This is a genomic window from Allobosea sp. 01N443 (genome assembly GCF_056399325.1).
On record NZ_JBFTRC010000006.1, the window covers coordinates 1 to 57,671 of the forward strand.

The 57,671-nt window shown below is 65.9% G+C and carries 48 protein-coding genes (1 of these 48 running past the window's edge); 21 read left to right on the forward strand and 27 right to left on the reverse strand.

Translation table 11 applies throughout. The features are described from left to right. From AC1DRP_RS03150 to AC1DRP_RS03185, 8 genes are all read right to left on the reverse strand, one after another. Positions 1-1,167: CHASE2 domain-containing protein (locus AC1DRP_RS03150; protein ID WP_476767778.1), on the reverse strand; the 1,167-nt coding region annotated here is incomplete at its 3' end. Further along, on the reverse strand, positions 1,167-4,916 hold the full coding sequence (locus tag AC1DRP_RS03155) for a FecR domain-containing protein (protein WP_476767779.1): 3,750 nt from the start codon (positions 4,914-4,916) through the stop codon (positions 1,167-1,169). The genes AC1DRP_RS03155 and AC1DRP_RS03150, both read right to left, overlap by 1 nt. Positions 4,917-5,041: 125 nt before the next feature. Continuing rightward, positions 5,042-5,527: a Pycsar system effector family protein gene (locus tag AC1DRP_RS03160; RefSeq protein WP_441507230.1), complete on the reverse strand. Its 486-nt coding sequence runs from the start codon at positions 5,525-5,527 to the stop codon at positions 5,042-5,044. Positions 5,528-5,679: 152 nt separating this feature from the next. Beyond that, positions 5,680-6,318, reverse strand: coding sequence for a CGNR zinc finger domain-containing protein (locus AC1DRP_RS03165; protein ID WP_441490151.1), 639 nt, complete (start codon positions 6,316-6,318; stop codon positions 5,680-5,682). 171 nt (positions 6,319-6,489) lie between these two features. Further along, positions 6,490-7,737 (reverse strand): aminotransferase class III-fold pyridoxal phosphate-dependent enzyme, encoded by a 1,248-nt coding sequence (locus tag AC1DRP_RS03170; RefSeq protein WP_441507231.1) that lies wholly within the window; start codon positions 7,735-7,737, stop codon positions 6,490-6,492. A gap of 2 nt (positions 7,738-7,739) precedes the next feature. Continuing rightward, entirely contained in the window at positions 7,740-9,863 is a 2,124-nt protein-coding gene (locus AC1DRP_RS03175; RefSeq protein ID WP_476767780.1) for an ABC transporter permease, read from the reverse strand. Then, positions 9,860-11,005 carry an ABC transporter ATP-binding protein gene (locus AC1DRP_RS03180; RefSeq protein ID WP_441507233.1) on the reverse strand — a complete coding sequence of 382 codons (1,146 nt, stop codon included), beginning with the start codon at positions 11,003-11,005 and terminating at the stop codon, positions 9,860-9,862. Before AC1DRP_RS03180 ends, AC1DRP_RS03175 begins: the two co-directional genes overlap by 4 nt. Next, positions 11,002-11,973, reverse strand: coding sequence for an extracellular solute-binding protein (locus AC1DRP_RS03185; RefSeq protein ID WP_441507234.1), 972 nt, complete (start codon positions 11,971-11,973; stop codon positions 11,002-11,004). The genes AC1DRP_RS03180 and AC1DRP_RS03185 overlap by 4 nt, the downstream gene beginning before the upstream one ends. A gap of 98 nt (positions 11,974-12,071) precedes the next feature. On the opposite strand from AC1DRP_RS03185, the gene AC1DRP_RS03190 reads away from it, so the two are divergent. Continuing rightward, positions 12,072-12,962, forward strand: a complete 891-nt coding sequence (locus tag AC1DRP_RS03190; RefSeq protein ID WP_441507235.1) for a LysR substrate-binding domain-containing protein — start codon at positions 12,072-12,074, stop codon at positions 12,960-12,962. 50 nt (positions 12,963-13,012) lie between these two features. Here the strand turns inward: AC1DRP_RS03190 and AC1DRP_RS03195 are convergent, their stop codons facing one another. Next, positions 13,013-14,347, reverse strand: a complete 1,335-nt coding sequence (locus AC1DRP_RS03195; RefSeq protein ID WP_441490156.1) for a dicarboxylate/amino acid:cation symporter — start codon at positions 14,345-14,347, stop codon at positions 13,013-13,015. Positions 14,348-14,560: 213 nt separating this feature from the next. Between AC1DRP_RS03195 and AC1DRP_RS03200 the strand changes: the two genes are divergently transcribed. From AC1DRP_RS03200 to AC1DRP_RS03210, 3 genes are read left to right on the forward strand one after another with little or no spacing between them, the layout of a single operon-like run. Next, positions 14,561-15,103 (forward strand): cache domain-containing protein, encoded by a 543-nt coding sequence (locus AC1DRP_RS03200; protein ID WP_476767781.1) that lies wholly within the window; start codon positions 14,561-14,563, stop codon positions 15,101-15,103. Then, positions 15,073-16,380 carry a sensor histidine kinase gene (locus AC1DRP_RS03205; RefSeq protein ID WP_476767782.1) on the forward strand — a complete coding sequence of 436 codons (1,308 nt, stop codon included), beginning with the start codon at positions 15,073-15,075 and terminating at the stop codon, positions 16,378-16,380. Before AC1DRP_RS03200 ends, AC1DRP_RS03205 begins: the two co-directional genes overlap by 31 nt. Then, on the forward strand, positions 16,377-17,744 hold the full coding sequence (locus tag AC1DRP_RS03210) for a sigma-54-dependent transcriptional regulator (RefSeq protein WP_441507237.1): 1,368 nt from the start codon (positions 16,377-16,379) through the stop codon (positions 17,742-17,744). The genes AC1DRP_RS03205 and AC1DRP_RS03210 overlap by 4 nt, the downstream gene beginning before the upstream one ends. Before the next feature lie 147 nt (positions 17,745-17,891). Here the strand turns inward: AC1DRP_RS03210 and AC1DRP_RS03215 are convergent, their stop codons facing one another. Continuing rightward, positions 17,892-18,167 (reverse strand): hypothetical protein, encoded by a 276-nt coding sequence (locus tag AC1DRP_RS03215; RefSeq protein ID WP_476767783.1) that lies wholly within the window; start codon positions 18,165-18,167, stop codon positions 17,892-17,894. 8 nt (positions 18,168-18,175) lie between these two features. Beyond that, positions 18,176-18,943, reverse strand: coding sequence for a DUF899 domain-containing protein (locus AC1DRP_RS03220; protein ID WP_441507239.1), 768 nt, complete (start codon positions 18,941-18,943; stop codon positions 18,176-18,178). A gap of 130 nt (positions 18,944-19,073) precedes the next feature. Here AC1DRP_RS03220 and AC1DRP_RS03225 point away from each other — a divergent pair, with 130 nt between their 5' ends. Both AC1DRP_RS03225 and AC1DRP_RS03230 read left to right on the forward strand, forming a co-directional pair. Then, entirely contained in the window at positions 19,074-20,294 is a 1,221-nt protein-coding gene (locus tag AC1DRP_RS03225) for a helix-turn-helix domain-containing protein (RefSeq protein WP_441507240.1), read from the forward strand. A gap of 10 nt (positions 20,295-20,304) precedes the next feature. Beyond that, positions 20,305-20,946 (forward strand): Vgb family protein, encoded by a 642-nt coding sequence (locus AC1DRP_RS03230; RefSeq protein WP_441507241.1) that lies wholly within the window; start codon positions 20,305-20,307, stop codon positions 20,944-20,946. 39 nt (positions 20,947-20,985) lie between these two features. Here the strand turns inward: AC1DRP_RS03230 and AC1DRP_RS03235 are convergent, their stop codons facing one another. Continuing rightward, a complete protein-coding gene (locus AC1DRP_RS03235) occupies positions 20,986-21,507 on the reverse strand; it encodes a cysteine dioxygenase (RefSeq protein WP_476767784.1) in 522 nt (173 codons plus the stop codon). Between the two features lie 193 nt (positions 21,508-21,700). Here AC1DRP_RS03235 and AC1DRP_RS03240 point away from each other — a divergent pair, with 193 nt between their 5' ends. Continuing rightward, positions 21,701-22,171: an Lrp/AsnC family transcriptional regulator gene (locus AC1DRP_RS03240; RefSeq protein ID WP_441490492.1), complete on the forward strand. Its 471-nt coding sequence runs from the start codon at positions 21,701-21,703 to the stop codon at positions 22,169-22,171. A gap of 97 nt (positions 22,172-22,268) precedes the next feature. On the opposite strand, the gene AC1DRP_RS03245 is transcribed toward AC1DRP_RS03240, so the two are convergent. Further along, positions 22,269-22,685 (reverse strand): MerR family transcriptional regulator, encoded by a 417-nt coding sequence (locus AC1DRP_RS03245; protein ID WP_441490493.1) that lies wholly within the window; start codon positions 22,683-22,685, stop codon positions 22,269-22,271. Positions 22,686-22,788: 103 nt separating this feature from the next. On the opposite strand from AC1DRP_RS03245, the gene AC1DRP_RS03250 reads away from it, so the two are divergent. From AC1DRP_RS03250 to AC1DRP_RS03265, 4 genes are all read left to right on the forward strand, one after another. Continuing rightward, a complete protein-coding gene (locus tag AC1DRP_RS03250) occupies positions 22,789-25,233 on the forward strand; it encodes a heavy metal translocating P-type ATPase (RefSeq protein WP_476767785.1) in 2,445 nt (814 codons plus the stop codon). Between the two features lie 22 nt (positions 25,234-25,255). After that, positions 25,256-25,885, forward strand: a complete 630-nt coding sequence (locus tag AC1DRP_RS03255; protein WP_476767786.1) for a methyltransferase family protein — start codon at positions 25,256-25,258, stop codon at positions 25,883-25,885. A gap of 159 nt (positions 25,886-26,044) precedes the next feature. Next, positions 26,045-26,689 carry an outer membrane protein gene (locus AC1DRP_RS03260; protein ID WP_441507244.1) on the forward strand — a complete coding sequence of 215 codons (645 nt, stop codon included), beginning with the start codon at positions 26,045-26,047 and terminating at the stop codon, positions 26,687-26,689. Positions 26,690-26,842: 153 nt separating this feature from the next. After that, the gene (locus AC1DRP_RS03265) at positions 26,843-27,526 is read left to right on the forward strand and encodes a response regulator transcription factor (protein WP_441507245.1); all 684 of its coding nucleotides are present in this window, start codon (positions 26,843-26,845) and stop codon (positions 27,524-27,526) included. A gap of 142 nt (positions 27,527-27,668) precedes the next feature. Here the strand turns inward: AC1DRP_RS03265 and AC1DRP_RS03270 are convergent, their stop codons facing one another. Continuing rightward, positions 27,669-29,039 carry a sensor histidine kinase gene (locus AC1DRP_RS03270; protein WP_441490168.1) on the reverse strand — a complete coding sequence of 457 codons (1,371 nt, stop codon included), beginning with the start codon at positions 29,037-29,039 and terminating at the stop codon, positions 27,669-27,671. Positions 29,040-29,261: 222 nt separating this feature from the next. On the opposite strand from AC1DRP_RS03270, the gene AC1DRP_RS03275 reads away from it, so the two are divergent. Beyond that, entirely contained in the window at positions 29,262-29,891 is a 630-nt protein-coding gene (locus AC1DRP_RS03275) for an EipA family protein (protein ID WP_441507247.1), read from the forward strand. 40 nt (positions 29,892-29,931) lie between these two features. On the opposite strand, the gene AC1DRP_RS03280 is transcribed toward AC1DRP_RS03275, so the two are convergent. After that, positions 29,932-30,615 (reverse strand): lysophospholipid acyltransferase family protein, encoded by a 684-nt coding sequence (locus AC1DRP_RS03280; protein WP_441507248.1) that lies wholly within the window; start codon positions 30,613-30,615, stop codon positions 29,932-29,934. A 170-nt stretch (positions 30,616-30,785) separates the two neighbouring features. Between AC1DRP_RS03280 and AC1DRP_RS03285 the strand changes: the two genes are divergently transcribed. Continuing rightward, positions 30,786-32,426 carry a DCC1-like thiol-disulfide oxidoreductase family protein gene (locus AC1DRP_RS03285; RefSeq protein ID WP_476767787.1) on the forward strand — a complete coding sequence of 547 codons (1,641 nt, stop codon included), beginning with the start codon at positions 30,786-30,788 and terminating at the stop codon, positions 32,424-32,426. Further along, a complete protein-coding gene (locus tag AC1DRP_RS03290) occupies positions 32,423-34,111 on the forward strand; it encodes an SDR family oxidoreductase (RefSeq protein ID WP_476767788.1) in 1,689 nt (562 codons plus the stop codon). Before AC1DRP_RS03285 ends, AC1DRP_RS03290 begins: the two co-directional genes overlap by 4 nt. A 38-nt stretch (positions 34,112-34,149) precedes the next feature. Here the strand turns inward: AC1DRP_RS03290 and AC1DRP_RS03295 are convergent, their stop codons facing one another. The 3 genes from AC1DRP_RS03295 to AC1DRP_RS03305 all read right to left on the reverse strand — a co-directional run bounded on the left by AC1DRP_RS03295 (position 34,150) and on the right by AC1DRP_RS03305 (position 39,527). Then, positions 34,150-37,326 carry an efflux RND transporter permease subunit gene (locus tag AC1DRP_RS03295; protein ID WP_476767808.1) on the reverse strand — a complete coding sequence of 1,059 codons (3,177 nt, stop codon included), beginning with the start codon at positions 37,324-37,326 and terminating at the stop codon, positions 34,150-34,152. A gap of 87 nt (positions 37,327-37,413) precedes the next feature. Further along, on the reverse strand, positions 37,414-38,640 hold the full coding sequence (locus AC1DRP_RS03300) for an efflux RND transporter periplasmic adaptor subunit (RefSeq protein WP_476767789.1): 1,227 nt from the start codon (positions 38,638-38,640) through the stop codon (positions 37,414-37,416). Between the two features lie 53 nt (positions 38,641-38,693). After that, on the reverse strand, positions 38,694-39,527 hold the full coding sequence (locus AC1DRP_RS03305) for an alpha/beta hydrolase fold domain-containing protein (RefSeq protein WP_441490175.1): 834 nt from the start codon (positions 39,525-39,527) through the stop codon (positions 38,694-38,696). A gap of 131 nt (positions 39,528-39,658) precedes the next feature. Between AC1DRP_RS03305 and AC1DRP_RS03310 the strand changes: the two genes are divergently transcribed. Further along, complete coding sequence (locus AC1DRP_RS03310; protein ID WP_441490176.1) at positions 39,659-40,594, forward strand: LysR family transcriptional regulator; 936 nt, start codon at positions 39,659-39,661, stop codon at positions 40,592-40,594. Between the two features lie 153 nt (positions 40,595-40,747). On the opposite strand, the gene AC1DRP_RS03315 is transcribed toward AC1DRP_RS03310, so the two are convergent. Beyond that, entirely contained in the window at positions 40,748-42,187 is a 1,440-nt protein-coding gene (locus tag AC1DRP_RS03315; RefSeq protein WP_441507251.1) for an FAD-binding oxidoreductase, read from the reverse strand. A gap of 238 nt (positions 42,188-42,425) precedes the next feature. After that, entirely contained in the window at positions 42,426-43,121 is a 696-nt protein-coding gene (locus AC1DRP_RS03320; RefSeq protein WP_476767790.1) for a TetR/AcrR family transcriptional regulator, read from the reverse strand. Positions 43,122-43,211: 90 nt separating this feature from the next. Here AC1DRP_RS03320 and AC1DRP_RS03325 point away from each other — a divergent pair, with 90 nt between their 5' ends. From AC1DRP_RS03325 to AC1DRP_RS03340, 4 genes are read left to right on the forward strand one after another with little or no spacing between them, the layout of a single operon-like run. After that, the gene (locus tag AC1DRP_RS03325) at positions 43,212-44,246 is read left to right on the forward strand and encodes an HlyD family secretion protein (protein ID WP_476767791.1); all 1,035 of its coding nucleotides are present in this window, start codon (positions 43,212-43,214) and stop codon (positions 44,244-44,246) included. Beyond that, positions 44,243-46,015 (forward strand): ATP-binding cassette domain-containing protein, encoded by a 1,773-nt coding sequence (locus AC1DRP_RS03330; protein WP_476767792.1) that lies wholly within the window; start codon positions 44,243-44,245, stop codon positions 46,013-46,015. The genes AC1DRP_RS03325 and AC1DRP_RS03330 overlap by 4 nt, the downstream gene beginning before the upstream one ends. Then, a complete protein-coding gene (locus AC1DRP_RS03335) occupies positions 46,012-47,157 on the forward strand; it encodes an ABC transporter permease (RefSeq protein ID WP_476767793.1) in 1,146 nt (381 codons plus the stop codon). Before AC1DRP_RS03330 ends, AC1DRP_RS03335 begins: the two co-directional genes overlap by 4 nt. A gap of 8 nt (positions 47,158-47,165) precedes the next feature. Next, positions 47,166-48,284, forward strand: a complete 1,119-nt coding sequence (locus AC1DRP_RS03340) for an ABC transporter permease (RefSeq protein WP_476767794.1) — start codon at positions 47,166-47,168, stop codon at positions 48,282-48,284. A gap of 110 nt (positions 48,285-48,394) precedes the next feature. On the opposite strand, the gene nagA is transcribed toward AC1DRP_RS03340, so the two are convergent. The 7 genes from nagA to AC1DRP_RS03375 all read right to left on the reverse strand — a co-directional run bounded on the left by nagA (position 48,395) and on the right by AC1DRP_RS03375 (position 55,964). Next, positions 48,395-49,507, reverse strand: a complete 1,113-nt coding sequence (gene nagA / locus AC1DRP_RS03345; RefSeq protein ID WP_441507254.1) for an N-acetylglucosamine-6-phosphate deacetylase — start codon at positions 49,505-49,507, stop codon at positions 48,395-48,397. Beyond that, positions 49,507-50,508 (reverse strand): SIS domain-containing protein, encoded by a 1,002-nt coding sequence (locus AC1DRP_RS03350; RefSeq protein WP_476767795.1) that lies wholly within the window; start codon positions 50,506-50,508, stop codon positions 49,507-49,509. The genes nagA and AC1DRP_RS03350 overlap by 1 nt, the downstream gene beginning before the upstream one ends. A gap of 26 nt (positions 50,509-50,534) precedes the next feature. After that, positions 50,535-51,368, reverse strand: a complete 834-nt coding sequence (locus AC1DRP_RS03355; protein WP_441507256.1) for a GntR family transcriptional regulator — start codon at positions 51,366-51,368, stop codon at positions 50,535-50,537. Continuing rightward, positions 51,365-52,291: an N-acetylmuramic acid 6-phosphate etherase gene (locus AC1DRP_RS03360; RefSeq protein WP_441507257.1), complete on the reverse strand. Its 927-nt coding sequence runs from the start codon at positions 52,289-52,291 to the stop codon at positions 51,365-51,367. Before AC1DRP_RS03360 ends, AC1DRP_RS03355 begins: the two co-directional genes overlap by 4 nt. Positions 52,292-52,610: 319 nt before the next feature. Further along, positions 52,611-53,927 carry an IS701 family transposase gene (locus tag AC1DRP_RS03365; protein ID WP_476767796.1) on the reverse strand — a complete coding sequence of 439 codons (1,317 nt, stop codon included), beginning with the start codon at positions 53,925-53,927 and terminating at the stop codon, positions 52,611-52,613. Positions 53,928-54,045: 118 nt separating this feature from the next. After that, a protein-coding gene (locus AC1DRP_RS03370) for an IS5 family transposase (protein WP_476767797.1) occupies positions 54,046-54,800 on the reverse strand; the annotation gives its coding sequence in 2 pieces (ribosomal slippage) (positions 54,046-54,467 and positions 54,467-54,800; 756 coding nt in all). Positions 54,801-54,860: 60 nt separating this feature from the next. Then, positions 54,861-55,964 (reverse strand): anhydro-N-acetylmuramic acid kinase, encoded by a 1,104-nt coding sequence (locus AC1DRP_RS03375; RefSeq protein WP_476767798.1) that lies wholly within the window; start codon positions 55,962-55,964, stop codon positions 54,861-54,863. Positions 55,965-56,117: 153 nt separating this feature from the next. Here AC1DRP_RS03375 and AC1DRP_RS03380 point away from each other — a divergent pair, with 153 nt between their 5' ends. Continuing rightward, the gene (locus tag AC1DRP_RS03380) at positions 56,118-57,647 is read left to right on the forward strand and encodes an ABC transporter substrate-binding protein (protein WP_476767799.1); all 1,530 of its coding nucleotides are present in this window, start codon (positions 56,118-56,120) and stop codon (positions 57,645-57,647) included. Positions 57,648-57,664: 17 nt separating this feature from the next. Next, positions 57,665-57,671, forward strand: the beginning of a protein-coding gene (locus AC1DRP_RS03385) for an ABC transporter permease (RefSeq protein ID WP_441507260.1). It continues 944 nt past the right edge of the window; the window shows 7 of its 951 coding nt (coding positions 1-7); it begins with the start codon at positions 57,665-57,667; its stop codon lies off the right edge, out of view.

Below are 57,671 nucleotides of genomic sequence, written 5' to 3' on the forward strand. Positions count from 1 at the left end.
CAGCCGGCGCTCGCGGGCGTAGTCGATGCCAAAGCGTGCGCCGAACCCTATGAAGGCCGCAAGCGTCGGCGTCACCGGCGGCAGCCAGACTCGGCCGTAGCGCAGCAGGAGCCAGCTGCCGGCGGCAATGGCAATGACGCTTGCCGCCGCGATCACGCCCGTGCGCCAGGTGATGGCCGCCGAGCCCGTGCCGCAGCCGATCAGGGAGCAAACCAGGACGACGGCTGCGATCGCGCTGAGTGGTGCGGGTCTGATCCAGAGCCCATGCCTGAGATTATCGAGCAGGGTCGCGTGGATCTCGACGCCCGACGTCAGTGTTCCGGTTTTCGTGGTGTAGGGGGTGGAAAACGCATCGTTCGCACCGGAAGCAGCAGTCGGGGCCGCCTTCAGGTTGAACCCAACCAGCACGACCTTGTCTTTGAGGAGGCCTGGCGGAAGAAAGGCTGCCGGGTCGAGCGCCTGATAATAGGAGACCGTCGGATAGGTGCGTGGTCCGCCGAGATACTGGATCAGGACACGCTCGGGGATAGCGGGCAGGGGTTCGCCAATCTGGCCAAGGAGCGCGGCGGCAAAGCTGCCTTCGATGCGTGGCATTCGCCGCAGGACGCCGTCGCTGTCGAGATCGACGGAGGTCACACCGGTTTCCGCGCCGTTTTCCGTGAACGCCGGCAGGGGCTCGACCAGCGAGACCTGCGTGCCATGGTCCATGGCGATGACTTCGCGATCTGCCGCCAGCACCATGCCGGGTGCGAGCGCAGCGGCAAGAGCGGCATCGGCGGCTTCACCCGACGGTTCCGAGAAGATGATATCGAGGCCAATGACCTTCGCGCCTGCCTGCTTCAGGCTCTGGACCAGGCGGGCGTGAGTTGCGCGCGACCAGGGCCAGCGCTCGGACAATTCGGCGAAGGACGGCTCATCGATTGCGACGATCACGGCCCCGGGCTGATCCGGCTGGGGCGGGGCGATCATGGTCAGGATATCGAAGACCCTGGCCTCGACGATCCTGATGCCGGCGCGGCCATGCAGCGGCACGATGAGAAGCGAAACCAGCGCTGCCAGTAAAATGTTGCGCAGGCGGGGGCGCCCGCGCAATTCGATCTGCAGGGCCCTGTAGCGGTGAAGCAGAGCCGCGGCGACCCGGCCTTGAGCAGGCGCTGCGCGCGCCATCAGAACCGGACCTTGAGCGAGCCGGCAATCGTGCGGCCCGCACCGAGGATCGCTTCGCTGGTGCCGACGCGCGCGGCGACCTGCTCGTAGCGCCTGTCGAAGACGTTGAGCAGGGAGAGTCCCAGCAGAAAGCGCCGATCCGGCGTTTCGTAGCTGGCCGCGAGGTCGGTGGTCCAGAAAGGATCGAGCTTGACGCCGCCGGGACTGTCGTAGCGCTCACCGATATAGTTCTCGATCACCGAGAACTTGATGCGGCTGGGATGGACGAAAGTCAGCCCGGCGCGCGCGAAGCGACGCGGCACGAACGGCACGTCGACTTCCAGGCCGTTCGCGTCGATCGTACTGGAATTGGCCATGCCGATGGTGCCGAAGACGCCGATGCCATGCGTCAGCCAGATATTCGYGGTCGCCGTGACATAGTCGATCCTGGCCTTGTTCAGGTCGAAGCTGTCGAGCGTGTCGGGGAAATCGAGCCGCAGGTTTCGGGCTCGCTGGTTCTGGTACTCGACTGCGGTGAAAATGTTCTGGGTCCATTCGGCGTCCCAGCGCAGCGCCACCGTTTCCTTGTTGCCGCCGAGCTGGACCGGCAGGGCGTTCGGAACCAGCCCCACCGTGGTCACCGGTGACAATGTGAACCCGTTCGGCAACTCGGTGTCGCGCCGCCAGGCCGCGCGCAGCCAATGGTTATCGATCGGGGAGAAACCTATGCCGATGCGCGGATCGGCATAGGTCTTGGACCGCGACGGCCCCATATCGGCGCCGAGCAGCTGGATGCCACCCTCGATCTGGATCTTGTCGGAGGGCTGCCATTGCAGATTGGTATAGGCGCGACCGGCCGTGAAATTGCTGCGGGTGCCGTCAAAGGTGTCGTTGCTTTCCAGGAACGAAATGAGGGGAATGGACAGCGTCGCGCCTTGCGCGATGAAGCTGCGAATGCGTCCGCTCTGGCCTTCGAGGCCGCTGCGCAAGGTGAAATCGCCGAAGCCGAAGGTATGGCTGAGCGCGGCCGTGACTGAATCGACCTTCGTGTCCTTCCGCTCGCGCGTGTCGAGCGACAGGAAGAACGGCCCGAAGGTTGGATCGTCGATGACGGCGGCATTCGTCACAGTCCGACGCTGTGACTGATCAGCCCCGGTCGCGACCACTGCACCGGTCAGCACGTTGCGGTAGCCGAATGTGTGGCTCCAGCCGGCGCCGGCCTGATAGGTCTTCACGGAATTGGTATCAGCGTCGAAGAGGTTGATCGCCGGAGCGATCAGATCCGGCTTGGCTGAGTTCACCGTGCCCCAGAGCAGGAAGCGATCGGCCGCACTGGGCGCGATACCGACGAATGCCGCCGCCGACTGGCCGTCTTCGCCGCCGGCCCGGCCGCGGCGATTGCCCGTGTCGATCCGGTTATAGGACAGGGAAACCGATGTCGGCACCGGCTCGTTGCTGAAGGCCTGGACCATGGCCTCGCTTTGCCAGCCGTTGCGGCCGTTGCGGCGTATGAGAGAGCCGCCGAACTCGATGTCGATGAAGGGCCGGCGCAGCAGATCGATGCGGCCGATACGGCCGGAGACCGCCAGCGGATCGAAGAACAAGCCCTGCAGGATGAGGTTGCCGGCGACATCGGCGGTACCGCCTTCGATCTGGTCGAGCGTCGGGCGGGCGAAGAGCGGCCGGGCGCGGCGCGCTGCCGATTGGTCGAAATAGCTCGTGGCGCTGAACGGATCGGCGACGCGGTCGGTGTAATAGCGCCCCCAATCCTCGAGGCTCAGCAGGCGATAGGCCTGCCCGAGATAGGAACCACCGGTCTTCGTCGTCGCCAGCGCCGCGAAATAGCCCCCACGGTTGCGATAGCGTCTCACAGCCTCGCGCGCATTGATGATGGCGGCATCGGCCTCGAGCTGGTCGACGGCGATGGCAGTCCGGGTGATGGATATGATGGGATCGTTCTTGTCGAGACGGTCGGCATTGTCGAGCGCCTGGCCAGCCACTTCCAGGTCACCACTCTGATATTGGGCAATGGCGACCGCGAGCAGACTCTGCGCGTCAGCTGGATTGGCGGCGCTTCCGGCGAGCGTGAACTCCAGCGCCTTCGCCATGTCGCCCTTCTGCAGGTAGTAGCGCCCCTTGGCGGTGTAGGCGGCATCGAGCGAGGGATCGAGCGCCAGTGCCTTCTCGATCAGCCTTCCGGCTTCATCGACGCGGCTCTGGTCGAGCAAGAGAGTGGCGAGATTCGCATAGGCAACAGGATCATCGGGATCGACCGCGATAGCCCGCCGGAAGGCACGCTCGGCCTCAAGCGGCGCATCGCGGGCGCTCTCGGCGAGGCCAAGGCCGTTCCAAAGCGTGGCCTCGCCGGGAGCGACCTCCGTGCCGCGCGTGAAATCGGCAACGGCCCCATCGAGATCGCTGTCGATGCTGCTCTTGAGGTAACCGGAGGCCAGCAGCGTCTCGGGGCTGTCGGGATCGATGGTGCGCATGCGCTCGACRGTGGCCCGCATCTCGTCGCGTCGGTTCAGGAGCAACGAGACCTGCGCCGACACCATCGAGGAGAGCAGGTGGCGGGGCGCCGCCTTCTCCGTCTGACGCAGCACGTTTGCCGCCTCTTCCAGGCCTTTGCCGAAGCCCATGACATAGGCGGCACAGACATTCTGGTCCGCTCCACCGACGCGTGGCATTGGCAGCACGCGCTTGGGTTCGGCCATCGTGGCGGCGGCGTAATAACCGCATCGCGCCGTCAGTTGCTGGCGCCCCGTCGTGCCACGTGCCGCCCGCGCGAACAGCGCGGCTGCTTCCTTGTAGCGCTTGGCCGAACCCGCGAGCATCGCCTCGACGAGATCGAGGCGGGCGCTCTGGCTGGAACGGTTCGCCTGCGTCTCGCCCGTACCGCGCCGCGCCGCAGTCCAGTCCTCGTCCGGGCCCGGGATGAAAGCCGGACGCTGGCCGAGGCGCCGGCGCGCCTCCGCCACCGCCTGCAGCACGATCTCGCGCGGATCATGACCCATGCCATTTTCCGCAATCGCGACCCAATCCTCAGTCGTGCGCGCCGGGATCGGGATGGCGGCGAGCCGCGCGCGCTCGCTGCGCCGTGCCGCACCGTCGAGGCGGGTCGCCGGCAGGCCACGGAACAGGCCGCGCAGCTCCATGTAGAACAGCATCTGCTCGCGATCGTCGGACCTGACCAGAACGGTCTTGGTCGGACGTTCTCCGATACGCGCCGTTGCGCCTTCGCCTTGCTGGACCGTGACCGAGCCCTGGGGGTTGCTGAACTCGACTGTGCCTTCCAGCACGACCAGCGACGTGCGGTCGCCCTGGACCGACAGCGACCAGTCGGTGCCGCGGATCGCGGCCGAGGCGGCCGGCGTCTTCACGGTCACGCCAGTACCGCCGCGCGAGGCACGAGCCCAGACATTGCCATTCGGCACTGTCAATTCGGTCGTGCCCGTCGCCGCTGCGACCTGGTTGACGACGAGCGTCGACTGGCGCCCGACGCGGATCGTCGTCTGGTCCTGAAAGGTGATGCCGAGCGTCCCGATCTCACCGGTACGCAGCGTATCGCCACCAACCACGTCCTGGCGCACGACGGCCGGGTGCCAGCGCGGCTCTCGCTGCAGCTGGAGTTCCTCGCCCCCCTTTGCGGAGACGATGGCGCCGGCGCGAGGCGTCGATCGCGGTACAGGCTCCTGGGCCGATCCCGCCGTCGACGTTGCGGCCACAACCATGAGGCCGGCAAATCCCCGGCGAACGACGCGGCGGAACATGGTGAAGCCCCCGGAGCAATCCAAAACCGTCTAACTAGCTTTTGCTGGTTACAGGTACTAGGGGATGACCTACCGTCCGGCTGTGCCTTTTAGGCAACATGCCGGAGAAGATTTCCAAGCTCCGATTAAAGTGACTTGGCCAAAGATATGGCCCATGTCCACGGGACGGCAGTCAACAAGAGTGCAATCAGCCCCCGCTTGAGGCAGCGAAACTTCGAACGCAGTATCCGGGCGTTGACGTAACACTGGTTCAACACGTCATCGAGGTATTCTTCTTCCGTCATCTTGACGAAGCGAGAACGAAACTCGTCCTGCGGGAGGCCTGCGACAGTACCGAAAAAGGAGAGCGATGGTTTTCCAGCCCGCAGGCGAGGAATCTGCCCGCGCATCAACTGGTACAGAACCGTCGCGAACCCGCCCGCCGCAACGGCCAGGGCAAACATAAAAATGCCGTTCCATTGCTTTACGGCAGGCGTTGCAGCCGAGAGCGCGCCCATCATAGCAACTGTGATGCCCATCAGCCCGGCGCTGCGGCTATCATGCCGCCCGATCCAGTCGATCATCTGCGAAAGCGACTTCTCGGCCCGCTCCCTGACCCAGTCCTCAGCCATTTTCTGCCCTCGCCCCCACCAAGTCCCTTTGCGTCAATCCACAATCACGCGCAAGTACTCTCAGTATCGACCCGACGTGCGAGAGAGATCGGCATCGTTGCTCATTCCATCGCGGCATCAGGCGCCAGGACGTCTTCGGTTGGAATACAGCTTCAGCTGGCTTCGAACTTCCGGGCTCGAAACGCGCGCATTTTCGCGCGGTTGCCGCAAACCTCCATCTCGCACCAGCGTCGCCGCCGATTCTTGGTCGTGTCGAACATGAGCCAGCCGCAATGGTCTCCCTCGCAGCGCTTGACCCGCGCGAGATCTTGCTGGGTCATCACGGTGAGAGCCGAGAGCGCAATCGGCCCGAGCACCGCCTCCACGAGGGCCGTGTAGGGGTCCCATGTCCAGGCGAATCCACCGCCTGAGGTCGAGAGCCGCGCCCGGCTCAGGCAATGGGCATGAACCGCCGTCAACGCCGCGCGATCCTCCTCCCGCGGCGTATCGCGCCGGGCCAATGCCGCGCCGATCTCGTAGACGGTTTCCCGAAGCGCATGGGCCTCGCTCAGCAGCCGGGAAGCGAGAACCTCGTCGGCAGCGACCATTGCCAGGGCCGCATCCCTGTCCGTGTCACTAAGCAGTTTTGCGAGATGCGCCCAGAGGACGATATCGGCCCCGTTATGCAGATACTCGGCATGCTGCGTCCCTCCCCGATCCGCGACAGAATTGACAAAATCGAAGGCGAGCTCGCTGGCGATAAGCGGCAAACTCACAGCGCGGCTGGGGGGCGGCAGGTCGTTGGCATCCATGTAACCGCCTATACCCGTTTAAAAGGTTCTATCAAGCGCTTTCCTCGCGCTCCCTCCCGTAGCGGAGAGCCAGCGGGACACTTGCCCTCGGGGATGCCTCTGACCATGTTGCTGGCCCTCCCGCAGACCGGACGCGGCATCTTGCAGGTACGCTGCGACAGCAGTGCGATTTCAGCAAGGAGGCGCCGCGGCCACCCTTTCGAGCCGTTCGAAACACAGTTCGAGTTCGGCATCGGTCACGGTCATGGGCAGAGAAAAGCCGATGCTGGCCGGCCCTTTGGACGTCGTCGAAAGGCCGAACTCGAAACAGCGCGACACGAGCCTGGCCGCGAATGCCGGGCCGGGATTCATGCCGAAAGCGGCGGGGTCGAACTCGATGGCGAGCAGCAATCCGCACCCTCGTACGCCGAGAATGGCGGGGGCCTCGCTTGCGAGAGCGGCGATGCGCGACCTGATGCGCCGTTCAAGCTCGGCAGCGCGCCGCACCAACCCGTCACGCTCGACGATATCGATCATGGTCAGGGCGGCTCGCGTGGTGAGCGGGTTCTTCTCATGCGTGTAGTGACCGAGATCGAGCTCGGGGGCGATGTCCAGCCGCGCGTCGGCGATGACGGCGGCGATCGGCAGGAGCCCACCACCCAGCGCCTTACCGAGCACCACCGCGTCGGGTATGGCGCCGACATGTTCAAAGGCGAAGAAGCGGCCGGTCTTGCCGAGGCCTGATGGAATCTCGTCGAAGATCAGCAGTGCGCCGTGCCGGTTGCAGAGATCGCGCACTTCGGCCCAGAGCCCGTCCGGCGGGACATGGCAGTTGGAACGGATCGGCTCAGCGACAACGGCCGCGATGCCGGTCTCGGACCTCCCAAGAGCTTCGCGCATCTCCGCGAGCATGCGCTGCGCGCCGTCCGGCGCCCAATAGGGCGTCACGTGCCGACGCCCCGGCAGGAAGGGGCCGAGGCGCGGGTCCGCTGCGGCTTTCGACAGGCCAAAAGCGCCGAAGCCGTGCCCGTGATAGGAGCCTTCCAGCGAGATCGTCTCGTGGCGGCCCGTCGTCACGCGCGCCAGCTTCAGGGCGATCTCCATGGCGTCCGAACCGCCGGTCGCGAAGAGAACCTTGGCCCGCGCACCGGGCCAGTACGCCAGCAGCTTCTCGGCCAGCCCAACTGCGGGTTCGTTGGTGAAGCGGCGCGGCGCGAAGGGCAGCGTATCGAGCTGACGCTTCAACGCCGCGATCACCTCGGGGTGACCATGCCCGATATGGTGGACGGTGTTGCCGTGCAGGTCGATGAAGCGGCGCCCCTCGCTATCCTCGAGCCAGATGCCCTCCGCGGCCCGCAGTGCCGACAAACAGGGGCTCGATCCCTTCTGGTGGAAGAAGGCAGTTGCGTCGCGCGATACGAGATTGTCTTCCATGGCCATCGTCATTTCGAGAATGCTGAGAAGCGCGGCAACGTCAGCCAACGCAGTGGCGAGAGCCGGTGCCGACCAGGCTCCCTGCGCTTTTCGATCAATCTTGCGAGGCCGATGGCGGCGAGCGCGAAGGCCAGCAGGACGAGGCTCTTGGCGGCGGCATAGCCGAATTCACCAGAGCTGGCGTGGTTGAAGATCGCCACCGAAGCGAGCTTGTGGTTGCCGGAGACCAGGAAGATGACCGAGGACAGTGTCGTCAGCGCGTCGATGAAGACATAGAGCATGCCGAGCAGCAGGGCCGGCAGCAAGATCGGCAGCGTGACGTTCAGGAAGCGCAGGACGAGGCCGGCGCCAAGACTTTCTGCTGCTTCGTCGATGGAACCGTCCACGCGCTGCAGGGCTGCGCGGGCGGCCAGCACGCCGACGAAGATGTTCGAGAACAGGATATTGACGACGAGGATCGCTGAGGTGCCGGTCAGCGACAGGCTCGGAATGCCGAAGGGGATGTTGAAGGCGACGATATAACCGATGCCGAAGATGATGCCGGGCAGGATCGCCGGCACCAGCACGAGGAAGACGATGAGGTTGGCGCCCGGCGGCCGCAGGCGCTCGACGACATAGGCGATCACCACGGCGAACAATCCACCCACCGGGCCCGCGATCACACCGATACGCAGGCTTTCCCAGACGAGTTCGAGACCGCGCTCGGAGCTGCCATAGCCCGTGCCGGCAAGGCCGACCTTTGCGCCTTCTCCCGTGAAATGGCCGAGCGTCAGGCTCCAGTCGGTGCCCCAGACCTTTGTCACAGCACCCAGCGCCATGGTGCCGTAGACCGCGAAGATGAGCGCGCCCACCATCCCGGCCAGCGTGGCCAGGCCGATGCGCCAGGAGCGCGGCATGGGCAGCTCGGAGCGCCCCGCGATGCTCGCGCTCGAGTAGCCCTTGCGGCGCCCGAACAGCTCGAGGCCGAGATAGAGCAGCAGCGAGGGGATGATCAGCCAGACACAAAGCGCGGCGGCAAGCGGCGTATTCCTGTAGGCGGTGATCTCGTCATAGACGATCCCGGCGAGAACAGGGGTATCCCGGCCGAGAATCRGCGGATTGCCGAAATCCGTCAGGCTCATGATGAAGACGAGCACGATCGCGCGTTTGATCGCGGGCAAGGCCAGCGGCAGCGTGACATGGCGAAAGGTGGTGAAGTGACCAGCGCCAAGTCCGGCTGCGGCCTCGTCGATGCGCCCGTCCTGCCGGCGCAGGACGTTGTCGAGAATGATCAGCGTCGCTGGCATGAAGGACAATGTCTGTGCCAGCACGACGCCGAGAAGACCGTAGAGATTGCTCTCATCAGCGTCGATCAGCCCGAGGCCCTGGTCGAGCAGCGAATGCGTCACCAGCCCGCGCCGGCCGAACAGCATCACGGTCGCGGTCGCGATCAGCACCGGTGGTGCGACCAGCGGCATCAGGAAGACGCCTCTCATCACAGAGGGCCAGGGCACGCCGCCGCAATTGATGCCGTAAGCCAACGCAAACGCCAGGGGCACCGTGAAGACCACCGACAGGCCGGCAAGCGTCAGGCTATTGAATGCAGCGTTTCGAAGATAGGAATCCTGGAAGACCTTCAGGTAGTGGTCGAGCCCCCAGCGCTCCTCGGAGCCATTGCGCAGCGTGTCGAACGCCTGCTGGCCGATCAAGCTCTTCACCCTGAAGGCGAGCGCAGTCCGTTTGTGCAACATCACATGCGCGAGCGCCTGATTGTCGGCCACCTCGGCCCTGTCCTGCGGCCCAAGGGCGGTGAGTGCGGCCTGCATCGCCTGAGCCTGTTCGGAATAGGGCGCGGTGCGATCCCAGGGCGGGGTGAGCCCGGCGAGCCGGAAGGCCGCAGCGCTCCCTTCGACGCGTTCCGGCTCGGTCGCCGTCTCGCTCCAGCGGCGCATCAGGATTGCCCTGTCTTCCGTCGGTAGCTGGTCCAGGGCCTCGACCGTGACCGCCTTCAGGCGCACCAGAGGCATCGGACCGGAGATGACGAAGCTATTGACGAGCACGGCGCCGATCGGCACGCCGATGAAGACCAGCAGCAGCAGCGTGACGACGCCGCTCGCGAGTGCACGCGGCACTTGGCGCAGCAGGCGCGTCATGACCGGCCCCGCGCCGGTATCAGCGCCGCGCGCCGAGCATCTGGCATGACGATGACCGGCGCGCCGCGTGTGCCGATCCGCTCAGCCTCGTGCGACGGGCAATCGGCAATGACGGTCCGCCCGGAGTCCAGCGTCACGGTGAGGCGCACGACGGCACCAAGGAAGGCCGCGCCCGCGATCCGCCCAGGGAGCCCGCTTACCCCAGGGTGGGCAGCTGAGGCGACCCCAATATGCTCGGGCCGATAGACAGCGGTGACGCGTTCGCCGGATCGGATATCGGGCGGGAGCGCCATGGGCCAGATCTCGCCATAGGCGTCCACGCCGCCGGCCACCGCATGCCCTTCGATCAGGTTCGAGACGCCGATGAACTGCGCGACGAAGAGGGAACCGGGGCGGTGATAGATTTCCGCGGGCGTGCCGATCTGCTCGAAGCGTCCGTTGCACATCACCGCGACCCTGTCGGACAGGGCCAGGGCTTCTTCCTGATCATGCGTCACATAGAGGGTTGTGATGCCGAGCCTGTCGATGATCGACCGCAGCTCGTTACGCAGCTTGACGCGGATGCGAGCATCGAGTGCCGACATCGGCTCGTCGAGCAGCAGCACCTCGGGATCGGATGCGAGCGCGCGCGCCAGTGCGACGCGCTGCTGCTGACCGCCCGACAATTCGTGCGGATAGCGTTCGAGTAGTCGCTCCATCTCGACGAGTCGTGCCAATTCGACGACGCGGCGCTCCCGTTCATCGCGGCCGCGCGAGGCGATCATGAGCGCGAAACCGATATTCTCGGCGACGGTCTTCGTCGGAAACAGCGCATAGGACTGGAAGACGAAGCCCATGCGCCGCCGCGCTGGAGCCATGTCGGTGACATCCTGCTCCGCGCGCAGGACGCGCCCGCCATCCGGCCGCACGAAGCCGGCGATGATCCGGAGCAAGCTCGTCTTGCCGCAGCCGGAATCGCCGAGAAGGGTCACGAATTCTCCCTTGGCGAGATCGAGCGAGACGGCATCGACCGCCCGGGCGGAACCGCCATAGGATTTGACGATGTCGCGCACGGCCAGATGCGGCCGGCCCCTCACGAGGGCCGGTCGCTCTGCGGCAAAGGGCGAGGCCGCCAGTTCGATCACGGTGGCCAAATCCGTCACTGCTTGAGGATGCGGCTGGCGAATTCGCGCCGGAACGCTGTCATGTCGACGGGGCGGCGCATCTGCCAGAGCGTGATCTGCTTCAGATCGACCAGACCGTGCCCGGGCACCGCGGTCGCGCCCACCACCTTGCCGAGCACAGCGGCGGCATCGTCGCTCGCCATGAAATCGAGGAAGACCTTGGCCTCGGCCGGGTTGGGACCGCCGGCAACGAGACCACCGCCCTCGGTGACGTTGGGCGTGATCCGGCCATAGACGATCTCGACCGGCTTGCCCGAGGCCTTGGTCTCGAAACAGGTGGTATCGAAGGTCAGGCCGATCGCGACTTCGCCCGCGCCGGCCAGTTGCGCGCCACCGGAACCTCCATCGGAATACTGGTAGACGTTCTCGTTCAGGTTCTCGACGAACGGCCAGCCGAAAGCGTCGACGAAAGTGGTGAGGATGGCGCCGCCGGTGCCCGATTTGAGCGGCGACGGCAGCGAAATCTCCTTGCGATAAGCCGGCCTGATCAGGTCTTCCCAGGTCGCGGGCATCGGCAGGCCCTTCTGCGCCAACCGTTCCTTGTTGACGACCATGCACATCGTCGTGGCGAAGTACTTGTTGTAGAAACCATCAGCGTCGCGGAAGGCGGGCAGGATCTTCGAGCCCTTCGGCTCGTAGGGCTCGAATACGCCGGCCTGCTTGAGTTGCTCCAGAGCGGCGTTGTTGACGAGATAGACGACGTCGGCCTGGGGCTTGGCCTTCTCGGCGATCGCGCGTTCGGCGATCGGGCCGGTCGAACCCGATACGAACTTCACCTCGATATCGGGATGCTTTTTCTTGAAGGCGCCGACCAGCGCGGTGTTGACGCTGTCGGAGGCGTTGTAGATCACGACCTCCCTGGCGTGTGCGGCGCCGCCTGCCAGGGTGAACGCCGCCGCCGCGATGGCGGCGATCCGTGTGAGGCCTTTGATGCTGGGGCTTGGCATGAATGTCTCCGTGMCTTTAGGAGCTGTCGTGATATAAGTGTTGCTAAATTGTGTGACACTGAAATGAAGCTTCACTTATTCTAACGCCGGCCCGCCCCATGAACCTGTCCCAACTCCGTGCCTTCCACGCCGTCGCGAGCCATCGCACGTTCTCAGCCGCCGCCCAGGCGCTGGGCGTCAGCCAGCCTGCGATCACCCAGCACGTGAAATCCCTTGAGGATGCCGTCGGGACGCGCCTGTTCCTGCGCATGGCGGGCGGTGTAGAACTGACGCCGGACGCACTCGACCTGTTGCCGAGAGTCCGGCAGGCAATCCTCATGCTCGACGATATCTCAGCCCGGATGAGCAACGGCCGCAGCCTTGCCGTGGGTCATCTCTCCATCGGTCTATGCGCGCCTTATGTGGCGATGCCGATCCTGAAGCGCTTTGCCGTCGAGCATCCGGGAGTGCAGCTCGACCTGCGGCTCGAAAATTCCAGCAACCTGCTGGACCTCGTCGCGCAGCACCGCGTCGACATCGGCATCGCGACCCTGCGCGAGCCGCATCCGGATTTTGCCTGCAACTTTCTGCTCGATCAGCGGCTGGAGATCCTGGTCCATGCCGGCCATCCCTGGTGGGAGCGCAGCCAGGTCGAGGCAGCCGAACTGGTGGGTCAGCGCCTCGTCACGCGCGAGGCCGGCTCAATGACCCGCCATCTCTTCGAGACGGCGCTGGCCGACCACGGCATCGAGATCACGCCGCATCTGATCCTTGGCAGCCGGGAGGCGGTCAAGGAGGCCGTAGCGGCCGGCATCGGCGTCGGAATCGTGCTCGACCGCGAGCGCGGCTTCGACCCCCGGCTGCGCGCGCTGACCGTCCGCGACTTCGATGTCATGGCCGGAGAGTATCTGGTCACGCGCCGGGAGACCCGCAGCCTCGGAAGCGTCGGCGCCTTCGTCGCCATCGCGCTCGCGGCCTTCAAGGGAGGAGCGGCCGATCGCCGCCTGTAGATCGCAGCCCGGCTGGGGCCGGTCCGCTCACGTGCCAGCGGCGGCAAGGATCACTCGGCCGGGGCGAGCAAGGGCTCGTCGAGCAGGTCCGGCAGATCGCCGCTCAGCGCGGCCTTGAGCCGGTCCTGATCAAGCTCGCCCTCCCAGCGCGCCACCACGATCGTGGCGACGGCGTTGCCGATGAAGTTGGTCACCGCACGGCATTCCGACATGAACCGGTCGATGCCGAGGATCAGCGCCATGCCGGCAACCGGGACGGCCGGCACGACGGACAGGGTGGCGGCCAGCGTGATGAAGCCAGCGCCCGTGATCCCGGCCGCTCCCTTCGAGCTCAGCATCGCCACCAGCAGCAGCAGGATCTGGTCGCCGAGCGGCAGGTGGATGTCCATGGCCTGGGCGATGAAGAGCGCCGCCAGCGTCATGTAGATATTGGTGCCGTCGAGGTTGAACGAGTAGCCGGTCGGCACGACGAGGCCGACGACGGAGCGCTTGCAGCCGGCCTGCTCCATCTTCTCCATCAGGGTCGGCAGCGCTGCCTCCGAGGAGGACGTGCCGATCACCAGCAGGATCTCTTCCTTGATGTAGCGGATCAGCGCCAGGATCGAGAAACCGTTATAGCGCGCGACCGCACCGAGCACGACGAGCACGAAGATCGCCGAGGTCAGGTAGAAGGTGCCGATCAGCATCGCCAGATTGGCGACGGAGCCGATGCCATAGCGGCCGATGGTGAAGGCCATGGCGCCGAAGGCGCCAAGCGGGGCCGCCTTCATCAGGATGGCGACGAGCTTGAAGATGGGCGCCGACAGGGCCTGCAGGAAGTCGACCACCGGCTTGCCGCGCTCGCCCACCATCGACAGCGACAGGCCAAACAGCACCGAGAAGAACAGCACCTGCAGGATGTCGCCGGAGGCGAAGGCGCCGACGATCGTGTTCGGGATGATGTTCTGGAGAAAGCCGACCACGCTGGAATCATGCGCCTGGGTCGCGTAGCCCTGCACCGATTTCGCGTCGAGGCTGGCGGGGTTGATGTGCAGGCCGGCGCCCGGCTGCAGCAAGTTACCGACCACAAGCCCGATGATCAGCGCCAGCGTCGAGAAGGTCAGAAAGTAGATCATCGCCTTGCCGGCGACGCGCCCGACCTTCTGCATGTCGCTCATTCCGGCGATGCCGGTCGAGACCGTCAGGAAGATGACGGGCGCGATGATCATCTTCACCAGCTTGATGAAGGCGTCTCCGAGCGGCTTGAGGGCAGCGCCCTGCTCCGGCCAGAAATGGCCGAGCAGGATGCCGGCCGCGATGGCCGCGAGCACCTGCACATAGAGATGCTGATAGAATTTCCTGGCAGGGGCCGGCTGGGCCGGCGCCTGGTCGAGCGTGATCGCCATGACTTCCTCCTTGGGGTCGGTCTCGCGGTGTTCTTGCTGTTCTGGACGCCGCTTGGCCGCGCTGTTGGCAATCGCCGTGCCAAGCCCTGAAGACGAATTTAATTGCGTATATTCAAAGGCTTGACCGGCCACGCGCTTCTCGCGGCGATGCACCCTGGCGATCCCCCGCACAGCGAAAGGTTGATTTGTGCGGATTTCCGCACATGATGGGACATGACCATACCCCCGCCGGAAGAGCGCGACCGCTGGGCGGCCAGGCGCCGCTGGATCGCCTTCGGGCTGCTTGTCGCGGTCATCGCCGTCGTCGCCTTCGTGATCGCCGGCGATATCGGCCGCAACCGCGCCATCGCGACCACGCACGCTCGCGCCGAGGATGCCGGCACGCTGGCGCTCGCGATCCTGCGCGGCGAATTGGAGAAGCAGCGCGCATTGCCGGTCATCCTGGCGCGCGATCCCGATGTGCGCGCGGCCCTGGTCGATGGCGACAGGCAGGCCCTCGACAGCAAGCTGGAGGCGATCGCGCGCGAGACCCGCGCCGCCGTGATCTATGTGCTCGGCAAGGACGGGATCACGATCGCCGCGAGCAACTGGCGCGAGCCGACGAGCTTTGTCGGCAACGACTACGCCTTCCGCGACTATTTCAGCGCTGCCGTCTCCGGCGGCGCGGCCGAGCAGTTTGCGCTCGGCACGGTCAGCAAGCGCCCGGCCTCTACATCACCAGCCGCGTGGATGACGGCGAGACCGCGCTCGGCGTGATCGTGGTCAAGGTCGAGTTCGACCAGGTCGAGGCCGATTGGCGGGCGCTCGGCGGGCAGACCTTCGTCGTCGACAAGCGCGGCGTCGTGCTGCTCTCCACATTTGCGGACTGGCGCTTCCGGGTCGAAGAGGCCCTGGCCCCACAGACAGCAGCTGAGATCCGGCAGTCCCTGCAATTCGGCGCCGCGCCGCTGACGCTGCTGCCCTTGCAGCGCGAGGACGAAATCGTCCGCGGCACCGGCGCTGTTGCCGGAGCGCATGTCGCCTCGCGTATCCCGATCCCGACCACCGACTGGAGGCTCGAGGTGCTCCTCCCGGTCGACCAGGCGATCCGCGACCAGCGGGCGGAACTGCAGACGCTCATCGCGCTCCTGCTCATGCCGGGCGCCGCGCTCGGCGCGCTGGCGCTGCGCCGCCGTCAGGTCAACCTCGCCAGGCGCAGCGCCGAGGCGCGGATCAAGGACGAGCTCGAACGGCGCGTCGCCGAGCGCACCGCCGCGCTCGCCGGAGCGAATGCCCGGCTCGTCGAAGAGATGGCGGAGCGCACGCGGGCGCAGGAGCGCCTCTCCGATGCGCGCGAGGAGTTGGCAAAGGCCAACCGACTCGCAACCTTGGGCCAGGTCACGGCCGGCGTCGCCCACGAAATCAACCAGCCTCTCGCCGCGATGCGGACCTATGCCGAGAATGCCCGCGCCTTCCTCGAGCGTACGGATGCGGCCAGCGTCGACGGCGCGCTGGGCAAGATCGTCAGGCTGACCGAGCGGATCGGCWCCATCACGGACACGCTGCGCGGCTTCGCGCGGCGCGGCGGGGGGCCGCTTGGGCCGGTCGATCTTCGAGAGGCGATCGACGGCGCGCTGATGATCCTCGATGCCGCGCTGCGCCAGGCCGGCGTCACGCCGGTGGTCCCGGCGCTGACCCCGCCGGTCTCGGTGCTTGCCCGCCCGGTCGAACTCGAACAGGTCCTCGTCAACCTGATGCGCAACGCCATCGAGGCCATGGCCCAGCGCCGGAACGGGCAGGCACCGCGGCTCGCCATCAGCATCGCAACTGAAGCCGAGCACGTCGAGATCGCCATCGTCGATAACGGACCGGGGCTCGACGCGGAGGCCCTGGCGGCGCTCTTCACCCCGTTCCGCACCACGAAATCGCGCGGGCTCGGCCTCGGGCTGGTGATCTCCCACGACATCGTCGCGGCCTTCGGCGGCACGCTTAATGTCGCCAGCCGCGCCGGAAAAGGCAGCACCTTCACGATCAGCCTGAAGAGAGCCGCATGACCGGTCCCGACAGCACCCACGGCATCATCGAGGTCGCCTTCGTCGATGACGATCCCGATCTGCGAGACGCCAATGCGCAGGCGCTGCGCCTCGCCGGCTTCCGTGCGGTGCCACTGGGCTCGGCCCAGGCCGCGCTCGACCGTATCGGCCCGGACTATGCCGGCGTCGTCGTGACCGATGTACGTATGCCCGGCATGGACGGCATCGCCTTGTCCAGGCAACTGCGCGCCCTCGATCCGGACATTCCGGTGATCGTGATCTCCGGTCATGCGGATATCGCCATGGCGGTCGAGGCGATGAGCGAAGGCGCTTATGACTTCATCGCCAAGCCCTATTCGACCGAGCGCCTGGTCGAAACCTTGCGCCGTGCGGTGGAGAAGCGCGCGCTCATCATCGAGAACCGTCGCCTGCGTGCGCTTGCCGCCAGCTCCGACGAGGAGACCGCGCTGCTCGGCGAGGCGCCTGCCATCCTGCGCCTGCGCCAGACCATTCGCGATCTCGCCGATGTCGATGTCGACGTCCTGGTGCTGGGCGAAACCGGCACGGGCAAGGAGGTCGTCGCCAATCTGCTGCATCGGCTCGGTCGCCGCCGCGACAAGCCCTTCGTCGCGCTGAACTGCGGCGCGCTGCCCGAGAGCGTCATCGAGAGCGAGCTCTTCGGCTACGAGGCCGGCGCCTTCACCGGCGCGCAGAAGCGACGGATCGGCCGCATCGAGCATTCCAGCGGCGGCACGCTCTTCCTCGACGAGTTGGAGAGCATGCCGCCCGCAGCCCAGGTCAAGCTGCTGCGCGTGCTGGAGATGCGCGAGATCACGCCGCTCGGCTCCAACGACCTGCGCCGCGTCGACCTGCGCGTCGTCGCCGCGACGAAGCTCGATCTAGGCGACCCCGCGCAGCGCGGCGATTTCCGCGAGGATCTCTATTACCGCCTCAACGTGGTCACGTTGCGCATCCCTCCCCTGCGCGAGCGGCGCCGCGACGTGCCGCTGCTCTTTGCCCAGTTCCTCGCCCGGGCGGCGCGAAAATACGGGCGCGAGGTGCCGGCGCTGGACCGCAGCGTCGAGCGTCACCTGGTCGAGAATGCCTGGACGGGCAATGTCCGTGAGCTGGTCCATTTCGCCGAACGCGTGGCGCTCGGGCTCTCCGGCGACATGCCGGCTGCGCAGGCGCGCGAGGATGCCGTGCCCTCCAGCCTGCCCGAGCGCCTCACCGCGATCGAAGCGAACCTGATCCGCGAGGCGCTGGAAGCCAATCGCGGCGATGTCCGCGCAACCCTCGAGATGCTGGGCATCCCGCGCAAGACCTTTTACGACAAGCTCGCCCGTCACGGCATCGACCGCGCGGCTTACGCGATGCCCGGGTGAGCTCCGGCGGGGATAACCGCCCGCGCACCGGCGTGCGAGCGGATACCAACGGCACGAAATCGCTTGATGCCCCCCGCAGGGAGGCCGTTGTGGCGCAAAGCCGGACTCGGGCATTATGGCCGGTGTCCGCCATCGTCATCGTGAACGTCAGCGCCAAGTCCTCAGCGTGCGCCGCCGCTCCTGCCGACTGGCGATCAGCTTCAGCCAGGGCGCCATGTGGAAAGCGCTCATCAGCACGTACATCGGCACCATTCCGTTCAACGGAGATGCGCCTTGTGCGGCCGTGCAGAGGATATCCAGCTGACCACCGCCATTCATGCCGGTGAGCAGCGCCATGACCGCGAAGGTCGGCGCTGCCGCGAGGCATAGCCAGTCGGCAGCACCGTGAGCCGCCACGCCGCCGCTTTCGGAACGGATCGCCATGACCTCACTCACCCCTGCTCGTATTCGTCGTGGCGGCGCCACCAGGGACCACCGGCCTCGTTGCGCCCCTTGGGTGCGCGGTCGAGCCAGGGATACATGCCCCAGATGCCATCCACCCCGCGCGCATAGGTGGAATAGGTGTGGTAGACGACGCCATTGTCGCGCACGAAGGCGCTCATGCCCGGCCTGTCGCGCGTATATGTCGGCACATCGGTCCCGGACATGGCCGCGAAATCGGCGACGGGGCCCGTGACCGGCAGTGCGTCCATTACGAAACCGCTGCGCCGATAGTTGTAGTCTATCGCCCCCGCGCGCTGCACGTCCTCGGTGAACGAGACGTTGAAGTCGTAATTGAAGTCGCCGCCGGCCGAGGATGCCCAGGGAAACGTCCACCCCATCCGCTGCTTGTAGGCCTGCAGCTTGGTGAGCGGCGCCCGCGACACCGCCGTGAGCGTCACATCGTGGTTCGCGAGGTGCAGGTAGAAGCCGTTGAACCCATCGGCGATTGCAGAGCAGGACGGGCACCCCGCCTTGTAGTCGGGCCCGAACATGAAATGATAGACGAGGAGTTGCGAGCGCCCTCGAAAGAGGTCCGTCAGTGCGGCGCTGCCATCATCGGTCTCGAAGCGGTACTCCTTGTCGACCTGCACCCAGGGCAGTTCCTGGCGCCGCCGCGCCAGTTCGTCGCTGCGCCGTGTCAGGTCCTTCTCGTCATCGAGCAGCCCGAGCCGGGCGGCCAGCCACTCTTCACGCGTCCCGGTGATATGTATCGTCATTGTCGCAGCTCCTGTCGTCAGGTGACCTTCGCCGCTCGCCCCTCTTGCGAAGCGACGGGTGGTCGGCGGTGATGAGATTGATAGGGACAGCGCCTCGAGGGGTGGGAGTGACAAATGTGACGGGATTCCGATGGACTCTCTGATCACCGCGGCGGCGCGCGCGCTTGCCGCAGGCGATCCCCTCGGCGCCTTGAACCGGGTTGCGCTGCGCGACGATGCGCCCGCGCTCGCGCTGCGGGGCATCGCGATGGCCCAGCTCGGGGATCTCGTTCGGGCGAAGGGTCTCCTGCGGCGCGCGGCCCGTTCCTTCGGCCCGAAAGAGGCCGTGGCGAGAGCACGGTGCATTGTCGCCGAGGCCGAGATCGCGCTCGCCTCCCGCGATCTCGGCTGGCCTGCGAAGGCGCTCGATGCAGCGCGCGCGACACTCGAGGAGCACGGTGACCGGCTGAACGGCGCCCATGCGCGGCATCTCGAGGTGCGCCGGCTCCTGCTGATCGGGCGCCTCGACGAGGCCGAGCGCAAGCTTGCCGAACTCGACCCCATCCCCCTTCCGCCCGCATCGCGGACCGTCCACGAACTGGTGGCGGCAGGAATCGCGATGCGACGCCTCCGGACGAAGGCGGCGCGTGTTGCGCTTGCGCATGCCGAAGATGCGGCGCGCCGTGCCGGTATCCCGGCGCTGACCGCAGAGGTCGAAAGCGCGGCCCTCCTGCTGAGCACAACGGCAGCACGGCTGATCGCGCGTGGCGAGGAGCGCCCGCTCCTGCTCCAGGATGTCGAGACGCTGCAGGCGTCGGATGCTCTCGTGGTGGATGCGTGCCGATATGTGGTGCGCGCCCCGCACAGGGTTGTCTCACTCGCCACCCGCCCGGTCTTGTTCGCATTGGCACGGACACTGGCCGAAGCGTGGCCCGGGGACGTATCGCGCGACATGCTCGTCGCGCGGGCCTTCGGAGCGAAGCAGGCCGACGAATCGCACCGCGCCCGGTTGCGGGTCGAAATTGGGCGGCTGCGCCGATTGCTGCGGGGGCTGGCCGGCTTAAGCGCGACGAAACAAGGCTTCTCGCTAGCGCTGCACCACGCTGGCGATGTCGCCGTCCTGGCCCGGCCCGTTGAGGAACGGCATGCGGACGTGCTGGCTTTCGTTGCCGATGGTGAGGCGTGGTCGAGCTCCGCGCTCGCGCTTGCGCTTGGCGCCAGCCAGCGGACCGTGCAGCGGGCGCTGGACGCGCTTGCGGCAACCGGAAAGGTGCAATCCTTCGGTCACGGACGGGCGCGGCGCTGGATCACCCCGCCGATGCCGGGATTCACGACAACCTTGTTACTCCCCGCTCCGCTGCCAAGCGACTAGGATGAGAGGCATGGAAAAATCAGCAGCCGAAATTCTCCGTGAGTATGGTCCCTTTCCGGGTGTCGACCACGTCCACGGATTGACCTTCGATGGCCAGCACGTCTGGTTCGCGTCCGGCGACAAGCTGAGCGCGCTCGACCCTGCCAGCGGGAAGACGGTTCGCTCGATCGAGGTGGCAGCACATGCCGGAACGGCCTTCGACGGCCAACACCTGTTTCAGCTTGCCGAAAGCCGCATTCAGAAGATCGATCCGAAGACCGGTCATGTGCTTGCGACGATCCCCGCTCCGGGCGGCGGCGGCGACTCGGGGCTCGCCTGGGCCGAAGGGACACTCTGGGTGGGGCAGTACCGGGACCGCAAAATCCATCAGATCGATCCCGAGACCGGGACGATTCTTCGCACAATCGAATCCAATCGCTTCGTCACCGGAGTCACGTGGAGCGACCAGGAACTCTGGCACGGCACATGGGACGGTGACGAGAGCGACTTGAGACGAGTCGACCCTCGAACGGGAGAGGTCCTGGAGGTGCTCGATCTGCCGCCCGGCATGGGCGTGTCAGGGCTCGAGGCCGATGGCGGTGATCAGTTCTTCTGCGGAGGCGGAAACAGTGGCAAGGTGAGAGCCGTCCGCCGACCGAGGCGCCTGGCCTAAGCCTCGATCCCTGCCGGCCGCGCTCGCCTGCAGCGCAGTTCAGTTCGTCAGGACGGTGAACTCAGTCTCGATCGACGAGGCGTGGCGTTGATGATCGAAGCCGTAGATATGGATCGAGATCGCGTCCRTGCTGCCGAGGTTCTGCATGCGGTGGATATTGGGACCTGAGGGCAGCATGCAGCCCACGAAGCCCGGCATGCGCGCATGCTCCTGGGTGGGGACGGCACGGCTCTCGTCGACGGCGCGATACCAGGTCTCGGTGACCGTTCCGCTGACCACCCCGAAGCAGCAGGAGCAATGGTGATCGTGGATCGACGTCGCTGCGCCGGGGCTCCAGACCATCGCCCAGACGCTGACGCCATCGTCACCCACGAGAAGGTTCCGGGCATAGCTGCCGGGCTTGCGCTCCAGGGGCAGGCGCAGAATKGCTTCCGGATTGGCAACGATCTCTTCGAGCACCGCGCGGGCCGCCTTGAGGTAATCGCGGGAAAGCGTGCCGCTATCCGTCCGCAGGACCTGCAGCACGTCTGCGCGCCTGCCCTCGCTCAAGAACCCCTGCATGACGCGAACTCCCCTCTCCATCGCTTGCAGCAAGGATAACTCGGGAGACGGGAAACGCGTTTGCGATCTCGGTCAAAAATTCCCCACTTCTAGAAACTCATACCAATTTGTTCTCTGTCCTTGAAATCTGTTACCCATTCCATGATCAAATGGGCAACCGGATCGCGCGATCGCATGAGGGACCATGGCCAAGCTGGATGAGTTCGATCTCAGAATTCTCTCCTGCCTGCAGAGGGACGCCAGCATGCCGCTGGCCGAGCTGGCCGCAGAGGTTGGCCTCTCGGCCACTCCATGCTGGCGCCGCGTGCAGAAGCTGGAAGGCAGCGGCCTCATTCGAAAGCGGGTGGCGCTGCTCGACCGTACAAGGCTGGGAGCCGGCGTAACCGTCTTCATCGCGGTCAAGACGAGCCGCCACTCGATGGAGTGGCTCGAGCGCTTCCACGCCGCCGTCGCCGACCTGCCCGAGATCGTCGATTTCTATCGGATGAGCGGCGAAATCGATTACCTGCTCAAGGCTTTCGTGCCCGATATCGCGGCCTATGACGCCCTCTACAAGAAGCTGATTTCACGCGTCGACCTCAACGACGTGACCTCCATGTTCGCAATGGAGGAGCTCAAGTCGACAACTGCGATCCCCCTGGCCTTCGCCAAGGACGGCTCCTGAGCCCGGAGCAAGCGCCAGTGGCTGTCGACCCCCGGTCCTCCGGTCGCGCAATGCTCGGCAACCGCCGGCAATCCCGGACGGTTCGGGCTCAACCCTGTCAATGACCGTGGCGACATTGTCCGTGATCGGCCAAGGCCTCGATGATCGCACAGTCGCAAGCCTTGACGCCGCCCGAGCAAGTGGTGGCGATGCGAGCGAGCTCGGTCTCCAGCGAGCGCAGCTTCGCGATCTTGTCGCGGACCTCGTCGAGATGGCTGACCGCGATCGCATGGGCTTCATCGCAGGCCATCGCCGGATTGTCGGAGAGGCGGAGCAGGGTCCGGATGCCTTCTACGGGGAAACCCAGATCTCGAGCGTGCTTGATGAAGGCGAGCCGCTCGATATGGCGTCGTCCGTAGCGGCGCTGATTGCCTTCCGAACGCTCGGGTGGCGGCAGCAGCCCGACCTGCTCATAATAGCGAATGGTCTCGACCTTGACGCCGGTCCGATCGGAAAGTCCGCCGATCGGAACCACCCGTTCGAGTTTTTTTGCCTCGAGCATGATTTCCCTCTTGAACCTCTAGTCACTCCAGATTGTACATGGGGTGTCTCACAAGCCCGTCAAGCGGAGACAAGTCATGTCCAGCACTGCCCAAGCCAAACCGCAGCTCCTGAGCTGGAAGGTTGGCGGCATGGACTGCGCAAGCTGCGCGGCGACCATTCGTGGCGCGGTGGAGCGCCTGCCCGGCGTCAGCGAGGTCAAGCTTTCCGTCATGGCCGAGACGCTGTCGCTGGCCCTCGACGAGAGCCGCACCAAGCCGGCGGCAATCGAAAAGCGCGTCGCAAGCCTTGGCTACACCACGACCTCGATCCAGGCGAAAGCAGCGCCCGTCGCTGAGACCGCTGCGCCCGGAGGATGCGGGCACGATCATGGCTCCGAGGCCCACGACCATCATAGCCATGCTGCACCCAAGCCGGCCCATGTTCACGGTCCCGGATGCTCCCATGACGACCATGATCATCACAGCCACGCCGCACCCAAGCCGGCGCATGTTCACGGCCCTGGCTGCTCCCATGACGATCATGGCCACCCTGATCATGATCACGGCCACGCGCATGCCCGTTCGGATGCAGGCGAAGCGAAAGCTGCGGCACGAACGGCTGACCAGGGGCACGGCCTGCCCGGCCATGTTCACGAAGCGACGCCGAAGGGCGTCTCCTGGTATCAGACCAACAAGGGCCGGCTCGTTCTCGGCACCGGCGCCCTGCTCGGCRGCGCCTGGACCGCGGGCCTGATCTGGCCGGCCGCAGCCCATTGGGCCTTCATTCTCGCCTGCGTGATCGGCGTCACTCCCGTGGCACGCCGCGCCTTCGCCGCCGCCCGCGCCGGCATGCCCTTCACCATCGAAATGCTGATGACGATCGCTGCCGCCGGCGCGCTCTTCATCGGCGCAGCGGAGGAGGCGGCCCTCGTCGTCTTCCTCTTCGCCGTCGGTGAGGTCCTCGAGGGCGTCGCCGCCGATCGCGCGCGTGCCTCGATCCGCGCGCTTGGCGACCTMGTTCCCAAGACCGCCCTCGTCGAGGAGAACGGCGCAACCCGCCAGGTCGATGCGGCCAAGCTCGCGATCGGACAGACGGTCCTCGTCCGTCCGGGTGACCGCATCCCTGCCGACGGCGACATCACCGACGGTATCTCCGGGATCGACGAGAGCCCGGTCACCGGCGAATCCGTGCCGAAGACGAAGGGCGTCGGCGAACCGGTCTTTGCGGGCTCGGTCAATCGCGAAGCCGCGCTGCGTGTGCGGGTGACCAAGGYGGCGCAGGACAACACCATCGCCCGCATCATCCGGCTGGTCGAAGAGGCGCAGGAAGCACGCGCACCGACCGAACGCTTCATCGACCGGTTCTCGCGTGTCTATATGCCTGCGATCGTCGGTCTTGCGCTCGCCGTCGCACTCGTCCCGCCGCTGTTCTTCGGGGGTGAATGGGCGGTCTGGGTCTATCGGGCCCTGGCGCTGCTGCTGATCGGCTGCCCCTGCGCGCTCGTCATCTCGGTTCCAGCCGCGATCGCCGCCTCGCTCTCCTCCGGCGCCCGACAGGGCCTGCTGATGAAGGGCGGCGTCGTCATCGAAACCGCCGCAAAGACCGGGATCGTCGCCTTCGACAAGACCGGCACGCTGACCGAGGGGCGCCCGCGCGTCACCGAGGTCATCAGCCTCGGCAAGACCGAGGCCGATGTGATCGCCCTGGCCGCTGCGGTCGAGACCGGTTCGAGCCATCCGCTGGCAGAGGCGGTTCTGGCACGTGCGAAGCAGGATGGCATCGCGATCCGCCCCGCCTCCGAGGCAGCCGCCATCCCCGGCCAGGGTGTCACCGGCACGCTCGATGGCATCTCGATCTTCGTCGGCGCACCGCGTCACGCGACCAGGCGCGCCGAATTCGACGCCAAGGCGAGCGCTGCGGTCGAACAGCTCGAATCGGCTGGAAAGACAGTGGCGGCCGTGATCGCGAACGGCGCTCTCGCCGGCCTGATCGCGCTGCGCGACGAGCCCAGAGCCGATGCCGCGACAGCGGTCGCAGAGCTGAAGGATCTCGGCGTCCGCTCCATCATGCTGACCGGCGACAATGCCCGCACCGGCGCGGCCATCGCCCGCGCACTCGGCCTGGATCACAAGGCCGAGCTGATGCCCGACGACAAGGTCACGGCGATCAAGGCGCTCGGCGCCGACGCGCCTGTGATGATGGTCGGCGACGGCATCAACGATGCCCCGGCGCTCGCGGCAGCATCCGTTGGCGTCGCCATGGGGTCCGGCACCGATGTCGCCCTGGAGACCGCCGATGGCGCGGTGCTGAAGAGCCGCGTGCGCGACATCGCTGCGATGATCCGGCTGGCGCGGGCCACGATGGGCAATATCCGCACCAATATCACGATTGCGCTCGGGCTGAAGGCGGTCTTCCTGGTCACCAGCGTGCTCGGCTATACCGGGCTCTGGGTCGCGATCCTCGCCGATACCGGCGCGACCGTGATCGTCACGGCCAATGCACTGCGCCTTCTGCGTTTCGACGCAGGCAAGGCCGGCTGATCAAGGGAACGGAAGCCTGCCCATGAGTCCGATGGAGATCGCGAGCTATCTGATGGTCGTAGTCTACGTCATCAGCTTCCTCGCGATGTCGGCCATCCTGGCGAAGGAGGCCGGACGGCCGATCTGGCTGTTCGGCAAGGGCTCGGAGCCGCAGGGCGTGCCGGCCCTGCTCTTCCGGATCGCCTTCATCGGCGGCGTGCTCTGGCCCCTCGGCCTGGCGATCTTCGGCAACCCGATCAAGGCCGACCCTTTGGCAATCTGGCTCGACGGTCCCTGGTTCGACGTGTTCGGCCATCTTCTTGTTGTCGTCGGCGCCTGCATCGCCATCATCTCGCAGCGTTTCATGGGCGTGTCCTGGCGTATCGGCGCGGCCGAGGGCGAGCTTGGACCCATCGTCGATGGCGGTCCCTTCGCGATCTCGCGCAATCCGGTCTTCGTCGGCCAGGCCGTCCTGTTCACCGGCCTCTTCATCGTGCTGCCCAATCTGATCCAGATTGCTTTGACGCTGGCGCTATTCGCGGCGATCGCCCTGCAGGTCAGGATCGAGGAGCGCRTGCTCGCAGCCTCGCTCGGCGAACCCTATCGCGATTATCAGCGCCGCGTCCGGCGTTGGATCGGGACCAGGCGCCCGCGCACCGCCCCTGCGCGATAAGCCTTCGTTCACCATCCCAGCGCTTCCGCCGCTGCACGCATGGCGGGCAACGTTGCCGTAATCTTCACCAGCAATTTGCGCGGTGTTCGACTGATCCGATCCACGGATTCGGGAGCAAGGAGACGCGGCGAGGCCCCCGGCTGCCGCGAGGAGTTATCGATGCATCGTTCAATCCCGATCATGAGCCTCTGCCTGCTGGCAGTGCTTGCGGTCCCAGCGGCTGCGGCGGATCGCCCGGTGCCGCGCACCCAGCAATGGCCGACCCACACCCAGCCGCTTCGCTATAATTGGAACGGCGTCTATGCCGGTATTCACGCTGGCGGCGCATTCGACCGCTTCACAGGAGTGACCAGGAAGAGCCGCAACGAGACGCTGCTTGGCGGCCAGATCGGTTACAACGTCCAGACCGGCAGCATGGTCTATGGTCTCGAGGGCGATATCTCGATGAACGGCTTCGGCAAGGGTTCGTCGCGCAGCACCGTCGGCACCAGCGCCGACACGCGCTATGTCGGAACCGCCAAGGCCCGCGCCGGCGTCGCCTTCGACCGCGTCCTCGTCTATGCCACCGGCGGTCTTGCCTATGGCAACATCAAGGCGACGAATAACGGGATCTCGAAGACGAAGAGCAAGGTCGGCTATGTCCTCGGCGGCGGCGTCGAGTACGGCATCACCGAGAACCTGTCGGCTAAGGTCGAGTACAACTACGTCTCGCTCGGCAAGCAGAACTTCCAGTTCGGCTCGGCCCGCACCAAGGTCGGTGTCAATGAACATCTGGTCAAAGCCGGTGTGAACTACCGGTTCTGATCCGCTAGACTATCCGGGGCCCGGTCGCTCCGGGCCCGAATAACCTACGGCCCAGAGGGCCGTTCATGAGCATGGATGGGATGTGATGCGTTTGAAGAGCTGCCCCGAGCTTTTCTGCGACGCGTTCCAGCCATGGCCTACGGCAGGAACGACATGCGCGCTCTGATTGTCGAAGACGAACCGGAGCTGATGTCGTTCCTGTCGTCCCTCCTGCTTGGTGCAGGTTTTATTGTCGACCGCACCAGCAGTGTCGAAGCGGCGCTGGCCGCCCTCAAAACGGCGCCCTTCGACATCGCCGTCGTCGACCGGCGTCTGCCGGACGGCGACGGCCTGTCGATCGTCAAGGCGATGAAGACGGCGGAACCCCGTCCAGCCTTCCTGATCCTGACCGCGCGAGATGCGAAATCCGACGTGATCGACGGCCTCAATGGCGGCGCGGATGATTACCTGGTCAAGCCCTTCGAACCGGGCGAGCTGATCGCCCGCATCAGGGTCATTGCGCGGCGCCGCTATCCCGGCCGCTCGCTGGTGATCTCGGCAGGCAACCTCTCGATCGACATCGAGGGTCGCAACGCCTCGGTCTCGGCCGTTCCGCTCGACCTGCGACGGCGCGAGGCGCTGATCCTGGAAGCGCTGGTCCAGCGCGCCGGGCGTGTCGTCACCCGCAACGTCCTGATCGAAGCGGTCTATGGCTTCGATGACCTGATCGAGTCCAACACGCTCGAAGCCCAGATCTCGCGGCTGCGCCGCAAGCTCAAGGAGGCTGCCGCGAATGTCGAGATCTCGTCGCTGCGCGGCATCGGCTACATCCTGAGGAAGTCCGAACAGCCCGTGTGAGGCCGCCGGGCTCGGTCCCTGTCACCAATCGACCAAGATCATCAGTCCAGATATCGTATCGGGCCTGATGATCTGGCCGTCCGTGCTTGCATCGGCTTTCCCGAACTCCGCATTCCCCGTTTCGGGCCGATGGTTGAGCCCGTCATTCTCCTTCAGAGAACAGCAGGCGGACGGTCGTGCCACCGCCGCGCGTCGCCAGGACGGTCAATGTCCCGCGATGTGCGGTCATGATGTCCCGTACGATGGTGAGGCCGAGCCCCGCTCCGGTCGAGCGCGGCGACATGCGGTTGAACGCCTCCGTCACTTCCGAACGCTGGGTTGCCGCGATGCCGATCCCGTCATCCGCCACTTCCAGCACGACGCCATCGATGACCCGCACGATGATGCTGGATTTCGCCTGGGCATGACGAAGTGCGTTGTCGATCAGATTGGCCACCGCGGCGCGAACCGTGGCTTCGTTGGCCATGATCGTTCGCGTGTCGTCGCCCTCCTCCTCGAGCGCCACGTCGATCGCGTTCTGCAGGATCAGCGGCGCGAGATCGACGAGTACGTCACGGGCCACGCTGTTGAGCTGAACCGGCTCGAACGGCAGATCGGTGCTGTGCAGCCGGGCGAGCTGCAGCATCGACGAAACGATCGTCGTCAGCCGGTTCACATCGGTCGCCAATGCGGTGCGCACGACGCCATCGGAAACAGTGTCGATCTTGGTCCGCATGACGGCGAGCGGCGTGCGCAATTCGTGCGCGACGTTGTTCATGAAGCGCCGTTGCACATCCATGTTGCTGGCGATCTGGTCGAGCGCTGAGTTCAGCGCCGTCGTCAGCGGCATCAGCTCGACCGGCGTTTCCTGTGTCGGCAGCAGGCCTCGCGGCGCCCTGGGATCGATGCTGGCCGCAGCTTCGGCCGCACTCCGCAGCCGCGCGGTGATATAGGAGACCGACATGGCGATCGCCGAGGCGATGATGACCCCGAATATGAAAGAGATGACCAGCGCCGGAATCGCGATGGCCCGCAGGAAATAGGCAAGAATCAGGTCCCATCCCGGACGTCCGCCGCCCGTCGCGACGATGACGCGGCTGCCTTCCATCTCGATGATGTCGAAGGCCAGGCCGTTGTCGCCGCCACCACCGACCCGCATCTGCGCAGCAATCGTCGGTCCATCGAGCCTGACATCGATGGGAAGGCTCGGCCGCAATTCTGGGGCATACTCGACAACGGACCGTCCGTCGGAAACCAGATACCAGAGTCTGGGGCTGGCGCTCTCGATCTTGATCAGGGTCGGCGTCTTCTCCACCCGCAACCCGTCAGCCGCAGTCTGACGCACGCCTTGCCGAATGATCTCGGAGGTCACATCGTTGCGTAGCGCCCCAGGATCCTCGGTAATGAAAGTAAAGGCCAGCACAGCGGCGATGACCGCCGCGAAGAGGGCGAAGCCGAGAAGCGTCAGCCGGATCGTCAGGGCGCGTGAGAGCGAGATCACCGGCAGCCCCCGGAGCGAAGATTTGCCGCGCACGGATCGGACAGCACCCGATTGCGCTGGGGCGTCAGGCGCTTCACTGTCGTGGTGCTCGTCGAGCTATGAATCGTCACGGAGCCTCTGTGCGGTTATGGCTTGCGAATCCGGGGACCGCGCCCGCAGTCCATGTCCATGGACTGCATCCCCATCTTCGTTCAACCCTCCCTCGAGTCTGCTTGTCTCATGAGTGCGCACAGAGCCAGATCGGGAGAGCTGCGCTTGCGCTTCGCCTTGGCCGCCATGCTCGCGCTGCTGTTTGGCCTGACGCAGGGCGCCCGGGCTGAGGAGACCATCAGGCCGGGGCAACTGCCGACCGCCCCGGGGCGCGACATTCTGGGTCTCGTCGAACGGGCCTTCGACACCGCTTCCAAGACGGTCAGCATCCCCGTCGAGCGCTCCCTTTCGCTCTTCGGAGAGCCGAACGCCTATATTGTCGGCGGAGAGGTCAGTGGCTCCTTCGTCGTTGGCGGCCGACACGGCGTCGGTGAGCTTCGCTTCGCCGACGGCATGCCCTCCCCGGTGACATGGTCGGCCCTCTCGGTCGGGATCGGGCTCGGGGCCGATTACGGGCGGGTGATCATGCTGGTCTACGGCCTCGACCGACATGAAGACGTCTTCGGGGTCTATGCCAGCCTCGGCGGCGGCGCGCATTTTGTGGCCGGCGCCAATGCGATGGTCCTCGCCTCCGACCGAGCCCGGATCGTGTTGATCTCCTCCGGGCTCGGCCTGCGATTGTCGGGGGAACTCAGCCGCATCCGCATCGAGCCTGCGAATGATCGCGGCGTCCTGCGCCCTCCTGCAAACATCTGCGCAAACCCGGCCGATTGCCCACCGCCGGGCCGACGCTAAAAGGAAGACGAGCACGGTCGGACCGAACGCCTCGCGCGCGTCAGGCGCGATGTCCGAGATGCTGATGCGCCAGGGCATGCAACTCGTCGAGCCGGGCGGTGATCTCCAGCGCAGTCAGGTTGATCTCGCGTTCATCGGCGCATGCCCGGACATAGAGCGGTTCGGACCAGACCACGCACCCGCGTCCGAACGGCAAGGCGATGCTGGCCTTGTCCCAATTGTCGAGATCGACGCGTGCCGTCGTCACTGCGGCGAAGAGATAGATCGGCCGGCCCGACGCCCGCGCCAACTGGATGGCCCCCTTGCCGGCAACCCGCGAAACCTTCGGCACATCGGCCGTCAACAGCACGCTGGTGTCGCCGCGCAGCGCGTCGCGCATCTCGATGAAGGCCGGAACGCCGCGCTTGGCCTGGATCTTCAGCCGGCTCTGCGTGCCCGAGCCGCGAATGACGCGGTAGCCGGCGCGCTCCATCGCCGAGGCGACCACCGAACCGTCGAAATGGAGCGAGGCCAGCACGGCTGTCTTGGGCGCCCCGTCCAGGGCGACAAGGCTCAACATCTGCTGGCCATGCCAGGTCATGGCGATGAACGGTTCGCGGCTGCGCTCCCAGGGCCGCGCGCCGGGGATCACCGGCTTGAAGCGCGTGGTTTGCGCCACGAGATTCAGATACGCATGCAACGCGCGCCCCGCGAGGCCCGCTGATCGTTCTTCCCTGAGATGCATCGCCCCAATCTCCACGGTGAATCACCTGGAGTGGTCGGCGCGTTGGCTTGCTGGAACATTGCACGGACAGGTTGCGGCCCCCGAATGGCGAAACGAGCGGCATGCCCCGTTGCCGGCGGGGTTCGCCCTGCCTATCGTGCAAGGGTTCAGTTTCCTCCAAGTCGGGTTTCATGCCAGCCAAGGATATCGCGATAGCGGGATGCGGCCCGGCAGGGCTGGCGGCCGCACTGATGCTGCATCGCGACGGACATCGCGTCAGGCTGTTCGAGCGCTTCGAGACGCCTCGTCCGGTCGGATCCGGTCTGATGATCCAGCCGACCGGTCTCGCCGTCCTCCGGGAATTGAAGCTCGCCGAAGCCACCCTCGCGGCGGGGGCCAGGATCGACCGGCTCTTCGGGCGCGCCGAACCGTCGCAGCGCATCGTACTCGACGTGCGCTATGCGGCACTTGGGCAGGATGCCGGCCATGGCATCGGCATTCATCGCGCTGCACTGTTCGACATCCTGCACGACGCCGCACGAGAGGCCGGAATTGCGATCGAGGGAGGCCGCAGCGTGGCCTCGAGCGAAATCGTCGGGGCGAACAGGCGCGCGCTCATCTTTGCCGACGGCACACGGACGGAGCCCTTCGACCTTGTCGTGGATGCCCTTGGCACCATGAGCCCGCTCGCGCGCCATCAGGGCCGGCCGCTGGCCTATGGCGCGCTCTGGGCCAGCCTCGATTGGCCCGACGACGCGGGCTTCGACATGGCGACGCTGGAACAGCGCTATATCCGCGCGAGCACGATGGTCGGGGTCCTACCCATCGGCCGGCTGGCCCAAGCGCCGACCGCAAAGGCAGCCTTCTTCTGGTCGCTGCGCTGCGACCGTCTCTCGGACTGGCAACGCTCCGGACTTGCGGCGTGGAAGGCGGACGTCCTCAAGCTATGGCCGGCAACTGCGCCCCTGCTCGCGCAGATCGAAACGCCGGATCAACTGACTTTCGCACGCTATGCCCATAGGACCACGCCCGTCCCAACGGAGCCTGGCCTGATCCATATCGGCGATTCCTGGCATTCGACGAGCCCGCAGCTCGGTCAGGGAGCCAATATGGCGTTGCTCGACGCCTTCGCGCTCGCAAAGGCGCTGCGCGACGGGAACGAGACGACGACTGCGCCAGGTTTTGCCATCGCCGCGCGTCGCCKACATGTCCGGCTCTATCAGACCATGAGCGCGATGTTCACGCCGGTCTATCAATCCGACAGCCGGATCCTGCCCCTGCTCCGCGATCGGATCGTCGGGCCGCTCGCCCGGATCTGGCCGGCCCCTGCCATCCTGGCGGCGATGGTCAGCGGTTTGATCGGCGCACCCCTGAAACGGCTCGGGCTGCCCGCCCCAGCGGCGATCACGCTGGGCGACGCAATCGAGGCGCAGACCCAAGGCAGGCGCGTGATCGTGTTTGACGGTGAATGCGTGATGTGCTCGCAACAGGCACAATTCGTCATGCGCAATGACCATGAACGCCGCTTCACGCTCACCACCGCGCAAGGGCCCCTTGSCCAGGAACTCTATCACCGCCTCGGCCTTCCCAAGTCGGACTTCGAGACGATGCTGCTGATCGAGGGCGGGCGAATCCTGGGCCGGTCGGACGCTGTCATCGCCATTGCGGCAGGGCTGGGCTGGCCCTGGCGCATCGCACTGGCGGCACGCGTCATTCCACGACCGCTCCGCGACCGGCTCTATCGCCTTGTTGCCCGCAATCGCTATCGCTGGTTCGGCCGACGCGAAACCTGCTGGCGCCCCACCCCGGATATGGCGGACCGCATCCTGTGAAGGTTCTCCTGCTCGGTGGCTATGGCGGCTTCGGTGCCCGCATCGCGCGGCGGCTGGCCGATACGGGGCACGAAGTCCTGGTCGCCGGGCGCAGCCTGGAGAAGGCGGAACGCTTCTGCGCTGGCAGACTGCGCCTCACCCCGCTTCTCCTGGACCGGGACCGCGATATCGCGCTGGCGCTCGCCGAGCACCGCCCTGCTGTCCTGATCGACGCCGCAGGCCCCTTTCAGGGCCTGGATTATGCGGTCGCTCGCGCCTGTATCGCCGCGCGGTGCCACTATCTCGACATCGCCGATGCGCGCGATTTCGTCACCGGCATCGGGTCTCTCGCTGAAGCGGCCCTGGCCGCCGACGTGGTCGTCGTCTCGGGCGCCTCCAGCGTCCCTGCTTTGTCGGGCGCTGTGGTTCGCGCCCTCGCAGACGGTATGGATCAGCTCAGCGCCGTCGAGCTCGCGATCAGCGCTTCAAACCGCGCGACCGCGGGCGCTTCGGTCACGAAGGCAATCTTCTCCTATATCGGCAAGCCGATCCCGCTCTGGCGCGCAGCGCGCCGGGCGAACGGCTTTGGCTGGCAGGACATCAGGCGCGAAGACTTTACGATTGCCGGCGAGCCACCTCTTGCTGGCCGCCTCGTGGCCCTGGCAGATGTGCCCGATCTCACTCTCCTGCCCGATCGCCTTCCGGGAAAGCCCTCCGTCAGTTTTAGAGCCGGCACCGAGCTCCGCTGGCAGAACCGTGCGCTTTGGCTGGCAAGCTGGCCTGTTCGATGGGGTTGGATCGAGAACCTGACCCGCTTTGCGCCCCTGGTCCTTCAAGCGCAGCGGCTGAGCTCTTCATGGGGCAGCGATCGCTCCGGCATGATGGTTCGACTGTTCGGGTACGCTGACGGCCGGGGTGTCGAACGGCGATGGACATTGATCGCGAGCAAGGGCGATGGTCCGGAGATTCCAGGCCTGGCGGCCGCAATCCTCGTCGACAGGCTCGCCAGGCGTGACGTTCCAGCCGGGGCCCGCGATGCCGGCGAGATGCTGTCACTGCCAGAGTTCGAGCCGGCCTTCACGCGACTGGCGATCCGGYACGAGATGGCAGAGCTGCCRCAGCCTCCCCCGCTCTATGCCCGGGTCCTCGGCGATGCCTTCGCGACCCTGCCTGCGGCCCTCCGCGCGATCCACACTGTCCTCCGCGATCGCGGCGCCCATGGACGGGCGATGGTGACGCGCGGGCACAACCCGGTTGCACGCGCTATAGCGGCCCTATTCGGCTTTCCGCCTGAAGGGGAGCATGGGCTGCACGTCGCCTTTGCGGAGAGTGGCGGCGTCGAAACCTGGATTCGCGACTTCTCGGGCCGCCGCTTCAGCAGCCGGCTGTCGCAGCAGGGGCGGCTGCTCATGGAGCGCTTTGGCCCGCTGCGCTTCGGCTTCGATCTGCTCGCTGACGACAAGGGGCTCGCGATGCACCTGAAGCGTTGGTGGCTGGGCCCCGTCCCCATGCCACTTGCCCTGGCGCCTCGATCGCTGGCGCGCGAATGGGAGGAGGATGGCCGCTTCCATTTCGATGTCCCGATCGCATTGCCGCTAATCGGACTGGTTGTGCACTATCGCGGCTGGCTCGAGCCGACGGCTGACAATACCGGCGCCTCGCAGCAGAACGCGCCGGACAGGGCCCGGCGCGTTCTGGCTGGTTGAAGCCGTCAGACTCCCCCTCAGGGCAGCCTGTGCCCCGGTCAGGCGGCTTGCGCCAGTTCCGCTTCCGCCTCGACATGCTTCAGCGGCTTGTTTCCGGTCAGGGMCCGCATCAGCACGTAGAAGACCGGAGTCAGGAAGATGCCGAAGGCGGTGACGCCGATCATGCCGGCGAAGACCGCGATGCCCATCGCCTGACGCATCTCGGCGCCGGCACCGGTCGAGATCACCAGCGGGACCACGCCCATGATGAAGGCGAGCGAGGTCATCAGGATCGGACGCAGGCGCAGACGGCTGGCTTCGATCGCGGCCTCGACCGGCGTCTTGCCCTCGAACTCCAGTTCGCGGGCGAACTCGACGATCAGGATCGCGTTCTTCGCAGATAGCCCGACCAGCACGACGAGACCGATCTGGGTGAAGACGTTGTTGTCGCCGCCGCTCCACCAGATGCCAGCCATGGCGGCAAGCAGGCCCATCGGGATGATCAGGATGATCGCGATCGGCAGCGTCAGGCTCTCATACTGGGCCGCCAGCACCAGGAAGACGAGCAGGATCGCGATCGGGAAGACGATCAGCGAAGAGTTGCCCGCCAGGATCTCCTGATAGGTCAGGTCCGTCCATTCGAAGGCAAAGCCCTTCGGCAGCGTCTCGTTGGCAATGCGCTCCGCCGCCGCCTGAGCCTGCCCCGACGAGAAGCCGGGTGCCGGACCGGCATTGATGTCGGCGGCCAGGAAGCCGTTATAGCGCATCGCCCGTTCCGGCCCGGCATCGGCACGCACGTTCAGCACAGCGCTCAGCGGCACCATCTCGCCTGAGGTCGAACGGACCCGGAGCTTGCCGATATCCTCCTGATAGGCCCGGAAGGGCGCATCAGCCTGGACGCGGACGGTGTAGGTACGCCCGAACTTGTTGAAATCGTTGACATAGGACGAGCCGAGATAGATCTGCAGCGTCTCGAAGACATCGGTCACCGGCACGCCGAGCTGGCGGGCCTTGGTGCGGTCGATATCGGCATAGAGCTGCGGAACATTCACCTGGAAGCTCGAGAACATGCCGGCGAGTTCGGGCGCCGTCGCAGCCTTGGCCATGAAGGCCTTGGTCGCTTCATCGAGCGCCTTGTAGCCAAGGCCGGCGCGGTCCTCGATCTGCAGCTTGAAGCCACCGATCGTACCGAGCCCCTGCACCGGCGGCGGCGGGAACATCGCGATGAATGCCTCCTTGATGCCGGCGAACTCCTTGTTGAGCTGCATGGCGATCGCGGCGCCGTTGAGCGAGGGGTCCTTGCGCTGCTCGAAGGGCTTCAGCGTCACGAAGACGATGCCGGCATTCGACGAGTTGGTGAAGCCGTTGATCGAGAGGCCGGGAAAGGACACCGCACTCTGGACGCCGGGATGCTTCAGGGCGATCTCGCCCATCTTGCGGATGACGTCCTCGGTGCGGTCGAGCGTGGCGGCGTCGGGCAGTTGCGCGAAGCCGACGAGATACTGCTTGTCCTGGCCGGGCACGAAGCCGCCCGGGACAGTGCGGAACAGCACGACCGTCAGGCCGACGAGCACGAGATAGACCGCCATCATCGCCGTCTTGCGGGTCAGGATGCGGCGCACGCCGCCGCCATAGGCCTGAGAGCTGCGATTGAAGAAGCGGTTGAAGCCACGAAAGAACCAGCCGAACAGCTTGTCCATGACGCGGGTCAGCGCATCCTTCGGGGCGTGGTGCGAACGCAGCAACAGGGCTGCCAGCGCCGGCGACAGCGTCAGCGAGTTGATCGCCGAGATCACCGTCGAGATCGCGATGGTCAGCGCGAACTGGCGATAGAACTGGCCGGTCAAGCCGCTGATGAAGGCGAGCGGCACGAAAACCGCGACCAGCACCAGCGCGATCGCGATGATCGGGCCGGAGACCTCGCGCATCGCCTTGTAGGTCGCCTGGCGGGGCTCCAGCCCCTGCTCGATATTGCGCTCGACATTCTCGACCACGACAATGGCGTCGTCGACGACGATGCCGATGGCGAGCACGAGGCCGAACAGGCTGAGCGCGTTGATCGAGAAGCCGAAGAGATACATCACGGCGAAGGTGCCGATGACCGAGACCGGCACGGCGACCAGCGGGATGATCGAGGCCCGCCAAGTCTGCAGGAAGACGATGACGACGAGCACGACCAGCGCGATGGCCTCGAGCAGCGTGGTGATGACGGCCTTGATCGAGGCGCGCACGAACTGGGTCGTGTCGTAGACGATCGCGTAGTCCACGCCTTCCGGCATGTTCTGCTTGATCTCGCGCATCACCGCCTGGACGTTGTCGGCGATGGCGATGGCATTCGAGCCCGGCGCCTGGAAGATCGGCACCGCGACCGCCGACTTGTTGTCGAGCAGCGAGCGCAGGGCATAGTCGGCCGCGCCGAGTTCGATGCGCGCGACATCCTTCAGCCGCGTCACAGCCCCGGTCGGGCTGGTGCGGATGATGATCTCGCCGAACTCCTCCTCATTCTGAAGGCGCCCCTGGGCATTGACCGAGAGCTGGAGATCGAGGCCCGGGGCGTTCGGGGAGGCGCCGATGACGCCGGCAGCAGCCTGGACGTTCTGCGCGCGGATCTCGCGCACGACGTCGCTCGGCGAGAGCCCGTGCTCGGAGACCTTCTGCGGATCGAGCCAGACGCGGAGCGAATAGTCGCCCGAGCCGAAGAGCTGGACCTGGCCGACGCCGTCGATGCGCGCCAGCCTGTCCTTGACGTTCAGGACTGCGTAGTTGCGCAGATAGGTCATGTCGTAGCGATCGTTCGGCGAGGTGATGTGCACCACCATCGTCAAATCCGGCGAGCTCTTGATCGTGGTGACGCCGAGGCGCCGCACCTCTTCCGGCAAGCGGGGCTCCGCCTGCGAGACGCGGTTCTGCACGAGCTGCTGTGCCTTGTCGGGATCGGTGCCGAGCTTGAAGGTGACGTTCAGCGTCATCACGCCGTCGGTCGTCGCCTGGCTGGACATGTAGAGCATGCCCTCGACGCCGTTGATCTGCTCCTCGATCGGCGTGGCCACGGTTTCGGCGATGACGCGAGGATTGGCGCCCGGGTATTGCGCGCGCACCACCACGGTCGGCGGCACGACTTCGGGATATTCCGAGATCGGCAGCACACGCAGCGAGAGCAGGCCGGCGACCAGGATGAGAACCGACAGCACGCCCGCGAAGATCGGGCGATCGATGAAGAACTTGGAGAGATTMATGAGATGCCCCCTTCGGGCGCCTCAGGCCTGACGACGGGCGCCATCACGCGACGTCGTCAGCACCCGAGTTCTGATAGGCGTCCCAGCTCAGCGCTGGGCGATTTCCGTGGGTCCTGCACCGGCCACCCGGCGCAGCTCTGACTTCTCGGCCATCGGCACCTGCTCGGGAGCGACAGCTGCGCCCGGACGAATGCGCTGCAGGCCGTTGACGACGATTTTTTCGCCCGGCTTGAGCCCGGCGGTGACGATGCGCAGCCCCTCATTGGCCGAGCCAAGCGTCACTTCACGCCAGCTCGCCTTGAGGTCCTCGCCGACGACGAAGACGAACTTCTTGTTCTGGTCGGTGCCGATCGCGCGCTCATTGATCACCAGCGCAGGCTCGGTCCGGGCCTGGCCCATGCGCAGGCGCACGAACTGGCCCGGCATCAGCGTGCCATCGGGATTGTCGAAGATCGCCCGCACCCGAACGGTGCCGCTGCCGACATCGACACTGTTGTCGACGAATTGCAGCCTGCCGTTGATCGGAGTGCCGTCCTGCGTCGCCGTGCCCATCTGAACCGGGATGCGCTCCAGCGCACGCGGACCATCCGAGGCCGGCAGCGAGCCGAGAGCCCTCAGCACCGTGTTCTCGTCGGCATTGAAGCTGGCATAGATCGGATCGACCGAGACCAGTGTCGTCATCAGCGAAGCCCCCGCCCCGGCTGCGACGAGATTGCCGACAGTGACCTCGAGCCGCCCGATCCGGCCACTGATCGGCGCCCTGATCTGGGTGTAGTCGAGGTTCAGCCGCGCTGTCTGCAGGGCCGCCTGGGCCGCGCGGTGATTGGCCTGCGCTTCACGAAGAGCATTCAGACGGGCGTCGAGATCGCGCTGCGACACGTTCTGCGTCGTCATCAGCTTCTGACCGCGCTCATGCTCGTTGGCGGCAAGCGCCACCCGGGCTTCGGCAGCCAGGACCTGGGCCTGGGCGCGTTCGAACTCGGCGAGATAGGGCGCCTGGTCGATGCTGATCAGCAGGTCGCCCTGCTTGACGAGGTTGCCCTGCTTGAAGTGCACGGCCTCGACGACGCCGGCGACGCGCGAGCGCACATCGACGCGTTCGATCGCCTCCAGGCGGCCGGAGAACTCGGCCCAGTTGGTCAGCTCACGCTGCTCGACGAGCGCGACCAAAACCGGGGTCGCCTGCGCGGCCGCCGGAGCGGTATCGCTCTGGGCCTTGTCGGAGCCGTTCATCACAAGCAGGACGGCGGCGAGAGAGATGGTGGCGGCCAGGCTTCCGCCCAGCAGGCCATGACGGATCGTTCCCTGAATCATGGGTTCATTCCTTGCGAGAGAAGAGAGGATCGAGTTGGTCGCGTTGGCCCCGATCAGGACGGCGCGGTGGATTTGAAGAACTCGGTTACATGGTCACATGCCAGGCAGAGGCAGGAACCTTCCTTGGGAGCCTCGGCATAGGCACCGGGCCAATTGGTTGGCGCAGTCTGCACGTAGCGACTGACCGCGACACCCGCTTCCTGCAGCCGACAGGCATAGCTCGCGCATTCGTCACGCAGCGGATCATCCTCCGCCGTGATCAGCAGGGCAGGAGCCAGCCCGGCAAGCCGGGAGGCGTTGAGCGGCGCGGCATAGGGATGAGCCGCCTTGTCAGGCGAACCCAGATAGTCGTGCCAGCCATCGGCCCAGCGACATCCCACCGGACCGGCATCGGCCTCGCGCAGCGAATAGGTCCCAAGGCAGGAATCCAGCATCGGCGAGAGCAGGATCTGCCCGGCGAGCGGCGGTCCCTGCCGGTCCCGCGCCATCATGGCGAGAGCCGCGGCCAGGTTGCCGCCGGCTTCTTCGCCAGCGACGTAGAATGGGGCGCTTTTCGCGACCCAGCGGCTGCGCGCCTTGTAGAGCGCCAGCAAGCCACCAAATACGGCCTCCAGCACATCGGGGAAACGGTGCATTGGCGCGAGCGGATAATCGACCGAAACGACAGCGGCACCGGCGCGAGCCAGGATCGTCGCGACCGCCTCTCCGCTTGCCAGCGAGCCCTCGTTGAAGGTGCCGCCATGCAGGTGCATGACGAGCGCTGTGTTGCGGTTGAGCTCTGCCGGGATGAACACACGCGCTGCCAGCGAGACTGGCTTGGCAGCGATCACCTCGTCCCGCCATGTGACGGAGATGGGGCGATCGAGGGTGGCGGTTTGAGCGGACATGGCGTGTCCCGGCGGCTTCTGTTGCAATGCAACCTGATTTAGACCATCGTGTTTCGGCAATAAATACCCGTAAAGCTCATTCATTATTTCCATATGGAAACAATCGAAGAAGCGACCTGTTAGAAAAAGCCATGGACCAGCTCAGCGCCATGCGCGCCTTTGTCCGCGTCGTCGAAGCCGGCACCTTCACCCGTGCTGCCGATCTGCTCGACATCCCCAAGCCGACGGTGACCAAGCAGATCCAGCAGCTTGAGTCGCATCTCCACGCCAAACTCCTCAACCGCACCACACGGCGCGTGACGGTGACGATGGACGGGGCGGCCTATTACGAGCGCGCGCTCAGGGTCCTGAACGAAATCGACGAGCTCGACGGCAGCATGGCCTCGTCACAGGCCAGGCCGAGCGGGCGCCTGCGCGTCGACGTCAGCGCGCCGCTGGCCATGCGCGTCATCATCCCGAACCTGCCTGAATTCCATGCGCGCTATCCCGACATCCAGCTCGACCTCGGCCTCAGTGACCGACCTGCCGATCTGCTGGCGGAAAATCTCGATTGCGCCGTCCGGGCCGGCGAGCTCACGGACCAGAGCCTGATCGCCCGGCGCATCGGCGAGATGTATCTCGTGACCTGCGCCTCCCCCTCCTATGTCCAGCGCCATGGCGAGCCCCAGCATCCGACCGACCTCGAGGGCGATCATTTCATCGTCGGCTACCGCTATGCCGGGACCAGTCGCACAGCCCCCTTCACCTATGCCGACGGTAAGGAAAGCCACGAGATCAGGGGACGTTTCGTCGTATCGCTGAACGAAGGTGCTGGTTACGTCGCTGCCGCGCTGGCGGGGCTCGGCATCGTTCAGGCACCAACCTTCATGGTGCAGGAGGATATCGCCGCCGGCCGGCTCGTACCGCTGCTGACGAATTGGTGCTCGACCCCCAAGCCGCTGCACATCGTCTACCCACCGAACCGTCATCTCAGCAACAAGGTGCGTGTCTTCGTCGACTGGCTGGCCGAGCTCTTCGCCAAGGACGACCTGATCCAGCGGCGCTCCAGCTTGCCGCATTGCGCCTAGGACCTAAGGCACGCTTTGGAGAGCCGGCCCGGCGCCGGCGGAGAGTCTCATTAAGCCATGGAGACGCACCAGCCCGCAGGGACACAATACGCGTCGATCCCTGCGGCCTGGGCCAGCCATCCAACCTCGTCCTAACTGCTCAGGCAGCTGGGCTCAGGCGGCCTGCGAACTCGCCGTCGGCTTCACATTCTGGTTCATGCGAAACAGGTTCATCGGGTCGTAGCGCCGCTTCAGCTCGGCAAGGCGATGGTAACTGCCTCCGTAAGCCGCCTGGACGCGGTCCATCTCGTCTGCCGGCATGAAGTTGATATAGGCCGTTCCAGCTGAATACGGCCTTGCGGCATCAAAGAGCGCGCGCGCCCAGGCGATGCAGGCCTGATCCATGCCCTGTTCGCGCCAGCGCGCATGAACATTCATGACGAAATGGGAGCTGCGCTGCGGAAAGGCGGTCGCATCCGCCGCAACGCGGCCGGCCGCCCCACCGACATGGCCGATGAAGATCTCGCATTCCGGCCCCGGGAGGCGACGCACCGCGCCAATCAGGATCCTGATCGCCGCGTCCGAGAGCTCGGTGAAGTCGTGGCTCTTCCAGTAGTTGCGGGCACCGGCTGTGAGCAGAGGATCGAAAGCCTGTTGCCACGTCGCGAAAGGCGCCGGCCCCACCACGTCGACGATCGGTTTTCCGATGGAACGCAGCCTGGCGGTTGCCTTTTCGCCTTCGGCGATGTCGCCGCAATAGCACATCGCGAGCACCAGCACTTCCTTGCCATGCCACTCGGCCGGCAGGAACGGCAGGGGCGGCGCCTGCCGCATCACGACCCAACAGGTCAACTCGTCGGGCGCCACTTCGAGCGCCTGACGATATTCCTTCAGGACGGCCTCGGCATCATCGAAGGGATGCACGACAAGGCCAGCCAAAACCTGGGGGCCAAGCTTGTGAAGCCGAAATTCGAACGCGGTGGCCACCCCGAAATTTCCGCCGCCGCCGCGCAGGGCCCAGAACAGGTCCGGATTTTCCGACTGGCTAGCGCGCCTGAGCTCGCCGTCAGCCGTCACCACCTCGACCGACAGCAGGTTGTCCAGGGTAAGCCCGAACTTCCGCGTGATCCAGCCGAAGCCGCCGCCCAGCGTCAGGCCGGCAATGCCCGTGGTCGAATTGATGCCCGTCGGCACCGCCAATCCGAATTCCTGGGTTTCCCTGTCGACATCGGCCAGGGTAGCGCCCGGCTCGACCCAGGCGCGCTGCGATGCTTCGTCGACTCGGACCGATTTCATCGGTGACAGGTCGATCATCAGGCCGCCATCGCAGACGGCATTTCCGGCAATGCCGTGTCCGCCGCCACGCACAGAGAGCAATAGTCCGTTGTCACGCGCAAATCGCACAGCGCTGACGACATCGGCAGCCACCGCACAGCGTATGATCAGGCCAGGTCTGCGATCGACCATCCCATTCCAGATCGCGCGTGCATCGTCATATGCGGCATCAGTCTCGTCGAGCACGCTTCCGTGAAGCTGCGCGGCGAGCGCCTCGATGGCTGAGGCGCTGATGGATTTCGTTCCGGCCGCCAGTGTCGTGAGGCTCTGGGCTTGCATGATCGTTCCTCCCGAATGGGTCATGAACTCTCAGCCCCCCGCCACAAGAATTCTGCGCCTGCGCCGGGCCGCACTCAATGACGCAGATCACAGAAGCTCGGATTTCCACGCTTCAGCGGATGGAGCTTTGGAGCGGGCAGTCATGCGACGATGGTGTCTAGCGATGACCACAGGCAATGGCGCGGGATCCGACGGTTGGAGGTCGGATGGATGCAAGCCTGATCGGCAGCACATCACCTCAGGCGGAACGAGCTTCCTCCCGCGCATCGAGTTCCGCTGCCACGGCAGCGATGCCGCCGAAAGCGAAGCGCTGGAAATGGGCGACCATCTCGTCGACAGCGCCCCGGTCCGACGCCAGGTCGGGAAAGACCTGCGCGAGGACCTGGCGGTTGCCGACGAGCATCACCACGAAGGGGGCGATGACAGTGAGACAGCACCGGGCAACGACGGGGTGATCATGCGGCACTCCCAGGATTTCGCCGACGATCCCGGTGACGATGCGCTTCTTCGGGAGAATCTCGCGATCCCGCAGCACTGCGAAAGCGGGTGTTGGAGCCAGCACCTCACGGCTCAGGACCCRCAAGGACCAGCTCGAGGAGGCGGGCCCCATGATCGTGCGGACCACGAGACCAATGAGGGTGCGAAGCTTGTCCTCCGGAGTCCCTGGGGCTTCTGCCAGCTTGAGCAGCCGATCATAGGTCAGCAGGCGGCGATGCGCCTCGACCAACACCTCGGCATAGAGCCCGTCGATGCCGCCATAATAGTAATTCACGGCAGCAGAATTGCTGCCCGCCCGCTCGGCGATCTCCTTGCCGGTGGCGCGATCAAAGCCCTTTTCCGCAAAGACCTCTCCGGCCGCATCGAGAATCTGCGCCTTGGTGGCCGCACCGTCCTCGCGGCGACCGGGTCGTTTTTGAGGAATCGCTCGTTTCATGACCCGAGCTTAACGCCGATCAAGAATATTTGAAAGATAGAATTTAAATTCAGATTTGACATATTGCACCACGCGCCTATCCTTGAAGGCATGAGCAAGGCACCGCGCATACTGGCTGTCATCGCCCTCTTGGGGGCCGCAGGCGCCTGGTGGTTTAGCCACCGCCCCGCCGCGACATCCGAGTTGGTCCTCTACGGCAATGTCGATCTCAGGCAGGCCTCGCTGGCCTTCAACGGCAGCGAACGCATCGCCGCGATCCTTGTCGAGGAGGGCAATGTCGTTCGCAGCGGCCAGGTCCTTGCGAAGCTGGATACGAGCCGCCTGCAACCGCAGATCGACCAGATGGAAGCGATTGTCGGGGCCCAGAAGGCCGCACTCGATCGATTGCGCAACGGCTCTCGCCCCGAGGAGATCGCCCAGGCCCGCGCCAACCTGGAATCGGCCAGGGCGGATTCGGTCAACGCCGCCGCGCAATATGAGCGGCGGCGCGCCCTGTCCGCGAATGCCGTCAGCCAGCAGGACCTCGATGCCGCCAAGGCTCTTGCCGAGACCTCCAAGGCAAAGCTCGATGTCGCAAAGAGCGCCCTCGACCTTTCTCTCGCCGGCCCGCGCTCGGAGGACATCGCGCAGGCAGAGGCACAGCTCCGCGGCAACCAGGCGCAGCTTGCGCTCGCCCGGCGCCAATTGGTCGATGCGCAGCTGCTTGCTCCCTTCGACGGCGTGGTTCGCTCGCGGCTGATGGAACCCGGCGAGATGGCCTCGCCCAGCCGCCCGGTGCTTTCACTGGCCATGACCGGCACGAAATGGGTGCGGACCTATGTGGCTGAGCCGAAGCTCGGACAGGTCCGCTCTGGCATGCGGATGCAGGTCACCACGGACAGCTTTCCGAACCAGCCGCTCGAAGGCTRGATCGGCTTCATCTCACCCGTCGCCGAGTTCACCCCGAAAACGGTGCAGACCGAGGATCTGCGCACGAGCCTCGTCTACGAGATGCGTGTCTTCGTCGAGGACCCGCAGGACAGGCTGCGCCTCGGCATGCCAGCCACCATCAAGATGTTGCCGGGAGCCGAGGCTGCGGTCGCAAACAGCGCTGCTGTACCCGAGACCGGGAAGACCAAGCCATGACCCCCGCCGCGCCCGTCTCACCCGTCACGGCGCGGACCCTCCACAAGACGTTCCGCCGGGCCACCGGCGAAACCGTCAAGGCACTCGACGATGTCTCCTTCGAAGCCAGGGAAGGCACGCTGACCGCCCTCGTCGGCCCCGACGGTGCCGGCAAGACCACATTGCTACGGCTGATCGCCGGGTTGATGAAACCCGATGAGGGTATGCTCGACGTTCTCGGCATTGTCGTCGCTGACGATCCCCAGGCCGTACAGGACCGCATCGGCTACATGCCGCAGAAATTCGGGCTCTATGAGGATCTGAGCGTCCAGGAGAACCTCGATCTCTATGCCGATCTGCACGGCGTCGGTGCCGACCAACGCGAGCACATCTACCCTCGCCTCTTCGAGATGACCCAGCTCGGGCGTTTTCGCGAGCGGCTGGCCGGGAAGCTGTCCGGCGGCATGAAGCAGAAACTGGGGCTCGCCTGCACCCTCGTCCGTGCTCCCGAACTACTGCTGCTGGACGAGCCGACCGTCGGCGTCGACCCACTGTCGCGGCGCGAGCTCTGGGCGATCGTGCTCAAGCTGGTGCGCGAGGATGGGCTCACCGTCATCGTCAGCACCTCCTATCTCGACGAGGCCGAGCTCTGCGACCATGCAGTCGTCATGCATGCCGGAAAGGTGCTGTCGCAGGGCACGCCGAGCGAGATCACGGCGAAAGCTGAAGGCCGCACCTTCATCATCGAGACGCCCAAGGGAATGCCGGCACGTTCGCTGCAGGCACGCTTGTTTCAGCAGGACGGCGTCATCGATGCCGTGCCCGAAGCCGGGCAAGTCCGCGTCGTGCTCGCAGCTCCGAGCGAAACGGGCGCCCTGCCCCTCGGCGACGGCACGCTTCGGCATCGCCGCGTGCCGCCACGTTTCGAGGACGGGTTCATGGTGCTGTTTGCTGCCGTCGCCGAGCGCACACGCAGCAGTGCCATGACGCTCGACCAGCCCACCTCCCCGGGTTCCGGCGCCATGGCGGTCGAGGTGCGTGACCTCGTCCGCACCTTCGGCGATTTCACCGCTGTCGATCATGTCAGCTTCGAGGTTCGGAGCGGCGAGATCTACGGGCTTCTCGGCCCCAACGGCGCCGGCAAGAGCACCACGTTCCGGATGCTCTGCGGGCTGCTGCCAGCCTCGCACGGCACGCTGCGTGTCGCTGGCGCGGATTTGCGGACATCTCGTGCCGAGGCGCGGCGCAGGCTCGGCTACGTCGCCCAGAAATTCTCGCTCTACGGCCAGTTGAGCGTCGACGAGAATCTCGATTTCTTCGCCAGTGCCTATGGGCTGCGTGGGAGGCGCAAGGCGGACCGGATCACCTGGGCGAAGCAGCAATTCGAGCTCGATGCCTTCTCCCGGCTGCCGAGCGGGCAATTGCCGGGCGGCTTCAAGCAGCGCCTCGCGATGGGCACCGCCCTGCTGCACGAGCCGGACATCCTCTTCCTCGATGAGGCGACGAGCGGCGCCGATCCGATCGCGCGGCGCGAATTCTGGGGCCGGATCACGGCGCTCTCCGAGCAGGGCGTCACCGTGATCGTGACCACGCATTTCATGGAGGAAGCAGAATATTGCGACCGGATCATCATCCTCGATGCCGGACGCAGCCTGGCAGAAGGCACGCCGGCCGAGATCRGGGCCCATGCCACGGCCCAGGACGGACGCCAACCGACGATGGAAGATGCCTTCATCGCCATCGTCGAGACGTCGCGTGACGGGCGTGCCGAGCAGAGGCCCGCAGCATGACCGCCGTGACCTCACAGACCGGCGGAATGGCAAGGCTGCGCCGCATCGCGGCGCTGATCCGGAAGGAGGGCTGGCAGGTCGTGCGCGACCCGAGCAGCATCGCGATCGGCGTGATCATGCCGATGCTGCTGCTCGTGCTCTTCGGCTACGGGCTTTCCTTCGACGTCAAGAACGTCCCGGTCGCGATCGTCATGGAGGACATCTCGGCCGAGGCGCGCGGCGCGGCGTCGAGTTTCGAACTCTCCGACTATTTCAACGCGGTGCAGGTCAAGACCATGGCCGAGGCCGAGCGGATGATGCTCGACAAGCGCGTCCACGCCATTGTCCGCATACCGCCCGATTTCGCGCGCCGGATGGAGCAGGGCACGGCCGAGATCCAGGTGCTGGTCCATGGCACCGACGCCAATACCGCCCGCATCTCGCTCGGCYATGCTCAGGGTGCCGTTGCAACCTGGATGGCGCGCGAGGCCGCGATGGGCCGCATCATCGCCGGTCCGCCAGTCTCGATCGAGAGCCGGCTCTGGTTCAACGATGCCAATAACAGCAGCTACTTCCTGGTTCCCGGCCTGATCGTGCTGGTGATGACGCTGATCGGTGCGCTGCTGACCGCGCTTGTCGTTGCGCGGGAATGGGAGCGCGGAACCTTCGAGGCGCTGTTCGTCACGCCCGTGCGTCCCGGCGAGATCCTGCTTGGCAAGACCGTGCCCTATTTCATCCTCGGCATGATCGGGCTCGCCCTCTCGATCCTTGGTGCCAAGCTGCTCTTCGGCGTGCCGATCAGAGGCTCGCTCGGGCTGCTCGTTGCCGTGTCGATGCTCTATCTGATTGTCGCGCTCGGCATCGGCCTGTTGATCTCCTCACTGACCAAGAGCCAGTTCGTCGCGAGCCAGATCACGATCATCGCCACCTTTCTCCCGGCGATGATGCTGTCCGGCTTCATGTTCGACATCCGCAGCATGCCGGTCGCGATCCAGGTGATCACGCATATCTTCCCGGCGCGCTATTTCGTCAGCGTTCTGCAGACCCTGTTCCTCGCCGGGGACATCTGGCCGGTAATCCTGCCGAATGCTGCGGTGCTGGCCGTCATGGCCGCAGTGCTGATCGCGCTTGCGATACGCGCGACGCGCAAGACCATCGTGTGAGGTGGGCCATGCTCGACACGCTGCTGCGCATCCTCGCCCTAATCCGCAAGGAACTGCTCGCGATCCTGAAGGATCCGAAGAGCCGCATCTCCCTGATCGCCCCACCGGTCCTGCAGTGCCTGATCTTCGGCTATGCCGCGACCTATGACCTCAACAACGTGTCCTATGCACTGCTCGACCACGATCGAAGCGCCGTCTCGCGCGCACTGATCGCGCGCCTGGACGGTTCCGGCACCTTCACGCGGGTCGCCACGCTCGACGTCGAGCGCCAGATCGCCGACATCATCAACGACCAGCGCGCCTTGCTGGTGATCACCATTCCCTACGATTTCGAGCGCGGTCTGCAGGCGGGGACCGCGCCCGCCGTGCAAGTCATCGCCGACGGGCGCAACTCAAACACCGCGGGTACCGCCCAAACCTATGTCAGCCAGATCGTCACCGGCTTTGGAGCCGACTGGCAGAGTTCGCACGGCCAGCCCGGCCCACCCGTTCGCATGACCACACGGGCCTGGTACAACCCCRCCCTCGAAACGCGCTGGTACATGGTTCCGGCCCTGATCGGCACCATCACCATGATGATGACGATGATGCTGACTGCGATGTCGGTGGCGCGAGAGCGCGAGGAAGGCACATTCGATCAGTTGCTGGTGACGCCGTTCCGGCCCTCGGAGATCATGGTCGGCAAGGCAGTCCCCGCCATGCTGATCGGGCTCGCCCAGTCGACGCTGATTCTGCTGGTGGCGCAACTCTGGTTCCAGATCCCGTTCTCCGGCAGTTTTGCGATGCTCTATCTCGGCCTCTTCCTGTTCCTCTCGGCATCGGTCGGGATCGGCCTCTTCATCTCGTCCATCGCGGGCAATATGCAGCAGGCAATGATCGGCTCATTCGTGCTGCTGATGCCGTTCATGCTGCTCTCGGGCCTGACGGCGCCGATCGGCAACATGCCCGAGATCCTGCAGTACTTCACCCTGATCAACCCGCTGCGCTACGCCATCAGCATCACGCATCAAATCTATCTGGAGGGTGCCGGAATCAGGCAGCTCTTGCCGGAGATGCTGGCGCTCGTCGCCATTGCCGCCGTGACCCTGCCCTTCGCCGCCTGGATGTTCAGGAACAGGCTCACCTGAGCCGATGGCGCCAACCATCGGCCCGAAGAGCGGATTGCGATCGTCGGGGAAGCCGACGCGATCACAGAAGGCCAAGCCCTCCGGCAGGATACGATATCCGCTCTGCGGAACTAGCCGCCGGTGCGCAGCACGGAGAATTCCGCCCGCCGCCCCGGCGCGATCCGGCCATGGCTGGTGGATAGCCCGAGATAGGCCGCAGGCGTTGCGCTCGCCATCGCCAAGGCCTGCTCAAGCGTCGCGCCGCCGTGCCGATAGGCATTGAGAATCGCGGCATTCATGTCGAGATGAGCGCCTGCGAGGCGGCCCTCGGCATTGACGAGCCGGCCGCCGCTGACATGAATCGTCTCGCCGAAGAGTTCGAAGGCATCCCCGTCGGCGCCGATCGTCGCCATCGCGTCGGTGACAAGCATCATCCTGTCCGGCCCGATCGCGCGAAACGCAGCCTGAAAGGACGGCCAGGCGACATGGTGCCCGTCCGCGATGATGCCCGCGGTCAACCCCATGCCCGACATCACGGAACCGACCACGCCCGGCTCGCGCGAGCCGAGCTGCGACATGGCGTTGAACAAATGGGTGGCACCGCTCAGGCCCTCGGCATGGGCCGCCGCCATCTCAGCCGCGCTCGCGTTGGAATGGCCCGCGCAGACCTTGACGCCACGCGCGACCAGCGCGCGGATGAAGCCGGAAGGCACGCATTCGGGCGCGAGCGTCACCAGTGTCACGCCAGCGGCGCCGAGCGACGTCAACAGATCGACATCCTCCGGCTCGGGCCGCAGGAGATTGGCGACCAGATGCGCGCCACGACGTTCGGGATTGATGAAGGGGCCCTCGATGTGAATGCCGAGAACGCCCGGCACAGCGCGCGCAATCGCTTCGCGTGCGGCTGCGATGGCCTTCGCGATATCTGCCCTGCTGGCGCTGATGAGGGTCGGCAGCAGGAACCGCGTGCCGAAGCGGGCATGGGCAGCGCTGATCGCAGCTATGCCGTCGCAGCTCAGTGTATCGTTCAGCATGACGCCGCCACCGCCATTGACCTGAACATCGATGAAGCCCGGCGCGAGCACGCCGTCATCCGGCAGTTCCTCGATCACGCAGTGCGGCTGCGCGCTTGACGGCAGCATCTCGGTGACGATCCCATCCTCGGCGATGACGAGGCGATCCGGCCAGATCCGCTCGCCATCGAACAGGCGCCGCGCACGCCAGCCCTGCCGCCGCGCTGCCATCACAGCGTCTCCGTGACCTTGACCAACCCCGGTGGACGGTCGACATCGCGGCCAAGCCGCACCGCCTCGGCTTCCAGCGCGCGATAGACGGGCACCAGCAGCGCGATCGCGTCGAGCGCCGGGTCGCCCGCTGCCAGTCCCGGGAGTGTCGGCCRCAGTCCGCTTCCCGAGAAGATCGACGCCCCCTCGTGACGAAGCGTCGCCAGGGCCTCCTCGATGCTCTCCGAAACCTCACCACCGGCATTGAGGCCGAGGATCGGATGCTCGCTCCGGATCGCGGCCTTGGGTCCGTGCAGGACTTCCGCCGAGCTGAACGCCAGCACGGGCACGCCCAGGACCTCGGCCGCCTTGAGCGCGGCCTCGCGCGCTGGTCCCAGCGTCAGACCGCGCCCGATGACGAAACCCGCCGGTGCATCGGACAGCCGGCGCGCCCAGGCCGACCAGTCGAGGGTGAGCGCCTGGGCAAGACGTTCGGGAGCCGATTGCGCAGATGTCGCGAGCGCAGCGTCCCTGCTCAGACGCGCGACCAGCAGCATGCCGGCCAGCATCGTGTTCACAACGGTCTTTGTTGCGGCCACGGCGAGCTCGGGACCTGCCGCGATCGGGATGACATGGCGGCAGGCCCGAGCGGCAGGGGAATCGGGATCATTGACGATGGCGACCGTTTGCGCCCCGGCCTCTGTCGCCTGCTCGGCCGCCGCCACCAGATCGGGGCTGCGGCCAGACTGCGAGATCAGGATATAGAGCGCCTCCCTGAGACGCGGGCTTGCGCCATAGCGCGTCACCACCGAAGGGGCCGCCGCCGCAGAGCTCAAGCCCAGGCGGGTCTCGATGAGATAGCGCAGATGCGTGCCTGCATGGCCGGAACTGCCCCGGCCGCTGACGACGACATGGCTGACGCGCGACATCTGCAGCGCATCGGCGACGCGCGCAATCTCGCCTTGCCCCTCCTGCAGAAGCCGCGTCGCGGCCTCGGGGATTTCAGCGATCTCGGCTGACATGCGGGAGGGGTTTCGATCCTGCAGTGTCACGATTGCGGCCCCATCGCTTCGCCCTTCAAGGTCGCGACAAAATCATAGCGATCGCCGCGATAGGCGGAGAGCGTGAACTCGACCGGCTTGCCATTGCCGAGAAACGCACGGCGCTCGATCCTGAGCAGCGCGCTGCCTGCCGGAATGCCGAGATGCTTTGCCTCATCCGCCGTCGCGAGGCCGGCATGGATGCGCTGCACGCCATGGGCAGGTGCTGCCCCCCTCTGCGCGAGCGCGGCGTAGAGCGAGGTTTCGATCAGATCCGGCGACGGCAGGATGGTGGCGGGCACGACGGCGCATTCGATCGCCAGCGGCTCTCCATCCGCCGTTCTGACCCGGATCAACCGGACGACAGCGTCGCTCGGTCCGAGACCCAGCGCCATCGATTCCTGCGGCTTCGGCCGCGCCAGCTCCTTCGACAGCCAGATCGAGCCCGGCCGGCCGCCGCGGTTCTCGATATCGGTCGAGAAACTCGCCAGGACCGAGAGCGGCTGCTCCATACGCGAGGCGACGAAGGTGCCCGAGCCATGCCGTCGCGACAACGCGCCGCTGCGAATGAGCTCGTCGATGGCATTGCGCACGGTGACCCGGGCATAGCCGGTCAGCTGGGCGAGGTCGCGCTCGGAGGGAACGGCATCGCCGGGAAGGAAGACCTCGGTCTCGATCAGCCGGGACAGAGCGCCGGCGAGCCTGAGATAACGTGGCGTCGGGTCGTCTCCGGCGAGCGCCTGAAGGATCGCCTGCTGCTTGGCCGGCATCGCTTCGGGGGCAGCGTCGGACGCGCCCTCGCGCGGACGCCGCGGACCGCGCCCGGGTGAGGTTTCGCTCACCGGGCCGCCCTTGGAGGCGCCTTGGCCGGGCCGTTCGTCCCGACGCCGAGATCGAACAGGGCCAGGCGCAGATTGCCATGATGGCGAGCGAGCAAGCTCTCGGCCAAGGCAGCCTCGGCGCCGCTTGCAAGCAGCACGGCGCGCTTCACATCGCCGCCGGCGCGGTCGAGATGGCGGGCGGCGGCCTCCATGCCGCATCCGGTGATCATCTCGACCATCTGCGCCGCCCGCAGCCGGAGCTTGGCATTGGTCGCGCGCATATGGACCATCAGGCCGCGATAGACCCGGCCGAGACGAATCATCAGCAGCGTCGAGAACAGGTTGAGCACGATCTTCTGGGCGGTTCCGGCCTTCATCCGGGTGGAGCCGGCAACGACCTCTTCCCCGGTTTCGGTGAGGATGCCGAGATCCGCCGTGCGCAGCAGTGCCGAGCCGCGGTTATTGGCGACGCCGATGGTCAGGGCGCCACGCGCCTTGGCTTCCCCGATGGCGGCGAGCGTGTAAGGCGTGCGGCCGCTGGCAGCGAGACCGATCACGACGTCGTTCGGCCCGACATCGGTGCGGCGCATCGCGCCCGCGCCGTCATCAACCGAATCCTCGGCATTCTCGACGGCGTGGAGGATCGCCTCGTCGCCGCCAGCGATGGCGAAGGCCAACCGCTCTTCCGGCCAGTCGAAGGTCGGGGTCAGTTCCGCGCCGTCCTGCACGCCGATGCGGCCCGAGGTGCCGGCACCTGCATAGATCAGGCGGCCACCGGCCTCGAGGCGCGGCACGGCCGCGGCAACGGCTTCCGCAATCGCCGGCAAGGACGACGCGATGGTGGCGACCGCTGCAAGCTGGCCTTCGTAAAGCGCCTTGAGGATGTCGAGGTCGCCCCAGGCATCAAGTTCTCGAAAGCGCGCGCTGACGTCTTCAGTCGCCATGGATAGCCCCTCGTGACCAGACCAAAATAAGTCCACTTTAGCCCAGTAGCAAGCGAGGAACCGACAGGGAAGAGTTGTTTCGTCTGGAAGGCATGCGGCCTCGACCAGCGTCCCTCGTTTTGCTCGGTTGTCGGACCAACCACGCCGACCCGATTCTCGCTTCACGGCAAGGCAAGCCAGCCGATCGCGCCGCGGCGGGCCAATTCATCATTGGGCTGCGCCGCCAAAGGTCGGATTGCGGATGCTGCGATGCGGGGCCCGGCGCTGGCTGCCCGAAGCGCGCCGCCGACGCGAAGACTAGCACTACTTTGGCAGATTTTTAGAACTGAGTTGTCGGCGGCAATGCGGACATCGTGTTGGCGGCGGCCGTTCGAGCTTGGCGATGATGGCCGCGCGGACCTTTGGCAGGGTCGGCTGCGGTGGCGGGCCCTGGATTCTTTTTTTCCCGCTTCGCCTGCTTGAGGCGCCGGGATTGAAGGAAGGCATAGGCGATCATGGTCATGAGGGCGTGCCGATGCAGCCCCGTCCATGATCGTCCCTCGAAGTGGTCGAGCCCGAGCTCCTCCTTCAACTGCTGATGCGCCTGCTCGCAGATCCAGCGCGCCTTGATCGCGCCGGCCAGGCGCTTGAGCGAGGTGTCGGCGGGCAGGTTCGAGAGGTAATATTTGCGCTCTCCATTCGAGCGGTGTTCGCCGATCAGCCAGGCCTCTTCTCCCGGCAGATGCTGCTGTCCCATGTCGCCGATCCTCTGGGGCGGCCCGTCGGCCACCTTGATCCGCATGGCGGCGAAGCGGGCTTTCAGCAGCCCCTTGGTCCCACGCCGCCAGCTGAGCGTGCGCCAGGGCGCCGCCGCCAGCGTCTTCTCCGCCGAGACCGACTTCGCATCGGGCACATGGTTCTTGCGCGGGCGGCCGCGCCCGGAGACGGGGAAGACGAGAGCCACGTCGACCGGATAGACCTTCTGGCGCGCTCCTATGCCGACGGCCCAGGTGAGGCCACGCTCGCTCAAAGCCTGACGGAACGGCGCAGAGAGGCCATAACCGGCATCGGCCAGCACACAGCCGAAGCGCAGGCCGGCCGTGCGCGCCCGATCGATCTCGGCGAGCGCGATCTCGGGCTTGGTCCGGTAGCCTCCATGACCGTCCGGCACGCCGGCCCGGGCCAGTCGTGTGGGATCGCTCGTCCAGCTCTCGGGCAGGAACAGCCGCAACCCCACCATGATCGGAACCTCGCCGGAAGCCAGCGTCAGCGACACCAGTGTCTGGCAGTTCGCGTTCTTGCCCAGGGCCGAGGCGTATTGCGGCGCGACACCGACCGAGCGCTCGCCCTTCTTCGGCAGAGCCGTGTCGTCAACGATCAGCCAGGCGTCCGCGCCGCCGACCATCCTGTCCGCCTCGGTGAGCAAGACCTTCTCCAGCGGCACGGTGTCCCAAACACCGCTGGCGATGAAGTGATGAAGCTGGTCGTAGCCGACACCGCCGTCGCGGGCCGCCATCGGCTGGATGCTCTTGCGATCTCCCGCGCCGATCAGCCCCGCCACATAAGCCGGACACATCCTCGCCCGCACCTTGTGCCGTAGAGCATCCAGAAAGGGCGAAAGCCACCCCTCAAGATCGGACTTCCAAGTATCGTCCATGGCCGGCCCTCCAGAAAGCCGACCCCCTATGAATCACGCAAATCGCGCCCCGGGAATCCCAAAAACGCCAGCCATTCTAAAAATCTGCCAAAGTAGTGCTAGGCTCAGGACTCATTGCTTAGATCCAGAAGATGACGGCTGCCGCGATACAGATGGCTGAGAAGAATGTGTGAGCGCAGCGATCGTATCGGGTTGCGATGCGCCGCCAGTCCTTGAGCTTTGCGAAGAGGTTCTCGACCTTGTGGCGCTGGCGGTAGAGCACCCTGTTGTATTCGAAGGGGATCTTGCGGCTCCGGCTCGACGGGATGCAGGGCTCGATGCCCTTGGCGAGAAGCGCCTCGCGGAATGTCGCGCTGTCGTACCCGCGATCGGCGATCAGGGCCTTGGCGGGCGGCAGCGCGTCGAGCACGAGGCTTGCGCCCTTGTGGTCACTCATCTGGCCTTCCGAGAGCAGCAGGATGATCGGGCGGCCTTCACCGTCGCAGACGGTGTGGAGCTTGGAGTTCAGTCCGCCCTTGGTGCGCCCGATACGACGGGGAACAGCCCCTTTTTGAGCAGGCTCGCCGCCGTGCGATGGGCCTTGAGATGCGTGGCGTCGATCATGATCCGCTCGGGTTTCGGTCCGTCGCCGGCCAGGCCCGCGAATATCCGGTCAAACACGCCGAGCCGGCTCCAGCGGATGAAGCGGTTGTACAGCGTCTTATGCGGGCCGTAGCCTTTGGGCGCGTCCTTCCATTGCAGGCCGTTGCGGATCACATAGACGATCCCGCTTACCACGCGCCGGTCGTCGACCCGTGCGACCCCGTGCGACAGCGGAAAGTACGGCGAAATCCGCGCCATCTGCGGCTCGCTCAGCAGGAACAAATCATCCATCACCGCCTCCTCGTCAGAGACCGTGAATCACAGATCATTCCTAATTAATAGGTCCTGAGCCTAGCTCGGCAGGTTGAGCCGCCCGCCGGTCAGCGGTTCCGGCACGCCGGTCGTGCCGGGCAGGCTGAGCGGCAGGCCCTTGACCGAGCGGATCGCGAGATAACCGAAGGTCTGCGCCTCGATGACATCGCCAGCCCAGCCAGCAGCCTCTACGGGCTCGACCGGCACACCGAGGCGCTCATGCAGCCTCGCCATGAAATGACTGTTCAGGCGACCGCCGCCCGTGACCAGCCAGCGCCTCGGCGCCTTCGGCACATGACGCAGCGCGGCGACCACGCTTTCCACCGTAAAGGCGGCGAGGGTTGCGGCGCCATCGGCGTCGGAGAGAGCTTCCACGCCCTTGGCGCGGCGATGAAAATCATTGCGGTCCAGAGATTTCGGCGCTGGGCGTTCGAAAAACGGATTCGCCATGAAATCTGCCACGAGGTCCTCACGCATCTGCCCGCTCGCCGCCAGTGCCCCGCCGGCATCGTATTCACGGCCCAACCGCCGCAAGACGAAATCGTCAAGGATCGCGCTGGCCGGACCGGTGTCGAACGCGATCACGTCGTCGCCGTCGATATAGGTGACATTGCCGACGCCACCGAGGTTCAGCACCATCACGGGCTGCTCCAGCCCCTGCGCCAGCGCACGGTGATAGAGCGGCGCGAAGGGAGCCCCCTCGCCGCCCGCCGCAACGTCGGCGTAGCGGAAGCGATCGACGGTCGGGACGCCAAGCGCTCTTGCAACCGCCGGCCCGTCGATGAGCTGGCGGGTGAAGCGGATTTCCGGCCGGTGGTAGACGGTCTGGCCATGCAGGCCGACGAGGTCGATGCTCTGCGGATCGAGCGCCTGTTCGGCCATGAAGCGCCTGACCGCATCGAGATGGGCGGCGGTGACAGCCGCCTCCAGCTCGAGCAGCGGTTCCTTGACCGCTCGTTCGGCCTCGGCAATCAGAGCCTGAAGTTCACGCCGCGTCTGTGCCGGATAAGGGTAGGAAGCGCCGGCGCCGAAGCGGAGCGTCTCGCGGCCATCGCTCTCGACGATGGAGACGTCGATCGCGTCCATCGACGTGCCGCTGATCACGCCGATCGCGGTCAGTGTCTGCTTGGCCAGATCGCGCATCTTCCGTTCCCTAATGCCCATGGCAAGCTTCAAGGCTTGCACTGGCTCTAGGCGATCGGCTAAGCGTTGTCCAGATTGGTCCCTAAGTGGTCCATATGCGAAACTGATCGCACGAGCGCCCGAGAATGCGCCGTCTGCCGGGAGGGATGGGCCATGTATCGCGCCATGAAGCAGGGTTCGGGACGATGCCGCGCGCTGCGCAGCAGCATCGCTGCCACGGCCTTCGCGTTGATCGCCGGTGCTGCGTCCGCCCAGGTGCTCGAGGTCGCCGTCGAGGCTTCTCCCGCAGGGCTCGATCCCCATATCGTCACAGCCTTCGCCTCGTCGCAGCTCGTGCTCGGCCCGATCTATGAAGGACTGACCGCGCTCGACAAGGACCTCAACATCATCCCCGGCCTGGCCGAGTCCTGGACCGCGTCCGCCGACGGCAAGACCGTGACCTTCAAGCTCCGCTCCGGCGTGACCTTCCATGACGGCAAGCCGATGGAAGCGGAAGACGCCGCCTCGTCCTTGCGGCGGGTGCTCTCGAAGGATGTCGGCTCGCCGCTCGCGAGCCGCCTCGGAGCGCTGGAAAGCGCAACGGCCGTCGACGCGACCACGCTCAAGCTCAAGCTCAAGGAGCCGTCGGCCCCGCTGCTCGCATCATTGACCGGCATCGCGATCGTCCCACGCGGGCTCGAGGGCAACAAGGACGCGCTGCAGCGCGCGCCGATGGGCACCGGCCCGTTCAAGTTCGAGGAATGGCAGCCGAACGGCTTCATCCGACTCGCCAAGCATGCCGGCTACTGGAATGCGGCCGAGGTGAAGCTTGCAGGCGTCAAGTTCAACTTCGTTCCCGAAGCGGCCACGCGCCAGGTCGGAATCGGCAATGGCCAGTTCGCGCTGCTGCCGCATATCGATGCAGCCACCGCGCTTCAGCTCAAGGGCAAGCCCAATGTGGCGATCCGCGAGACGATGGAGCTCGCCTACACGCTGATCGGCATGAACGTCTCCAAGCCGCCCTTCGACAATCCGAAGGTGCGCGAGGCGCTGAACTACGCCCTGAACCGCAAGGAGATCATCGACGCAGCGCTGTTCGGCAGCGGTGCACCGGCTGCCCCGCTGCCTCCCGTGCTGAAGGACTGGGCGGTCGATGTGAAGGACCTGCCCTGCTACACGCATGATCCGGCCAAGGCCCAGGCACTGCTCAAGGAAGCCGGCATCGCCACGCCGATCTCGGTCAACATGACGGTCCTGCCGCGGCAGGACATCCGCGACATCGCCCAGGTCGTGCAGCAGCAGCTCGGCAAGGCCGGCTTCAAGGTGGAGCTGAAGAACCCCGAGCTAGGCCAGTTCGTACAGGACTGGCGCAACTCGAATTTCGACCTCTTCGCCTCGACCAATGCCGGCAGCATCGAGCCCGACGACTATTTCTACCGCGCGTTCCGCACGGGAGGATCGACCAACGTCTTCAAGTACAGCAACCCCGAGCTCGATGCGCTGCTCGACAAGGGCCGCGCGACACTCGACAAGCCAGCGCGGCAGGCGGCGTATCGCGACGCGCAAAAGATCCTCGGTTGCTCGGGCCCGGCGGCCCATATCGCCTATCCCACCCTGTTCAGCGCCGTGCGCGGCAACCTGCAGGGCTATGACATCTACGCCAACCGCTCGCTGGTCTCGCTCGGCCGCGCCAGCCTGCGCTGATCCGGCACGGTCGAGGCATGCTCC

Excerpts from the sequence above, each read along its gene's own strand:
- AC1DRP_RS03365 (WP_476767796.1), bottom strand. The coding sequence starts at position 53,927 with ATGGACGATACTTGGAAGTCCGATCTTGAGGGGTGGCTTTCGCCCTTT.
- AC1DRP_RS03170 (WP_441507231.1), bottom strand. The coding sequence starts at position 7,737 with ATGGCCATGGAAGACAATCTCGTATCGCGCGACGCAACTGCCTTCTTC.
- AC1DRP_RS03305 (WP_441490175.1), bottom strand. The coding sequence starts at position 39,527 with ATGTCCGCTCAAACCGCCACCCTCGATCGCCCCATCTCCGTCACATGG.
- AC1DRP_RS03230 (WP_441507241.1), top strand. The coding sequence starts at position 20,305 with ATGGAAAAATCAGCAGCCGAAATTCTCCGTGAGTATGGTCCCTTTCCG.
- AC1DRP_RS03360 (WP_441507257.1), bottom strand. The coding sequence starts at position 52,291 with ATGGCGACTGAAGACGTCAGCGCGCGCTTTCGAGAACTTGATGCCTGG.
- AC1DRP_RS03190 (WP_441507235.1), top strand. The coding sequence starts at position 12,072 with ATGAACCTGTCCCAACTCCGTGCCTTCCACGCCGTCGCGAGCCATCGC.
- nagA (WP_441507254.1), bottom strand. The coding sequence starts at position 49,507 with ATGGCAGCGCGGCGGCAGGGCTGGCGTGCGCGGCGCCTGTTCGATGGC.
- AC1DRP_RS03315 (WP_441507251.1), bottom strand. The coding sequence starts at position 42,187 with ATGCAAGCCCAGAGCCTCACGACACTGGCGGCCGGAACGAAATCCATC.
- AC1DRP_RS03200 (WP_476767781.1), top strand. The coding sequence starts at position 14,561 with ATGACCATACCCCCGCCGGAAGAGCGCGACCGCTGGGCGGCCAGGCGC.
- AC1DRP_RS03225 (WP_441507240.1), top strand. The coding sequence starts at position 19,074 with ATGGACTCTCTGATCACCGCGGCGGCGCGCGCGCTTGCCGCAGGCGAT.
- AC1DRP_RS03260 (WP_441507244.1), top strand. The coding sequence starts at position 26,045 with ATGCATCGTTCAATCCCGATCATGAGCCTCTGCCTGCTGGCAGTGCTT.
- AC1DRP_RS03265 (WP_441507245.1), top strand. The coding sequence starts at position 26,843 with ATGCGCGCTCTGATTGTCGAAGACGAACCGGAGCTGATGTCGTTCCTG.
- AC1DRP_RS03215 (WP_476767783.1), bottom strand. The coding sequence starts at position 18,167 with ATGGCGATCCGTTCCGAAAGCGGCGGCGTGGCGGCTCACGGTGCTGCC.
- AC1DRP_RS03300 (WP_476767789.1), bottom strand. The coding sequence starts at position 38,640 with ATGATTCAGGGAACGATCCGTCATGGCCTGCTGGGCGGAAGCCTGGCC.
- AC1DRP_RS03210 (WP_441507237.1), top strand. The coding sequence starts at position 16,377 with ATGACCGGTCCCGACAGCACCCACGGCATCATCGAGGTCGCCTTCGTC.
- AC1DRP_RS03195 (WP_441490156.1), bottom strand. The coding sequence starts at position 14,347 with ATGGCGATCACGCTCGACCAGGCGCCGGCCCAGCCGGCCCCTGCCAGG.
- AC1DRP_RS03280 (WP_441507248.1), bottom strand. The coding sequence starts at position 30,615 with ATGCATCTCAGGGAAGAACGATCAGCGGGCCTCGCGGGGCGCGCGTTG.
- AC1DRP_RS03375 (WP_476767798.1), bottom strand. The coding sequence starts at position 55,964 with ATGCGCGATCTGGCCAAGCAGACACTGACCGCGATCGGCGTGATCAGC.
- AC1DRP_RS03380 (WP_476767799.1), top strand. The coding sequence starts at position 56,118 with ATGTATCGCGCCATGAAGCAGGGTTCGGGACGATGCCGCGCGCTGCGC.
- AC1DRP_RS03160 (WP_441507230.1), bottom strand. The coding sequence starts at position 5,527 with ATGGCTGAGGACTGGGTCAGGGAGCGGGCCGAGAAGTCGCTTTCGCAG.
- AC1DRP_RS03165 (WP_441490151.1), bottom strand. The coding sequence starts at position 6,318 with ATGGATGCCAACGACCTGCCGCCCCCCAGCCGCGCTGTGAGTTTGCCG.
- AC1DRP_RS03185 (WP_441507234.1), bottom strand. The coding sequence starts at position 11,973 with ATGCCAAGCCCCAGCATCAAAGGCCTCACACGGATCGCCGCCATCGCG.
- AC1DRP_RS03310 (WP_441490176.1), top strand. The coding sequence starts at position 39,659 with ATGGACCAGCTCAGCGCCATGCGCGCCTTTGTCCGCGTCGTCGAAGCC.
- AC1DRP_RS03220 (WP_441507239.1), bottom strand. The coding sequence starts at position 18,943 with ATGACGATACATATCACCGGGACGCGTGAAGAGTGGCTGGCCGCCCGG.